The organism is Mesorhizobium sp. M1295 (genome assembly GCF_040318135.1).
Lineage (GTDB): Bacteria > Pseudomonadota > Alphaproteobacteria > Rhizobiales > Rhizobiaceae > Mesorhizobium.
This window is the reverse complement of sequence record NZ_JAMYLU010000001.1, coordinates 452,152-508,524: the sequence shown is the minus strand read 5'-3', so window position 1 is coordinate 508,524 and position 56,373 is coordinate 452,152. Positions and strand designations below refer to the sequence as shown.

The 56,373-nt window shown below is 62.6% G+C and carries 53 protein-coding genes, 2 tRNA genes and 2 pseudogenes (2 of these 57 cut by a window edge); 19 read left to right on the top strand and 38 right to left on the bottom strand.

Annotation, left to right across the window (positions count from 1 at the left end; all coding sequences use genetic code 11):
- Positions 1-100, bottom strand: partial view of a DUF2157 domain-containing protein gene (locus NKH29_RS02410; RefSeq protein ID WP_352998918.1) — the start only. It extends 1,013 nt beyond the left edge of the window; only the first 100 of its 1,113 coding nucleotides appear in the window; the start codon lies at positions 98-100; its stop codon lies beyond the left edge, outside the window.
- Between the two features lie 222 nt (positions 101-322).
- On the opposite strand from NKH29_RS02410, the gene NKH29_RS02405 reads away from it, so the two are divergent.
- Together NKH29_RS02405 and NKH29_RS02400 are read left to right on the top strand one after the other, a co-directional pair.
- The gene (locus tag NKH29_RS02405) at positions 323-463 is read left to right on the top strand and encodes a DUF1127 domain-containing protein (protein ID WP_023720174.1); all 141 of its coding nucleotides are present in this window, start codon (positions 323-325) and stop codon (positions 461-463) included.
- Between the two features lie 48 nt (positions 464-511).
- A complete protein-coding gene (locus NKH29_RS02400) occupies positions 512-652 on the top strand; it encodes a DUF1127 domain-containing protein (protein ID WP_023678914.1) in 141 nt (46 codons plus the stop codon).
- A gap of 336 nt (positions 653-988) precedes the next feature.
- Here NKH29_RS02400 and NKH29_RS02395 read toward each other — a convergent pair whose 3' ends face one another.
- Positions 989-1,540 carry a hypothetical protein gene (locus NKH29_RS02395; RefSeq protein WP_245278626.1) on the bottom strand — a complete coding sequence of 184 codons (552 nt, stop codon included), beginning with the start codon at positions 1,538-1,540 and terminating at the stop codon, positions 989-991.
- A 149-nt stretch (positions 1,541-1,689) separates the two neighbouring features.
- Here NKH29_RS02395 and trmFO point away from each other — a divergent pair, with 149 nt between their 5' ends.
- The gene (gene trmFO / locus NKH29_RS02390; protein ID WP_023720176.1) at positions 1,690-3,099 is read left to right on the top strand and encodes a methylenetetrahydrofolate--tRNA-(uracil(54)-C(5))-methyltransferase (FADH(2)-oxidizing) TrmFO; all 1,410 of its coding nucleotides are present in this window, start codon (positions 1,690-1,692) and stop codon (positions 3,097-3,099) included.
- A 26-nt stretch (positions 3,100-3,125) separates the two neighbouring features.
- On the opposite strand, the gene NKH29_RS02385 is transcribed toward trmFO, so the two are convergent.
- From NKH29_RS02385 to yajC, 4 genes are read right to left on the bottom strand one after another with little or no spacing between them, the layout of a single operon-like run.
- Positions 3,126-3,953, bottom strand: a complete 828-nt coding sequence (locus NKH29_RS02385) for a phytoene/squalene synthase family protein (RefSeq protein WP_502896860.1) — start codon at positions 3,951-3,953, stop codon at positions 3,126-3,128.
- 25 nt (positions 3,954-3,978) lie between these two features.
- Positions 3,979-4,368 (bottom strand): Mth938-like domain-containing protein, encoded by a 390-nt coding sequence (locus NKH29_RS02380; protein WP_023720178.1) that lies wholly within the window; start codon positions 4,366-4,368, stop codon positions 3,979-3,981.
- Positions 4,369-4,383: 15 nt separating this feature from the next.
- Positions 4,384-6,936: a protein translocase subunit SecDF gene (secDF, locus tag NKH29_RS02375; RefSeq protein WP_352998916.1), complete on the bottom strand. Its 2,553-nt coding sequence runs from the start codon at positions 6,934-6,936 to the stop codon at positions 4,384-4,386.
- A 51-nt stretch (positions 6,937-6,987) separates the two neighbouring features.
- Positions 6,988-7,329, bottom strand: coding sequence for a preprotein translocase subunit YajC (gene yajC / locus NKH29_RS02370; RefSeq protein WP_023678921.1), 342 nt, complete (start codon positions 7,327-7,329; stop codon positions 6,988-6,990).
- On the opposite strand from yajC, the gene NKH29_RS02365 reads away from it, so the two are divergent.
- Both NKH29_RS02365 and NKH29_RS02360 read left to right on the top strand, forming a co-directional pair.
- Positions 7,235-7,456, top strand: coding sequence for a hypothetical protein (locus NKH29_RS02365; protein WP_210164500.1), 222 nt, complete (start codon positions 7,235-7,237; stop codon positions 7,454-7,456). The genes yajC and NKH29_RS02365 overlap by 95 nt on opposite strands.
- A 160-nt stretch (positions 7,457-7,616) precedes the next feature.
- Positions 7,617-8,492, top strand: a complete 876-nt coding sequence (locus tag NKH29_RS02360) for an ATP-binding protein (protein WP_023720180.1) — start codon at positions 7,617-7,619, stop codon at positions 8,490-8,492.
- Positions 8,493-8,588: 96 nt separating this feature from the next.
- Here NKH29_RS02360 and NKH29_RS02355 read toward each other — a convergent pair whose 3' ends face one another.
- The 13 genes from NKH29_RS02355 to NKH29_RS02295 form a co-directional block, all read right to left on the bottom strand.
- Complete coding sequence (locus NKH29_RS02355; protein WP_352482134.1) at positions 8,589-10,121, bottom strand: peptidoglycan DD-metalloendopeptidase family protein; 1,533 nt, start codon at positions 10,119-10,121, stop codon at positions 8,589-8,591.
- A gap of 352 nt (positions 10,122-10,473) precedes the next feature.
- Entirely contained in the window at positions 10,474-11,139 is a 666-nt protein-coding gene (locus NKH29_RS02350; RefSeq protein ID WP_352640589.1) for a protein-L-isoaspartate(D-aspartate) O-methyltransferase, read from the bottom strand.
- Entirely contained in the window at positions 11,136-11,894 is a 759-nt protein-coding gene (gene surE / locus NKH29_RS02345) for a 5'/3'-nucleotidase SurE (RefSeq protein ID WP_352640587.1), read from the bottom strand. Before surE ends, NKH29_RS02350 begins: the two co-directional genes overlap by 4 nt.
- Positions 11,894-13,375, bottom strand: coding sequence for a serine--tRNA ligase (gene serS / locus NKH29_RS02340; protein ID WP_352998915.1), 1,482 nt, complete (start codon positions 13,373-13,375; stop codon positions 11,894-11,896). Before serS ends, surE begins: the two co-directional genes overlap by 1 nt.
- A 463-nt stretch (positions 13,376-13,838) precedes the next feature.
- A complete protein-coding gene (tatC, locus tag NKH29_RS02335) occupies positions 13,839-14,702 on the bottom strand; it encodes a twin-arginine translocase subunit TatC (protein WP_023720061.1) in 864 nt (287 codons plus the stop codon).
- Positions 14,699-15,403, bottom strand: coding sequence for a Sec-independent protein translocase protein TatB (gene tatB, locus NKH29_RS02330; RefSeq protein WP_023720060.1), 705 nt, complete (start codon positions 15,401-15,403; stop codon positions 14,699-14,701). The genes tatC and tatB overlap by 4 nt, the downstream gene beginning before the upstream one ends.
- Positions 15,404-15,465: 62 nt before the next feature.
- Positions 15,466-15,687 carry a twin-arginine translocase TatA/TatE family subunit gene (locus NKH29_RS02325; protein ID WP_023678929.1) on the bottom strand — a complete coding sequence of 74 codons (222 nt, stop codon included), beginning with the start codon at positions 15,685-15,687 and terminating at the stop codon, positions 15,466-15,468.
- Positions 15,688-15,865: 178 nt separating this feature from the next.
- Positions 15,866-16,645, bottom strand: coding sequence for an SMC-Scp complex subunit ScpB (gene scpB / locus NKH29_RS02320; RefSeq protein ID WP_352998914.1), 780 nt, complete (start codon positions 16,643-16,645; stop codon positions 15,866-15,868).
- Positions 16,642-17,442, bottom strand: coding sequence for a segregation and condensation protein A (locus NKH29_RS02315; RefSeq protein WP_023720058.1), 801 nt, complete (start codon positions 17,440-17,442; stop codon positions 16,642-16,644). The genes scpB and NKH29_RS02315 overlap by 4 nt, the downstream gene beginning before the upstream one ends.
- 58 nt (positions 17,443-17,500) lie before the next feature.
- Complete coding sequence (nagZ, locus tag NKH29_RS02310; RefSeq protein ID WP_352814584.1) at positions 17,501-18,520, bottom strand: beta-N-acetylhexosaminidase; 1,020 nt, start codon at positions 18,518-18,520, stop codon at positions 17,501-17,503.
- A gap of 119 nt (positions 18,521-18,639) precedes the next feature.
- A complete protein-coding gene (locus NKH29_RS02305) occupies positions 18,640-22,308 on the bottom strand; it encodes an SPOR domain-containing protein (RefSeq protein WP_352998913.1) in 3,669 nt (1,222 codons plus the stop codon).
- Positions 22,309-22,411: 103 nt separating this feature from the next.
- Positions 22,412-24,169, bottom strand: coding sequence for an arginine--tRNA ligase (argS, locus tag NKH29_RS02300; RefSeq protein WP_352482121.1), 1,758 nt, complete (start codon positions 24,167-24,169; stop codon positions 22,412-22,414).
- Positions 24,170-24,230: 61 nt separating this feature from the next.
- Positions 24,231-25,445: a deoxyguanosinetriphosphate triphosphohydrolase gene (locus NKH29_RS02295; protein WP_352495390.1), complete on the bottom strand. Its 1,215-nt coding sequence runs from the start codon at positions 25,443-25,445 to the stop codon at positions 24,231-24,233.
- A gap of 73 nt (positions 25,446-25,518) precedes the next feature.
- Between NKH29_RS02295 and erpA the strand changes: the two genes are divergently transcribed.
- From erpA to NKH29_RS02275, 4 genes are all read left to right on the top strand, one after another.
- Complete coding sequence (gene erpA, locus NKH29_RS02290) at positions 25,519-25,866, top strand: iron-sulfur cluster insertion protein ErpA (protein WP_352467016.1); 348 nt, start codon at positions 25,519-25,521, stop codon at positions 25,864-25,866.
- Positions 25,867-25,868: 2 nt separating this feature from the next.
- On the top strand, positions 25,869-26,258 hold the full coding sequence (locus tag NKH29_RS02285; protein ID WP_352495391.1) for a VOC family protein: 390 nt from the start codon (positions 25,869-25,871) through the stop codon (positions 26,256-26,258).
- Between the two features lie 30 nt (positions 26,259-26,288).
- Positions 26,289-27,083, top strand: a complete 795-nt coding sequence (xth, locus tag NKH29_RS02280) for an exodeoxyribonuclease III (RefSeq protein ID WP_023720052.1) — start codon at positions 26,289-26,291, stop codon at positions 27,081-27,083.
- 77 nt (positions 27,084-27,160) lie between these two features.
- Complete coding sequence (locus tag NKH29_RS02275) at positions 27,161-27,475, top strand: hypothetical protein (RefSeq protein ID WP_023720051.1); 315 nt, start codon at positions 27,161-27,163, stop codon at positions 27,473-27,475.
- A 24-nt stretch (positions 27,476-27,499) separates the two neighbouring features.
- Here NKH29_RS02275 and NKH29_RS02270 read toward each other — a convergent pair whose 3' ends face one another.
- The 8 genes and pseudogenes from NKH29_RS02270 to NKH29_RS02235 all read right to left on the bottom strand — a co-directional run bounded on the left by NKH29_RS02270 (position 27,500) and on the right by NKH29_RS02235 (position 38,740).
- Complete coding sequence (locus NKH29_RS02270) at positions 27,500-28,336, bottom strand: tetratricopeptide repeat protein (protein ID WP_023678939.1); 837 nt, start codon at positions 28,334-28,336, stop codon at positions 27,500-27,502.
- Complete coding sequence (ilvD, locus tag NKH29_RS02265; RefSeq protein ID WP_023720050.1) at positions 28,323-30,047, bottom strand: dihydroxy-acid dehydratase; 1,725 nt, start codon at positions 30,045-30,047, stop codon at positions 28,323-28,325. Before ilvD ends, NKH29_RS02270 begins: the two co-directional genes overlap by 14 nt.
- A gap of 278 nt (positions 30,048-30,325) precedes the next feature.
- Entirely contained in the window at positions 30,326-31,546 is a 1,221-nt protein-coding gene (locus tag NKH29_RS02260) for an OmpP1/FadL family transporter (RefSeq protein WP_352998911.1), read from the bottom strand.
- Between the two features lie 402 nt (positions 31,547-31,948).
- Complete coding sequence (locus NKH29_RS02255) at positions 31,949-34,732, bottom strand: valine--tRNA ligase (protein ID WP_352998909.1); 2,784 nt, start codon at positions 34,730-34,732, stop codon at positions 31,949-31,951.
- A gap of 536 nt (positions 34,733-35,268) precedes the next feature.
- Positions 35,269-36,132, bottom strand: coding sequence for a DUF2497 domain-containing protein (locus NKH29_RS02250; RefSeq protein WP_352495394.1), 864 nt, complete (start codon positions 36,130-36,132; stop codon positions 35,269-35,271).
- 198 nt (positions 36,133-36,330) lie between these two features.
- On the bottom strand, positions 36,331-37,722 hold the full coding sequence (locus tag NKH29_RS02245) for a TolC family outer membrane protein (protein ID WP_023720047.1): 1,392 nt from the start codon (positions 37,720-37,722) through the stop codon (positions 36,331-36,333).
- Between the two features lie 186 nt (positions 37,723-37,908).
- A pseudogene (locus tag NKH29_RS02240) lies at positions 37,909-38,577 on the bottom strand (protein-L-isoaspartate O-methyltransferase family protein).
- Positions 38,578-38,666: 89 nt separating this feature from the next.
- Positions 38,667-38,740: transfer RNA gene (locus NKH29_RS02235), tRNA-Cys, on the bottom strand.
- Positions 38,741-38,955: 215 nt separating this feature from the next.
- Between NKH29_RS02235 and NKH29_RS02230 the strand changes: the two genes are divergently transcribed.
- Complete coding sequence (locus NKH29_RS02230; RefSeq protein WP_352643778.1) at positions 38,956-39,156, top strand: hypothetical protein; 201 nt, start codon at positions 38,956-38,958, stop codon at positions 39,154-39,156.
- A 75-nt stretch (positions 39,157-39,231) separates the two neighbouring features.
- Here the strand turns inward: NKH29_RS02230 and NKH29_RS02225 are convergent, their stop codons facing one another.
- Complete coding sequence (locus NKH29_RS02225; protein ID WP_023676401.1) at positions 39,232-39,492, bottom strand: hypothetical protein; 261 nt, start codon at positions 39,490-39,492, stop codon at positions 39,232-39,234.
- A 220-nt stretch (positions 39,493-39,712) separates the two neighbouring features.
- On the opposite strand from NKH29_RS02225, the gene NKH29_RS02220 reads away from it, so the two are divergent.
- Both NKH29_RS02220 and NKH29_RS02215 read left to right on the top strand, forming a co-directional pair.
- Positions 39,713-39,787, top strand: a tRNA-Asn gene (locus tag NKH29_RS02220).
- Positions 39,788-40,125: 338 nt separating this feature from the next.
- Positions 40,126-40,767 carry a peroxiredoxin-like family protein gene (locus NKH29_RS02215; RefSeq protein ID WP_287212788.1) on the top strand — a complete coding sequence of 214 codons (642 nt, stop codon included), beginning with the start codon at positions 40,126-40,128 and terminating at the stop codon, positions 40,765-40,767.
- 1,664 nt (positions 40,768-42,431) lie between these two features.
- On the opposite strand, the gene NKH29_RS02210 is transcribed toward NKH29_RS02215, so the two are convergent.
- The 5 genes and pseudogenes from NKH29_RS02210 to NKH29_RS02190 all read right to left on the bottom strand — a co-directional run bounded on the left by NKH29_RS02210 (position 42,432) and on the right by NKH29_RS02190 (position 45,467).
- Entirely contained in the window at positions 42,432-42,722 is a 291-nt protein-coding gene (locus tag NKH29_RS02210; RefSeq protein WP_023720041.1) for a DUF982 domain-containing protein, read from the bottom strand.
- Positions 42,723-42,930: 208 nt separating this feature from the next.
- Positions 42,931-43,185 (bottom strand): DUF982 domain-containing protein, encoded by a 255-nt coding sequence (locus tag NKH29_RS02205; protein WP_023720040.1) that lies wholly within the window; start codon positions 43,183-43,185, stop codon positions 42,931-42,933.
- A 49-nt stretch (positions 43,186-43,234) separates the two neighbouring features.
- Entirely contained in the window at positions 43,235-43,366 is a 132-nt protein-coding gene (locus tag NKH29_RS02200) for a hypothetical protein (RefSeq protein ID WP_280940424.1), read from the bottom strand.
- A gap of 927 nt (positions 43,367-44,293) precedes the next feature.
- Positions 44,294-44,568, bottom strand: a pseudogene (locus NKH29_RS02195) (AtaL-like protein); the annotation flags it as partial.
- Positions 44,569-44,603: 35 nt separating this feature from the next.
- On the bottom strand, positions 44,604-45,467 hold the full coding sequence (locus NKH29_RS02190) for an SDR family oxidoreductase (RefSeq protein ID WP_352791771.1): 864 nt from the start codon (positions 45,465-45,467) through the stop codon (positions 44,604-44,606).
- A gap of 103 nt (positions 45,468-45,570) precedes the next feature.
- On the opposite strand from NKH29_RS02190, the gene NKH29_RS02185 reads away from it, so the two are divergent.
- The gene (locus NKH29_RS02185) at positions 45,571-46,461 is read left to right on the top strand and encodes a LysR family transcriptional regulator (protein ID WP_352791770.1); all 891 of its coding nucleotides are present in this window, start codon (positions 45,571-45,573) and stop codon (positions 46,459-46,461) included.
- A gap of 596 nt (positions 46,462-47,057) precedes the next feature.
- On the opposite strand, the gene NKH29_RS02180 is transcribed toward NKH29_RS02185, so the two are convergent.
- On the bottom strand, positions 47,058-47,483 hold the full coding sequence (locus tag NKH29_RS02180) for a hypothetical protein (protein WP_023720037.1): 426 nt from the start codon (positions 47,481-47,483) through the stop codon (positions 47,058-47,060).
- Positions 47,484-47,853: 370 nt separating this feature from the next.
- Between NKH29_RS02180 and NKH29_RS02175 the strand changes: the two genes are divergently transcribed.
- The 4 genes from NKH29_RS02175 to NKH29_RS02160 all read left to right on the top strand — a co-directional run bounded on the left by NKH29_RS02175 (position 47,854) and on the right by NKH29_RS02160 (position 52,084).
- On the top strand, positions 47,854-48,108 hold the full coding sequence (locus NKH29_RS02175; RefSeq protein WP_352495399.1) for a hypothetical protein: 255 nt from the start codon (positions 47,854-47,856) through the stop codon (positions 48,106-48,108).
- Positions 48,109-48,393: 285 nt separating this feature from the next.
- Positions 48,394-48,879, top strand: a complete 486-nt coding sequence (locus NKH29_RS02170; RefSeq protein ID WP_031194306.1) for a (2Fe-2S)-binding protein — start codon at positions 48,394-48,396, stop codon at positions 48,877-48,879.
- Entirely contained in the window at positions 48,876-49,865 is a 990-nt protein-coding gene (locus NKH29_RS02165; RefSeq protein ID WP_352814598.1) for an FAD binding domain-containing protein, read from the top strand. The genes NKH29_RS02170 and NKH29_RS02165 overlap by 4 nt, the downstream gene beginning before the upstream one ends.
- The gene (locus tag NKH29_RS02160; RefSeq protein ID WP_352998907.1) at positions 49,862-52,084 is read left to right on the top strand and encodes a xanthine dehydrogenase family protein molybdopterin-binding subunit; all 2,223 of its coding nucleotides are present in this window, start codon (positions 49,862-49,864) and stop codon (positions 52,082-52,084) included. The genes NKH29_RS02165 and NKH29_RS02160 overlap by 4 nt, the downstream gene beginning before the upstream one ends.
- A 113-nt stretch (positions 52,085-52,197) precedes the next feature.
- Here NKH29_RS02160 and NKH29_RS02155 read toward each other — a convergent pair whose 3' ends face one another.
- Positions 52,198-53,385 carry an amidohydrolase gene (locus NKH29_RS02155; RefSeq protein ID WP_352998906.1) on the bottom strand — a complete coding sequence of 396 codons (1,188 nt, stop codon included), beginning with the start codon at positions 53,383-53,385 and terminating at the stop codon, positions 52,198-52,200.
- A gap of 90 nt (positions 53,386-53,475) precedes the next feature.
- On the opposite strand from NKH29_RS02155, the gene NKH29_RS02150 reads away from it, so the two are divergent.
- Positions 53,476-54,306 carry an AraC family transcriptional regulator gene (locus NKH29_RS02150; RefSeq protein WP_352484227.1) on the top strand — a complete coding sequence of 277 codons (831 nt, stop codon included), beginning with the start codon at positions 53,476-53,478 and terminating at the stop codon, positions 54,304-54,306.
- Positions 54,307-54,376: 70 nt separating this feature from the next.
- Positions 54,377-54,808, top strand: a complete 432-nt coding sequence (locus NKH29_RS02145) for a cupin domain-containing protein (protein WP_023720030.1) — start codon at positions 54,377-54,379, stop codon at positions 54,806-54,808.
- Between the two features lie 55 nt (positions 54,809-54,863).
- Here NKH29_RS02145 and NKH29_RS02140 read toward each other — a convergent pair whose 3' ends face one another.
- The 3 genes from NKH29_RS02140 to NKH29_RS02130 all read right to left on the bottom strand — a co-directional run.
- Positions 54,864-55,310 (bottom strand): nuclear transport factor 2 family protein, encoded by a 447-nt coding sequence (locus NKH29_RS02140; RefSeq protein WP_023720029.1) that lies wholly within the window; start codon positions 55,308-55,310, stop codon positions 54,864-54,866.
- Positions 55,311-55,439: 129 nt separating this feature from the next.
- Complete coding sequence (locus tag NKH29_RS02135; RefSeq protein WP_031194303.1) at positions 55,440-55,994, bottom strand: nuclear transport factor 2 family protein; 555 nt, start codon at positions 55,992-55,994, stop codon at positions 55,440-55,442.
- Positions 55,991-56,373: the final stretch of an alpha/beta hydrolase gene (locus tag NKH29_RS02130; RefSeq protein WP_023720027.1), read on the bottom strand. It continues 601 nt past the right edge of the window; 383 of the gene's 984 nt are visible here — the last part of the coding sequence; its start codon lies off the right edge, out of view; it ends in the stop codon at positions 55,991-55,993. The genes NKH29_RS02135 and NKH29_RS02130 overlap by 4 nt, the downstream gene beginning before the upstream one ends.

Here is a 56,373-nt window from a genome sequence, read left to right as displayed (position 1 = left end):
CGACGTCGCGCGTCAGCACGTCGGCTGTCGGCGCGTCGATCAGGCCGGCCTGCTGCCATCGTGCGATATCCAACCTGACCCGTGACGAATAGCTCGCCATGCCCCTCCCCCTTTGTTTAGCCCTTTTAGCTCGTCCGCCCAAGCGTTTGACCTAACGGCATTTTCCGATCTGGGCAGAAAACTGGACGCGCGTTAATGCTGCAATGCACAATTTGCATTGCTGCCATGCACCAATAGCGCTTTTAAATCGATATGACCCCTCTTATCTTCACGGTGCACACAAAGACGGAATGATCCGAAAGAAAGACGAAACGAGAATACCATGAACCTGATCCGCAACTATCGCAACTGGCGCCGCTACCGGGACACCGTTTCTGAGCTGAGCCGCCTGAGCACCCGTGAACTGACCGACCTAGGCATCAGCCGCGGCGACATCCACTACGTCGCCCGCAAGGCGGTCTAATCCTTTCGGACCGCAAATGGCCCGAACCAGTTTTGAAAGAGAACGACAATGAACCTGATCCGCAACTATCGTAACTGGCGCGTCTACCGCGAGACGGTTACCGAGCTGGGTCGCCTGTCAAACCGCCAGCTCAATGATCTCGGCATCGTCCGCGACGAGATCAAGATGGTCGCTCGCAGGGCGATCTAACCAGCAGAATTTCGCCAGGGTCGACCTCCTCCCCGACCCTGACGGATACGGTCAGCCTTCACCTCCTCCCGAGGGTTGACCACAAAAACGGCGCCCGCCGGACCTCCTCCCCCGGCGGGCGTTGTTTCTAAGAAGGGTTTCGCGCCCTTTCAAATGGCGAAAGGAATTTCGTCAAAGCCGACCTCCTCCCCGGCGATGACGAATACGGTCGATCTTCACCTCCTCCCGAGGATCGGCCAACAAAACGACACCCGCAGGACCTCCTCCCCCGGCGGGTGTTGTTGTTTTCAGGCTCGAAACGCCCTGGGAGCCGTTTTTGGCGGGACGTCCCCGTCGTCAGTCCAGCGCGCCGCTCTTCAGCACGCCTCGCTTCTTCCACTGGCTCAGCGGAAAAATATCCGGCGCGCCGCCCATCGGCGCATACCAGGAATCCACCACCCATTCTGTACCGCCGCGGTCGCTGATCACCGCCGTCCAATGCGGATAGCGCCCGTCGACAAACAGGCCTCGCGAGGCCTTGTCCTCGACCTTATGAAACCTGAGCAGTTTTCGCTCGGCAAGATAGACCAGCAACGCATGCGTATTGGTCGATTCGTCGACACAATCCATCTGGCCCCTGACGCGCGATGCACCGAATTTCGACTGCGGCTGGTCGCGGACGCCGATGGCCTGGAAAATGCGCTGTTCGAAATAGCGGACGGCCTTCGAAATAGCGGAGCGCTCGGCCTGGGGCGAACCCGCGCCCGCACGCAGGATAGAGCGGAAACGCGCACCGTCACTGGGGCCAAGCGCCAGCGTCGTGCGATAGTTGCAACCGTAACCATGGCATATGGGGATCCGCTTGGAAGCCGTCGCGGCCGGTTCGCCGGCCGCTGCTGATCCGCCCACGGCGATCACGACTGTCAGAAATGTCGCTCTGGCAAAGACCCCGAGACTCCCACCCATTCGCAATAGTAGACGATTGCAGCGCGTGGCGGCAACAGCGCGGCTGATTCGTGTAATTGCAATCGCCGCGCCAAGGGATTATTTCGGCGCTCATGAACACAAATCCCATTCACGTCATCGGTGGCGGTCTCGCCGGCTCCGAAGCTGCTTGGCAGGCGGCCGAAGCCGGCATTCCGGTTATCCTGCATGAAATGCGTCCCGTCCGCGGCACCGATGCGCACAAGACCGACGGGCTGGCCGAGCTCGTCTGTTCCAATTCCTTCCGCTCCGACGATGCGCAAGCCAATGCCGTCGGCCTGCTGCATGCCGAAATGCGGCTCGCCGGTTCGCTGATCATGAGCGCCGGCGACGCGCACCAGGTGCCGGCCGGCGGTGCGCTGGCCGTCGACCGCGACGGATTTTCCGAAGCGGTCACCAGAAAGCTCGAAGCGCACCCACTCATCACCATCCGGCGCGAGGAAGTGCCTGGCCTGCCGCCGGCGGACTGGGACCAGGCGATCGTCGCCACCGGCCCGCTGACCGCCCCTTCGCTCGCCCAGTCGATCGCGGAAGCAACCGGTGCCGACGCGCTCGCCTTCTTCGACGCCATCGCGCCGATCGTCCATTTCGACACGATCGACATGGATATCTGCTGGTTCCAGTCGCGCTACGACAAGGTCGGCCCCGGCGGCACCGGCAAGGATTACATCAACTGCCCGATGGACAAGGAGCAGTACCTTGCCTTCGTGCAGGCGCTGGTCGACGGCCAGAAAACCGAATTCAAGCAATGGGAAGGCACGCCCTATTTCGACGGCTGCCTGCCGATCGAGGTGATGGCCGAGCGTGGCATCGAGACATTGCGTTACGGGCCGATGAAGCCGATGGGGCTGACCAATGCACACAATCCGTCTGTAAAGGCCTATGCCGTCGTCCAGCTTCGCCAGGACAACGCACTGGGCACGCTCTACAACATGGTCGGCTTCCAGACCAAGCTGAAGCACGCCGAGCAGGTGCGCATTTTCCGCACCATTCCTGGGCTGGAAAACGCCGAATTCGCCCGCCTCGGCGGCCTGCACCGCAACACCTACATCAATTCGCCGACGCTGCTCGACGCTTCGCTGCAGTTGAAGTCGCGGCCCGGCTTGCGTTTTGCCGGCCAGATCACCGGCTGTGAGGGCTATGTCGAGAGTGCCGCCATCGGCCTGCTCGCCGGGCGTTTCGCCGCCGCCGAAAGGCTTGGCCATGCGCCGTCGCTGCCGCCGTTGACCACCGCTTTCGGCGCGCTGCTCAACCACATCACCGGCGGCCATATTGTCTCCGACGACGAGCCGGGAAAGCGCTCTTTCCAGCCGATGAACGTCAATTTCGGCCTGTTCCCGCCCGTGGACGCGCCAAAGATCGAAGGCAAGCGGCTGCGCGGCAAGGACAAGACGGTCGCCAAGCGGCACGCGGTGACATCGCGCGCGCTGGCCGATTGCCGCGAATGGCTCGGGCTGCCGGCGCAGGCGGAAGCTGCGGAATAACGGTCGGGTTGGCTACGCGGCAGCCTTTATGCGACCGGCCAGCCCCGCGTTGCGCGCCGGAACAAGAGCCAATGCCGGCGCAAGGCCGAAAGCCGCACCGCGCCATCAAGCGGTGAATGGCGGGAGCCGTCCATCTTGCCGAGATAGGCGCCCGTCAGCGCCAGCGGCAGAAACGCCGGACGCAGTGAAATCGGCAGGGCGGACGCCCCCTGCTCGAAAGCTGAGAGATGCTCGCGTGCCAGCGCGATCATCGCGGCAACGGCGCGTTCCGCGCCCGGCCCGCCGTCACCTGTAGCGAACTCTTGCGGCGACGATCCCGCCGCAGCCAGAATGTCGGCCGGAACGAAGCACTGTCCCCGCTTACGATGCAGCGGCAGCAGAAGCAGGAGACCGGTCATCGCCTGCGCACAACCTGCCCTGCCGGCAAGTTCGGCAAAGCGCGGTGCTTCGACCGGATCGAGCACCATCGCCGCAAGCTGGATGAGCGCGGCGGCAGTCTCGCCGCAATAGCCTTCGAGATCGGTGCGCGACGGCATCGGGTCGTCATAGAGATCGAAGACGCGCGCTTCGAGCATATTGTCGAAAGCGGCCTTGGGCAGGCGGTGAGCGGAAATAGTCGCCCTCAGCGCGTCCGCCACGGGATGGCCGACCTTAGCGCGATCCTCTTCGGCGGCGATGACGTCTCGCCACCATTGCAGCCGGACTTCACCCGGCAGCGCTTCGCGGATGCGATCGCGTATGCCGGCAATTTCGGCGTTGAAGGCATAGAGCGAAAACACCGCGTCCCGCTTGTCTTCGGGCGCGTAGAGCGCGGCGAGATAGCGGTCATGATCGGCGGCGCGCACCGTCTCCATGACGGCTTTGGTGTTTTCGGCCACGTCAGTCGACGGCGATGAGTGCTGCGGCCACGGCGCGGTCTTCAGCCAGCAGCACATTATAGGTCCGCACTGCCGCCCCGGTCGACATCGGATCGGCGGAAATGCCGGCATCCTTCAGCGCAGCACGCAACGCCGCCGGCAATGGCCTCAGATCCTTGCCGCTGCCGACCAGCAGGATCTCGACCTTGTCGGCCTCGTTGAACAGCTTGGTGAAATCCGCTGCCGTCAGCGCCAGCGGATCGGCCGGCTCCCAGCCATAGATGCCAGAAGGCAGGCACAGCAGCGAGCCGCGGTGCGACATGTCGGCAAAGCGGAAACCGCCATTGCCGTAAGCCTCGATCGGTGCGCGGCCGGGGAAATGCGCCTCGCGGATGACGATGCCCTTGGCCACTTTTGCGGCAAGCCGTCAGGTGGCTATGGCTTTGCCGCCGCCCACCGGCTTTTCCTCATCGGATGCTGTGGCCTGCGGCCGCAGCTTGAACAGGATAAGCAGTGGCGCGGCGATAAAGATCGACGAATAGGTGCCGAACACGACGCCAAACAGCATGGCCATGGTGAACGAGCGGATCACCTCGCCGCCGAACAGCACCAGCGCCAGCAGCGCCAGGATCGTCGTCACCGAGGTCAGCGTCGTCCTCGACAGCGTCTCGTTGATGGCGTTGTTCAGCAATTGCGGCAGCGGCATTCGCTTGTATTTTCGCAGATCCTCGCGAACACGGTCATAGACGACGATCGTATCGTTGAGCGAATAACCGATGATGGTGAGGATCGCCGCCAGCGACGACTGGTTGAATTCCAGGCCGGTAATGACGAAGAAGCCGATCGTCATGACCACGTCATGCACGGTCGCAACGATGGCGCCGACCGCGAACTGCCATTCGAAGCGGAACCAGACATAGATCAGGATGCCGAGCAGCGCGACAAGCATGGCGATGGTGCCTTGCTTGGCAAGCTCGCCCGAGACCGTCGGCCCGACCACTTCGACGCGGCGGAAATCGTACTGGTCTTGCAGTTCGCCGCGCACCTTGTCGATGACGGTCTGCTCGGCATTCTCGCCGCCCTCCTGCGTACCCACGCGGATCAGCACGTCGTTCGGCTCGCCGAACTGCTGAACCTGCACCTCGCCGATATTGAGTTCCGTCAGCCTGCCGCGGATGTCGGCCAGATCGGCATTACCGGACTTGGACTGCACCTCGATCAGTGAGCCGCCCTTGAAATCGATGCCGTAATTGATGTCGATGGTCATGAATCCGACAACCGCGAGGACCGAAAGCACGCTGGACAGCGTGAATGTCCAGCGGCGGATGCCCATGAACGGAATTTTCGTTCCGGGCGGAACGAAAGTCACAGGCGCCCGCGGCAACTCCTTCGGACGGGCCCGGCGAAGCCAGATCGACACCAGCAGGCGGGTGAAGGTGAAGGCGGTGAAGACCGTGGTCAGGATGCCGATGGCATAGGTGACGGCAAAGCCCTTCACCGGCCCGGTGCCGAGATAGAACAGCACCACGGTCGCGATCAGCGAGGTGACGTTGGAATCGACGATTGTGGCCAGCGCCTTGCTGAAACCGGTATCGATCGCCTGGATGACCGAGCGGCCGGCACGTCGCTCCTCGCGGATGCGTTCATAGATCAGCACGTTGGAATCGACCGCCATGCCGATGGTCAGCACGATACCGGCGATACCGGGCAAGGTCAGCGTCGCTCCAAGCAGCGACAGCAGCCCGACGATCATCGCCACATGCACCGCCAGCGCGATGTTGGCGAGGAAGCCGAAGAAGCCGTAGGCGACGAACATGAACGCCACAACCAGGATCGAACCGATGATGCCGGCGACTTTGCCGGCATGAATGGAATCCTGTCCGAGGCCAGGGCCCACCGTGCGCTCCTCGATCACCGTCAGCGTCGCCGGCAAGGCGCCGGCGCGCAGCAGCACGGCGAGGTCGTTGGCGCTCTCAGCGGTGAAATTCCCCGATATCTGGCCGGTGCCGCCGGGGATCGGTTCGCGGATCTGCGGTGCCGAAATCACCTGATTGTCGAGGATGATGGCAAACAGCTTGCCGACGTTCTGTGATGTCGCCTGGCCGAACCGCTGCGCCCCTTTCGAATCGAAGCGAAACGAAACAACCGGCTCGTTGTTCTGGGAGTTGAACGTCGCCTGGGCATCGACGAGGTTTTCACCCGAAACGATGACGCGGTTCTCGATCAGATACGGAACCGGCGGGTCGTCCTGCGAATACAGCACCGAGGATCCCGGCGGCCGACGGCCGTTCAGCGCGTCCTGCACCGGCATCGATTGGTCGACCATCTGGAAGGTCAGCTTGGCGGTCTGGCCAAGAATTTCCTTCAGCCGTTGCGGGTCTTGGAGACCCGGCACCTGCACCAGGATGCGGTCGTCACCTTGCCGCTGCACGATCGGCTCGGTCGTGCCGAGTTCATTGACGCGGCGGCCGACGACCTCGATCGACTGCGTCAGCGCTGCCGAAGTACGATATTTGATGCCCGCATCGGTGACGGTGAACTTGAGCAGGCCGGGCTCGGAATCATCCAGCGTCATCTCCTGGATCGAGCCGCCGCTGAACAAGCCGGCCGCCACCGGATCGGTCAACGTCTTCAACGCCTTCTTGGCAGCCTCGATCTGTGCGGGATCGGTGATGCGGACCTGCACCGTGCGGCCCGTTCCGGCAAGGCCGGTATAGCCGATCTTGGCATCGCGCAGCAGCGTCCTGATTTCGTCGCGCGTCGTCTCCAGCCGATCTTTGATCAGATCGTTCGGATCCATCCTGAGCAGGATATGCGAGCCGCCCTGCAGGTCGAGGCCAAGCGTCATCTGCCGCTTCGGCACCCAGTCGGGCAGCTTGGCCAGCGTGCTGGCGGAAAAAAGGTTGGGCGCAGCGAGGACCACTGTGGCGGCCACGGCCAGCCAGATCAGGATCATCTTGAAGCGCGAAAAATAAAGCATATGGCGTCGTCCGTCAGGGCGTACTGGCGGATCGTTCCGCCGACAATTCGGTTATTTCTTGGCGTTCTGGTTCGCCACCGGCTCGCCCTTGACGCGCACGTCGGCAAGCGTCGAGCGCAGCGCCGTCACCTTGGTGCCGCCGCCAAGGTCGATCTCGAGCTCGTTGTCGTCGATCACCTTGGTAACCTTGCCGACCAAGCCGCCGCCGGTGACGACGGTGTCGCCGCGGCGAACCGCCGCCAGCATCTCGCCGCGCTTCTTCAGCTGCGTGCGCTGCGGCCGGATGATCAGAAAATACATGATCACGAAAATCAGAGCAAACGGCACGATCTGGATAAACATTGCGGACGAGTCCCCGCCGATGCCTTGGGCGTATGCCGGTGTCACGAACATCGAGGTACTCCTGAACTTTGAAAAACAGCCGCAAGGCGGCCCCGCCAAATTTGGCCGGAATATAGTCGGTAACGTTGCCAATGCAACTGCGCTGCCGGGCAAATCGGCTGCTTTTCCGGCCTGGTGAGCCGTGTTAGACGGTGATCACGAAAAGCGATGCTCGGTTTTCGCAAAAGATCATGCCCGAACAAATGCTTGGGACGAGTTTCGAAACCGCTGAAATCAGGTAGGTTGCCCTACCGCACCGTCCTGAACGCGAAACAAAACGCGAAACAAAAAGACAAGAGATGACCGACAGCCCTATCGATATCCTGCACCAGAAGCTCGACCGCCTGATCGAGGCGGTCGCCCGCCTCGCCCCGCCGCCGGTGCCTCAAACCGACCTCCGCGAGGCCGATTGCTTCGTCTGGCAGGCCGATCCCGGCTATCTGGAACCGGTGCGCAAGGTCAACCGCGTCGATATCGGCCTGATCCGCGGCGTCGACCGCGTCCGCGACATATTGGTCGACAACACCGAGCGCTTCGCCTCCGGCTACGCTGCCAACAACGTGCTGTTATGGGGCGCGCGCGGCATGGGCAAATCGTCGCTGGTCAAGGCGGTACACGCCTCGGTCAACGCTTCGGCGAAGCCCGACGTGCCGCTCAAGCTTATCGAGATCCACCGCGAAGACATCGACACGCTGCCGAAGCTGATGGGCCTGCTGAAGGCAGCGCCGTTTCGCTTCATCTTGTTTTGCGACGACCTGTCATTCGACCATGACGACACATCCTACAAATCGCTGAAGGCAGCACTTGAAGGCGGCGTCGAAGGCCGCCCGGCCAACGTCATCTTCTATGCCACCTCGAACCGGCGGCATCTGTTGCCGCGCGACATGATCGACAATGAGCGCTCGACCGCGATCAACCCGTCGGAAGCGGTCGAGGAGAAGGTTTCGCTGTCGGACCGCTTCGGCCTGTGGCTTGGCTTCCACAAATGTTCGCAGGACGAATATCTCGACATGATCGATGGCTATGTCCGCCATCATGATCTGGCCATCGATCCCGAGACGCTGCGCGCCGAGGCGCTGGAATGGGCGACGACCCGCGGCAGCCGTTCGGGCCGCGTCGCCTGGCAGTTCACCCAGGATCTGGCAGGCCGGCTCGGAAAATCGCTCAAGGACTAGCCGCTCAAGGACTGGCAACAGAAGAAGCCCGCACCTTGCGGAGCGGACTTCCTCGGCGGGCTGAAGGTCAGGCGGCCCGCAAAATCGGATTTTTCTCTATTCGAGATAACCCGACGGATCGACCGGCGCCGAGTTCTTGCGCACTTCGAAATGCAGTTTCGGCGAGTCGGTGGTGCCGCTCATGCCGGACAGGGCGATTTCCTGGCCGCGCTTGACCTTCTGGCCGCGCTGCACCTCGATCGAGCTGGCATGGCCGTAGACGGTGACCAGACCGTTTTCGTGACGCACCAGCACTGTGTTGCCGAATTCCTTGAGGCCGTCTCCGGCATAGATGACGACACCGTTTTCGGCTGCCTTGACCGGCGTCCCCTCAGGCACGGCGATGTCGACGCCGTCCTTGCCGCCGCCGAAGCTGGAAATCACGCGGCCGCGCACCGGCCAGCGCATCTTGCCGATGCCGGTTGCATCCGGCGCCACCGCATCGTCGTCCTCGGCCTGCTGGATGACTTTCGCGTCCTTCTTCGGCGGCGTGTAGGAGGCGAGCGTCTGCGTCGGCGTGCCCTTGGCCGGCGGCTGGGTGGTGGCCGTCGTCACCGGATCGACCTTTGCCGGCTTCGCACTGGCGACGACAGCGGTTCCGCCTGCCGGCACTTTCAGGGTCTGGCCGATCTTGAGCAGTCCATCCTGCATGCCGTTCGCCTGCTTCAGCGCAACGACGCCGACGCCGGTCTTCCTGGCGATGGCGGACAGCGTATCGCCTTGCTGAACCGTGTAGGTGCCGCCGGCTCCGGCCGGCTTGGCCGTCGCCGAAGCAGTTTTTGGCGCGGCCTTTCCATCCTTCGGCTGGCTTGCGGCAGCCGAGGCATCCACCTGCGCGGCGGACTTGCCTTCCCTGACCTTCGGCTGCTGCGGCAGCACGGCCACCTTCTCCGGCGCATCGGCCGGCTGGTCGTGCCTGGTGCCGTTCGCGGGCTTGGCGTCGGCGACTTTCGGCGCGGCGCCGTTGCTCGAATACGCATAGGCCGGGATGACGAGCTTCTGGCCGGTCTTCAGCCCTTTGGTCGCGCTCAGCCCGTTCACTTTCATGATGGCGTCGGCCGGCACGCCGTAGCGCCGCGACAGGCCGGAAATGGTCTCACCGTCCTTGACGACGATCTCGGTTGCATGCGGTGCGCCGGCGGCCGTCGCCACGCGCGGCGCGTCGGGCTCGGCGTTCTTGAACGGCCTTGCCGCAGGAGCGACGGTGCCGGTTGCCGTCCTGTCGACACGAGGAGCGGCAGGCGCCAGGGCCGGCGCGGCAGCGGTACGCACCGGGCGAGCGGCGGGTGCCAGGGCGGGAGCCGGCGGCGGCAATTGCTGCGCCGTAACCGGTTCGAGGCTTGAGCGGCTGACCGACTGGGTGTGGCTGCCGTCGATCGGCGCGGCCGCAACATCGCCCGGATAGGGCTGGGCAGCATCCTGCTTGTCGATGATGGCGCGCTGGTTGTTGGTCGAGGCGGTGAACACGTCGTCGACGCTGTTGAACCGCGCCACCTGGGAACTACACCCCGTCGCAGCGCCTGCAATCATGAGGACGGCGCAGCCACGCGCCAGATTGCGTCCGTTTGCCTTCAAAACACTGAATTGCATCGCACTAACCCGCACAGACCCGGTACAACTGAACCTGATTAAAGCGCGTTAATGTTACCGGTCGGTTAAACCTGTAGAATCAGACGCAAATTTTCTTAAAATGTTTCGAGGAAGGCTCTCAGCTTCGTCATCCTAGGGCGGAGCAGGAGCGAAGCTCCGTCGCGGAGACCCTGGGATCCATTCCGTGACATTGGCCGAAGAATGCGGCGGAGCAGAATTCTGCACCCTTGCAACGCCTCAAGGGCGTGGCATGGATCCTAGGGTCTGCGCTGTGTCGCTCCGCTCCTCGCTGCGCCCCAGGATGACGAAGCACCAGGCTTCGGCTGCCGCCAAGCGGCCGATGGTTAGGATATCAAATCACCGCCGCGACACTGCGCAGGATCGGCTGCAGACGCACCAGGCCGATATCCTCGCGTTCGAAGCGGCTGCCGACCTTGGTCAGCTTGGCCAGCACCTGCTCGCCCTCGTCGGGTCCGATCGGCGCGATGACGATGCCGCCGCTCGACAATTGGTCGAGGAGAAAGCGCGGCAGGCTGTCGAAGGCCGCCCAGGCGACGATGCGGTCGAACGGCGCTTCGTTGGCTAGCCCGTTGGAACCGTCCGCCTGGCGCACGATGACATTGCCGATGGCGAGTGCCTCGAGACGCTGCCGGGCCTGTTCGGCCAGCGTCTTGTAACGGTCGATGGTGACGATCCGCGCGGCAAGCCGCGACATCACTGCCGCTGTGTAGCCAGACCCGGTGCCAATCTCGAGCACGCGGTTGCCTGGTTCGATAGCAAGTGCCGCGATCACCGCCGCCTGCAGGTCGGCGCCTTCGATGGCCTCGCCGCATTCGATCGGCAGCATGCGGTCCGACCAGGCGATCGAATGGAAGTGGGCCGACAGGAAGCCGCGCCGCGGCGTCGCCTCGAAGGCGGCGATCAGCGCCTTCGGCACCGTGCCCCTGCCGCGCAGGCGAAGCAGGAAGGCAGCGAAACCTTCGCGTTCGTCGACCGTTGCAGCGTGATTCAAGTTCATGCGAGCGCCTTGGCCAGTTGATCGCGGATTTCATGCGCGGTGAGATCGAGCTGCAGCGGTGTCACCGACACCAGCCGATTGCGCAAGGCATGGAGGTCGCTGCCTTGCTTGCCCTCGACTGGCTCGCGGCCGAAGCGCAGCCAGTAGTAAGGCAGGCCGCGCCCGTCGCGCCGCTCGTCGACCCACAGGCTGTGGACCAGCTTGCCCTGCGAAGTGACCACAGTTCCGGCGATCTCTCCCGGCGCACAATTCGGAAAATTGACGTTGAGCAGCACGCCATCCGGCAACGGCATGGCGGCGAGCTTTTGAAGCAGCGCCGGCGCCAGCGTCTCGGTTGTCTCATAGGGAACGACGCGGTCCTCGCCGACATAGGAATAGGCCTGGCTGATGGCGATCGAGCGCACGCCGAGCAGCGCGCCTTCCATGGCGCCGGCGACGGTGCCCGAATAGGTGACGTCGTCGGCGATGTTGGCGCCGGAATTGACGCCGGACAGGATCAGGTCGGGCGGTTCGGGCAGGATCTTCTTCACCCCCATGATGACGCAATCGGTCGGCGTGCCGCGCACGGCAAAGTGCTTTTCGCCGATTTTCCTCAGGCGCAGCGGTTCCGAGATCGACAGCGAATGCGCATAGCCGGACTGGTCCTGCTCCGGCGCCACCACCCAGACGTCGTCTGACAGCGTGCGGGCGATGCGTTCGAGCGATGCAAGGCCCTCGGCATGGATGCCGTCGTCGTTGGTCAGAAGGATGCGCATTATTTCGATTCGATCTTTTCCAGGCCGCCCATGTAAGGCCGAAGCGCTTCAGGAATTGTTACGCTGCCGTCCTCATTCTGGTAATTTTCGATGACGGCAATGAGAGCGCGGCCGACGGCGGTGCCCGAACCGTTCAGCGTGTGGACGAAGCGATTGCCCTTGCCGTCCTTGTCCTTGTAGCGGGCGTCCATGCGCCGCGCCTGGAAGTCGCCGCATACCGAGCACGACGAGATCTCACGATAGGCATTCTGGCCGGGCAGCCAGACCTCGATATCGTAGGTCTTGCGCGCGCCAAAGCCCATGTCGCCGGTGCACAGCGTCATGGTGCGGAACGGCAGGCCGAGCCGCTTCAACACCTCCTCGGCGCATTCGGTCATGCGCTCGTGCTCGGCAATCGACGAGTCTTGGTCGGTGATCGACACCAGCTCGACCTTGTAGAACTGGTGCTGACGCAGCATGCCGCGCGTATCGCGCCCGGCCGAGCCAGCTTCCGAGCGGAAGCACGGCGTCAGCGCAGTATAGCGCAGCGGCAGTCTTTCGTGCGGCGTGATTTCCTCGCGGACAAGGTTGGTGAGCGGCACTTCGGCAGTGGGGATAAGCCAAAACGAACGCCTGCCCAGAAAATGCTCTTCGACTTCTCGCTGCCGTTTTGGGTCTCCGTGCCAAATCTTCTGAATTAGCGCCTGTATGTCAGAGCGCTTTTGGCGGTTGGCGACCATTTTGAAAAGCTGAGCAAGCACGTTCGGGTCGCCATCCTCAGGACCAAAATGAACAGTACCTTCCCTTGGCGCTTCGCCTTCCGTCTTGAAGAGATCTTCCTCGAACTTTGGCAATTGCCCGGTGCCAAACAGAATTTCATCGCGTACCATCAGCGGCGGCTGAATCTCTTCATAGCCATGTTCTGTCGTGTGCAGGTCCAGCATGAACTGGCCGAGCGCGCGGTCCATCCGCGCCAGCCCGCTCTTCAGCACGGTGAAGCGCGAGCCGGAAAGCTTTGCCGCCCGCTCGAAATCCATCATGCCGAGCGCTTCGCCGATCTCGAAGTGCTCCTTCACCCAGTTCGGGCGGGTCGGCGCCTTGCCGACGACGCGCTTGACGACATTGTCGTGCTCGTCCTTGCCGACCGGCACATCGTCGAACGGCACGTTGGGCAGCACCGCCAATGCGTCGTTCAGCGCCTTGTCGAGCTCGCGTTCGCGCGCCTCGCCGTTCTGGATGAAGGCCTTGATCTCGCCGACCTCAGCCTTCAGCCGTTCGGCAAGGGCGGCATCGCCCGAGCGCATGGCATTGCCGATCTCCTTCGATGCGGCGTTGCGGCGTTCCTGCCTGGTCTGCAGCTCGGTCAGATGCTCGCGCCGCGCCTCATCCGCGGCGATCAGATCGTCGACCGTGGACTGCGCCTCCCCGGCCGACCACGAGCGCTTCTGAAGCGCCTCTACAAGGGTCTTCGGGTTGTCGCGAATCCATTTGATGTCAAGCATGGTCTGTTCGTCCTCGGCGCAGCGGTTTCGGGACAACGAAATGCCCAAAACAAAGACCAGAGGGCGTAAACCGCATCCCTGATCGATGCAAGATGTGAAGCCTGGCGTTTCTTCACGCCCCCCTCTGTCCTGCCGGACATCTCCCCCACGAGTGGGGAGATTGGCCGTCATAGCGGCTTTCGCCAATCTCCGGCGCTGAAAAAGCAAGCCGTCGCCCAAGCTGCCGATCTCCCCCCAAGTGGGGGAGATGTCCGGCAGGACAGAGGGGGGCGCTGTCCCGCCGACCTCAGGTAGGCAGCACTCGCAACATTTGGTCGAAAGGAACCTGAAACAAAAACCCGCCTCAGAGGGCGGGTCGTCGGCGCCGAATCAGCACCATACCCAGATTAGTAGCATAGCTGCCGGCACAAAGCAAGAACAAAGTTGCTGCGGCCGGAAGAAAGATGCCAGCCAGTAACCCCACCTACGTCGACGACGCGTCCGCCGGCTTTTCGGCCACCTCTTCCGTGGCGTCCTGCTTTTCGCGGGCGACACGGTCGCGCTCCTTGCTGCGCTCGATCAAGCGAGCCGACCAGATCGAGACCTCGTAGAGCAGGATCGTCGGAATTGCGAGGCCGATCTGGCTCATCGGGTCGGGCGGCGTCAGCACCGCCGCCACGACGAAGGCGATGACGATCGCCCATTTGCGCTTCTCGGCCAACCCTTGCGACGACAGCATGCCAACCCGCGTCATCAGGCTTGTCACCACCGGCAACTGGAACACCAGGCCGAAGGAGAAGATCAGCGTCATGATCAGGCTGAGATATTCGGACACTTTCGGCAGCAGCGAAATCTGCACCTGGTCGTTGGTGCCGGTCTGCTGCATGGCGAGGAAGAACCACATCACCATCGGCGTAAAGAAGAAATAGACCAGCGACGCGCCCATCAGAAACAGGATCGGCGAGGCGATCAGGAACGGCAGGAAGGCATTGCGCTCGTTCTTGTAGAGGCCGGGCGCGATGAATTTGTAGATCTGCGTGGCGATCAACGGAAAAGCGATGACCATGCCGCCGAACATGGCGAGCTTGACCTGGGTAAAGAAGAACTCCTGCGGCGCCGTATAGATCAGCTCGACCTTGTGCGGATCGAGCCCGGCCCATTGGGTCGCCCATCTGAACGGGATCACCAACAGGTTGAACAGCTTCTTGGCGAAGAAGAAGCACACAAGAAAAGCAACGAAAAAACCGCCGATCGACCACATCAGCCGCCGGCGCAACTCGATCAGGTGCTCCATCAGCGGAGCCGACGATTTTTCGATCTCGTCCTTTTCCGTGTCCGAAGTGCTCACTTGGCGGCTCCCGCCGTTTTCGTGGCGGCCGGCTTCTTCGTTGCTGCCGCAGGCTTCTTCGCTGCTGCCGCCGGCTTCTTCGCTGCTGATGACTGCGCTTTCGGCTCAGCTTTTGTGGCGACCTTTGGCGCAGCGGCCTTTGCCGGCTTGGCCGGCACGGCAGCCGCGGCTTTCGCGGGCGCCGGCTTCTTCTTTGCCGCCGGCGCTTTTTGCGGCACGGCCGCTGCAGTCGTTTGCGCCTCTACTGCCGGCGCCACGACGGACTCGTCCGTCATCGCCGGAAAGATCGGCGTGGCCGGCGTCGGCTCCGGCGGGCTGACGCCCGGCATCGTCGTCGCGCCGTTCTTCAGCGGCTCGGCTGCCTGCTCTGTCGAGGCGGCCTCGACCGCCGGCTTGGGTTTCATCACGGCATCGACGCCGGAACGGACGTCGGCGGCGGCCTGCTCGAATGGATTGAGCTGCTTCCTGATCTCGGCTGCCGGATTGAGGCTTCTCAGCGAATCGACCGACTTCTTGACGTCGTCGAGTTCGGCTTCCTTCAGTGCGTCGTTGAACTGCCGCTGGAAATCCGACGCCATGGCGCGCAGCTTCGCCGTTGTGCGGCCGAAGGTGCGCAGCATGTTGGGCAAATCCTTGGGCCCGACGACCACGATCATGACGATCGCGATCACCAGCATCTCGGTCCAGCCGACTTCGAACATGGCTATACGTTCCGACTCAAGTTTCAGGCCGACTCAAGTTTTGGCCAACCAAAGTTTTGGGCTCAGCTTTTGCTGGCCTTTTCCTTCGGTACCGACACGGTCTCGTCGGAACGGTGTTCGACGGTGCGCTTGTCCTCGGCAGTCTCGTCGTCGGCCATGCCCTTCTTGAAGCTCTTGATGCCCTTGGCCATGTCGCCCATCAGCTCGGGGATCTTGCCGCGGCCGAAGACCAGCAGCACGATCACCAGAACGATCATCCAGTGCCAAATCGAAAATGAACCCATAGCAAATCTCTCTCGAACGGTTTCCCAGACGCTGATCTATGCGCTTTCGGGTTCGGATTCAAACAGAACTGCGACAGAGTTCATGAATGAGTGGCCGAAGTCACGCACTTTCGGCACGGCGGCCCGCTACCAATCGGCGCAGTTCCATCCTGGCTGTGGCTTAAAGATGGCGCTCGGCTCAATCGTCCGTGACGCGCGGCGTCAAAAGGCCGAGTTCCTCGAGGTCGATGTCGGTCAGCGGATCCTCGTCGTCGGTGAGCGCATCGGGGTCGGCCGGCGGCAGCGGCACCGAGAAATTCGACGGCATGCGGCCGGACAGCAATCCTGCACCCTTCAATTCCTCCATGCCGGGGAGATCGCGGATCTCCTCCAGTGCGAAATGGTCGAGAAAAATGTCCGTCGTGCCGTAGGTGACGGGACGGCCGGGCGTGCGGCGCCGGCCGCGCATTCTCACCCATTCCGTCTCCATCAGCGTGTCGAGCGTCCCCTTTGACGTCTCGACGCCGCGGATGTCCTCGATCTCGGCGCGCGTCACCGGCTGGTGGTAGGCGATGATCGCCAGCACTTCGAGGGCAGCGCGGGACAGCTTGCGCTGCTGCACCGTGTCGCGGCTCATCAGGAAGGCGAGGTCGCCGGCGGTGCGGAAGGCCCAGGCATCGCCGACGCGCACCAGATTGACGCCGCGCCGCGCATAGATCTGCTGCAGTTCGGCCATCGCCGCGGCAATGTTGATGCCGTCGGGCAGCCGCGAAGTGAGCTGTTTTTCGCTGACCGGCTCGGCGCTGGCGAATACGATCGCCTCGGCCATCCGTACGGCCTCCGCCATATGCAGCCGCTCGCCGGGATTCTGCGACAAATTCTGCCCCTGGTTTTGTGCCGGGTTCTCGGCAACCGCGCCTTGCTCGGCGTCGTCGTCGACCTTGAACGGAATGACCGAAGCGTTGGCGCGTTCGCTCATGGTGTCACCTCGACTATCTTGATGGCTTGAGCGCGGCCGCGCAGATAAAGCGGCGCGAACACCTGGTCCTGCCGCATCTCCATCTTGCCTTCGCGCACCAGTTCCAGCGTTGCGGCAAACGAGCTGGCGACAGCGGTGCGCCGCTCTTCCGGGCCGGCCAGATATTCGACCAGGAAACTGTCGAGCGCCGTCCAGTCGCGCAGCGACCCGATCAGCCTGATCAGCACGTCGCGCGCATCCTTGAGCGACCACACGCCGCGCCTGGCGATCGTCACATTGGTGATCGCCTGCTTTTGGCGCTGCTGGGCATAGGCGGTCAACAAATCGTAGAGCGAGGCCGAATAGGCATTTCGCTTCTCGATGATGACCATTTCCGGCATGCCGCGCGCAAACACGTCGCGTCCGAGCCGGTTGCGGTTGACCAGCCGTGCCGCCGCGTCGCGCATCGCCTCCAGCCGCTTCAGCCGGAACTGCAGCACTGCCGCCAGTTCCTCGCCGCTTTCGCCTTCGTCGCCGGGCTGCTTGGGGATCAGGAGCTTCGACTTGAGGAAGGCCAGCCATGCCGCCATCACCAGATAGTCGGCGGCAAGCTCCAGCCGCAGCGCCCTCACCTTCTCGACGAAGGCCAGATACTGTTCGGCCAGCGCCAGGATCGAGATGCGCGACAGGTCGACCTTCTGGTTGCGGGCAAGATGCAGCAGAAGATCGAGCGGACCTTCGAAACCGGCCACGTCGACGACCAAAGCGGGATCGCCGGTCAGCCGGGAATCATCGTTCTCGGCCCACAGACGGTCCATCGGTGCGGCCTTGCCGGCCTTCAGGTCCAATGTTTCCGCCACTTCGCTTCCTTTGATGCTAGGCCACCGCGTCGAAATAACTGGCAAATTCGGCCCGAATCTCGGTCTCGTCCGCTACGTCACGGTTCCTGATATAGGTCAGCGCCCGCTCCGCGCGGTCAAACGACTTGCCTTCAAGTCCGGTCGTTCGCGATGCAATGCCGGCCATCTCCTCAAACACGCCGTTGCAGTGAAGGACCAGATCGCAGCCCGCCGCAAGGATAGCGGCCGCCTTTGACGGGAAATCCCCAGAAAGTGCCTTCATCGAGGTGTCGTCGCTCATCAACAGACCGTCGAAGCCGATTTCGCCGCGGATGATCTTTTCGATGACCTTGCCGGATGTCGTGGCCGGGTTCTTCGGGTCGATCGCGCTATAGACGACATGCGCCGTCATCGCCATCGGCAAATGGTTGAGCTCCCTGAACGGCGCAAAATCATGCCGCTGCAGGTCGCCGATCGAGGCGTCGACGGTCGGCAGTTCGAAATGCGTGTCGGCGAAGGCCCTTCCATGGCCGGGAATATGCTTCATCACCGGCAGCACGCCGCCCGCCATCAGGCCTTCCGCCGCGGCGCGACCCAATTCGATGACGGCGCGCGGCTCCTTGCCATAGGCGCGTGCGCCGATGACGTCGCTGGCGCCCTCGATCGGCACGTCGAGCACCGGCAGGCAATCCGCCGTGATGCCGTAGCGCAGCAGATCGAAGGCATGCAGCCGCGCCATCAGCCAGGCGGCACGGGTGCCGGCGTCATGGTCGTCGCGCCACAAGGCGCCGAGTGCGCCGGCAGCCGGATAGTTCGGCGCCAGCGGCGGCCGCAGGCGCTGCACCCGGCCGCCCTCCTGGTCAATGAATACCGGCGCATCCGCGCGCCCGACGCAGTCGCGCATGGCGGCGACCAGATCGCGGATCTGCTCGGTCTCGCCGATATTGCGCGCAAACAGGATGAAACCCCACGGGCATTCGTTGCGGTAGAAACGGATCTCGTCGCGGGTCAGTGATTTCCCGGCGCAGCCGAGGATCATGGATTTTGATTCGGTCATGCGGAACAGTTTAGAGCTTCGCGCCGACAAAGGGAATCGCCCGCAATTGCCTCCAGGGATTTCCGTTCACGCAAAAAAGCCGGCGCGAGCGCCGGCTTTTCGAGAGGTTTTTGGTGCCGCTAGTGGGACACGAAGCAATTGCCGCCGGCAGCCTTGTAGCTGGTGCACAGTTTGATCGCCTCGTTGCGCGACTGCGCTGGAACGCGGACGCGGTAGAAGGTGCCCTTGCCGGCAATTTCGGCCTTGACGATGTTGGCGGTGCGGCCGGAAAGCACGCTGCCGTAGCGGCGCTGCAGATCCTGATAAGTCGACTGGGCGCTTTCGACTGTCGGCTGCGAAGCGATCTGTATCGACCACGAACCAGCGCCGGCCGCGGCCGGATCGATGGAAGCAACCTGATCGGGCTTGACTTCGCCGACTACGTCGACCGGCTGGTCGGACGGACGCTGCGGCGCCACTGGGACCGTGGCCGGGGTGTTGGCGGACTGCTTGCTGGCTGAGGGCTGGGCCTTGGCTTCGGCCTTGGTGTCGGGCTTGGGCGCCGGCTGCAGCTTGGTGGTTTCGGCCTGATCGCCACTCGCCTGATCGCCACTCGGCTGGTCACCAATCTTCTGATCGCCAATCTTCGGATCACTTGTCATCTGCTCGATCAGGGGCACGGTGCCAGTCTGCGCGGCGGCGTCGGCCTGGGCCGACGGAGCCACGTGCTGCGGCGCCGGATCTGCCGGCTCGGCAGCAGCCATCTGCGGGGCGGCAGGCGCCGGATCCTCGCGCGCCACCAGCGAGCCGTCAGGTTTCACGACCATGGTCCGTACCTTGCGCGGCGCAACGGCGACGATCTCGGGGTTGGCACCCTTCTCGGCCTCCTGCAGAACCTGCGCGATGCGATCCTCGGACTTGGGCGCCGGTGCGGCGGCAGTTTCGGTACCGCCAGCGGCATTGGCGCCAAGCGCATCGGTGTCAGGCGCGTTGGTATCAGGCGCGTTGATACCAGAGGCGTTGGTGTCGGACGCCACTGTGCCGGGCGCGTCGAGATCGTCCGCGGCGTCGGGGTCATTGGGCGAAAGATCGACGACGCGGCTCTCCGGTTCGTTGGCTTTCAGGTCCACAGGCTCTTCGGTGTTGGTGACCAGCTTCTGCTGAACGGGCTCGGCGGGCTTGGCGCCCTTGACCACAGCGTCATAGACCTTGTTGTCCTGGTTCGGCACGACGGCGCCGCCTGGATTTTCCGGCTTGATCTTGATCGGCCTGTTGTCGGCCTTGACGATAACCGGCGCATCGCCGTCGCTCTTGCCGCCGAGGGTCAACGCAAAGGCGCCAAGGCCTCCGGCGATCGCCACCGCGCCGACTATCGCTCCTATCAGCAGCCCGCGCCTGCGCGGCCGCCTTTCGGCCTCGCGTTCGGCGAGGCCCGGGACCGACATCTCGTCGTCCAGTTCGGGATCGTAGTCGAGCTCATCGAAGGTGAAATCGTCGGCTTGCGAAACCGGCTGGCCACTGGGCAATGGGCCCAGATCGAAACCGTCCGCTGCATCGGCATAGGAAGCGGCCGCCGCGCTGACGGGGGCCTCCGCAGGCTTGGCGCCATAGCCGCGCGTCTCGCCACGATCTTGCTTATAGCCAGACGCGAAGCCGGCATCGTATTCATCGTCATAGCCAGCACTGCGCACCGGGGCAGGCGCTATATCCGTGGCATTCATTTCGGTGAGAAGGCTGGCAAAATCGGCATCAAGATCGTCGTAGGCGGGCGCCACCGGCTCGTCATCGTCGAAATTGAGCTCCGGAATATCGAGATCGTCCGCCAGCGCCACGACGCGCTCGGGCACGTCGACCGTCTCGACATCGGGCATCTCGTCATAGGCGGAAGGTTGTTGATGCGAAGTTGGTGCAGCTTCCGTGTAGGCGGGCCGATCTTCATAGGACGGCCTCTCTTCACGGGATGCCTGGCCTTCATAGGACGGCGCCTCTTCGACCGGTGCGGCCCGATAGGACGGCGTTGCAGCCGGCTGCGGCGGTGGTGCCGGACGCGCCGAAGCCACCGGCTGGCTTGCAAAAGCGGGCTGAGGCTGGGCGACCGGCGTCACGCGGCTCCACGAGCGGGCCGGCTCGGGCGGCGTGGCGCGTGTCGTCAGCCAGTTCAGCGCATCGAGCGGATCTTCTTCGGAAGCAGCTGCGGCACTCTTGTCGGCCGAGTCATGATCCAGGCCGATATTCCTGGCGAAGTCGGCATCGAGCGCATCGTTGTCCAAATCATCCGCAGGTCCGGCAGCGGCTTCAGCGCCGAAATCCTCGCCTTCAAGCTCATCCAAGAGGACACTGCCAAGATCGGCGTCATCGGCGGCACTGGACTGCTGCGGCTCAGCGGGCTCGTGCTCGTCGAGTTCCCAATCCAGCTCGTCGACAGGATGCACCGGTTCGTTGGTGACGTCTTCAGCCGCCACCATGGGCTGTTCAGCAGCCACTGCTGGCTCCTGAATTGCGGGCGCCACGGGCTGCTGAGCAGCAGCCATCACAGGCTTCTGGGCAGGCTGCTGGCTTGTCTGAGGTTCGTTGGCCGCTTGTGCCGGCCGTGTGCTCATTGCACCCAGCAGCGCGTTCAGCTCGTCTTCCAGGCTGCGTTCCTCAGCCACTGGGGCTGTCGGGACGACAGCGGCCGGCGCCACTGGTTCGGCCGCAACCTGCGCCACGGGCTCTTCGACGTCCTCCGCAAGCGCATCGTCGAGGCTCAGATCGAAATGGTCGTCGAACGCCGCTTCAGCAGCCGTGCCGGAAAGCCGGGCGGCCTCTGGTTCTTCGATTTCGGCAGGCTCGTTCGGGCGAACGTCTAAGTCCATGTCGACATCGGCCATGGCATCATCGAAATGGCCGGCAAAATTCTCATCGTCCGAAACCGCCTCAACCGGCGATGCCGGGGCGGCGACGGTTTCCGCCGGCTCATGCTCGTCGACCATCAGCTCGTCTTCGAGCGAGCTTGCAACGGCATCGTCGAACTCGTCATCGAACGCAGGCTCGGCGGCTTGCGCCGCGGTTTCAACGGCGACGGCCTGCTCCATCGGCTCATGCTCTTCGAGCATCAGCTCGTCTTCGAGCGAGTTGGCCACGGCGTTGTCGAACTCATTGTCGAAGGCAGGCTCGTCGTCGAAGGCGGGCTCGTCGACCGGCGCGTATGCATCGGCTGCGGCCCTAGGTCCGTCCTCGCCCGTCGCCCCGATCTTGCCCGTCACATCGTCGTCGTGCCGAAAATCCTGATCGAGCGAGGCGGCAAGTTCGTCGTCACTCGAAAGGTCGTCCTCGAACGGCGACACGTCTTCGAGCGAGCCGGCGACGGCGTTATCGAACTCCTCGTCGAACTCGGGCTCGACAGCGGGAGCGAACGCCCTTTCGGGGGCGAAGGCAATTTCGTCGGCGGCAACAGGAGCGGCCGCAACGGGAGCAACATCATCCACCGCACTGTCGTCGAACGCGAAATCCTGTTCGAACGAGGCAGCAAGCGCGTCCTCCATTTCGTCGGCGGCGGCCGGTTCGGGTGTCGGCTCGCGAAGCTCGGCAGGGGAAGCATTGTCATTGGCGTCGGCGCCGAATTCGCCCATCAACTCCTTCTCGAGATCGATGTCGAAATCGGCCTCATCCACCGACGGTTCGGCGGCAGCGGCTTTCGGCTGGGCCGGCGTTTGCGGTTTGACCGGCTGGCGCGGGTCGAACCCCATGATCCTGGTCAGTTCCGCGAACGGATCATCGTTGGCGATGTCGTTGTGGTCGGCTGCTCTCAGCTGGGTTCTGTCTGCCATTATTGTTCCCGAACTCGCACTCATTCGGACGCCATGGACGTCGCGTAGGGTTGGCCCTTACCAGCGCAATGTGGGCAAAAGGTGACAGGTTTTTTACTCAAACCTAACGCATTTCGGTGGGCGCATTGGCTCCGATCAGCGTCAGGCCGGACGTCAAAACGTCCGAAACAGCCTGCACCAGCCCTAGTCTGGCATGCGTCAATTGTCGGTCGTTAACCTTAACAAAACGTAAGTCGGGATTATCGGTGCCCCGGTTCCAGTGTCCGTGGAAGCTGGAAGCAAGTTCGTAGAGGTAAAATGCCAGCCGGTGGGGCTCAAGCGCGAGCGCCGCGGCTTCGATCAGCCGCGGATATTCGGCAAGCTTCCTGATCAGGCCGATCTCACCCTCGTCGGTCAGCAAAGCCACTTCGGCGGCCAGCTGGTTGCGGTCGAACATGGCCTCGCCCAATTGCTCGCTTGCCTGCCGGAACACCGAATGGCAGCGCGCCGAGGCATACTGCACGTAGAACACGGGATTGTCCTTCGACTGCTCGGTCACCTTGGCGAAGTCGAAATCGAGCGGCGCGTCGTTCTTGCGGTAGAGCATCATGAAGCGGATCGGGTCGCGGCCGACCTCCTCGACCACTTCACGCAAGGTCACGAACTCGCCCGACCGCTTCGACATGCGCACCGGCTCACCGGCGCGAAACAGCCTCACCAGCTGGCAAAGCAGCACGGTAAGCTTGACCTCGTCGCCGGCAATCGCCCGGGCAAGCGCTTCCAGCCGTTTCACATAGCCGCCATGATCGGCGCCAAGCACATAGATCAGGTCAACGAAGCCGCGATCGACCTTGTCCTTGAGGTAAGCGACATCGGCAGCGAAATAGGTGAAGGTACCGTCCGACTTGACCAGCGCCCGGTCCATGTCGTCGCCGACCGCGGTCGAGCGGAACAGCGTCTGCTCGCGGTCCTCCCAGTCGTCCGGCTTCTCGCCCTTGGGCGGCGGCAGCTTGCCCTTGTAGATGTGGCCCTTCAGCGTCAGGTCGCTGATCGCCGAGCGGATCTTCTTCGCATTGTTGGCATGCAGCGTCCGCTCGGAAAAGAAGACGTCGTGATGCACGTTGAGCAGCGCCAGATCCTCGCGGATCATCGCCATCATCGCGTCGATCGTCCTGTCCTTGACGATGGCAAGTGCCTCCTCGTCCGGCATCTGCAGTAGGGAGCGGCCGAATTCGCTGGCCAACGCCTGACCAACGGGGATCAGATAGTCGCCTGGATAAAGCCCGGCCGGAATCTCGCCGATCTCATCGCCAAGCGCCTCGCGGTAGCGCAGGATGACCGAGCGTCCGAGCACGTCGATCTGCGAACCGGCATCGTTGATGACATATTCCTTGGTCACGTCGTAACCGGCGAAGGCCATCAGGTTGGCGAGCGCGTCGCCGACCACGGCACCCCGGCAATGGCCGACATGCATCGGCCCGGTCGGGTTGGCGGAGACATACTCGACATTGGTTTTCTTGCCGCCGCCGACTGTCGAGCGGCCGTAATTGCGGCCCTCGCCGAGCAGCGCCGTCAGATGTGCCTGCCAGAAGTCGTCCTTGAGCTTGAGATTGACGAAGCCCGGGCCGGCGATCTCGGCGGCCGCGATATCCTCGTCGGCGCGCAGCGCCTCGGCCAGCCTTTCGGCCAGCGCGCGCGGGTTCTGGCCGGTCGGCTTGGCCAACACCATGGCAGCGTTGGTGGCGAGATCGCCATGGCTGGCATCGCGCGGCGGCTCGACGGCGATGCGCGACAGATCCGGCGGCACGCCATCCTTGTCTTTCAAATCAAGCGCTTCGACGGCCTTTATGATTCGCGCGTTGAAATCGGCGAAGATGTTCATTGCTATGGCTCTGACGGTTTTGCAGGGATCCGGCTCGTTGGCCGGCAAAATCGCGCCCGCCCTAGCTCAAATCCGGCGTATGGTCAAACAAACGCCTGTGTTCCTTGAGTGCATAAGTGTCCGTCATGCCAGCCAGGAAATCGGCAACACTGCGCGCCTTGACGCGATCCTCCGCCCGATCGAGCCCTTCGCGCCAGCCATCCGGCATGGCGCGCGGATCGGCGAAATAGACGTCGAACAGGTCCCTGACGATCTGGTCGGCGTCGGCGCGCACCCGCATGACCTCCGCGTGCCGATAGAGATGCTTGTAGAGAAAGGCCTTCAGCTCCTTTTCCGATACGGCCGTCTCGGCGGAGAAGCTCACCATCGTCTCGCCGGCCGCCCTTACCGCCTCGGCGCTGTCGGGCTTGATGCGCGCCAGATTAGCCGTCGTCGAGACGATCACGTCCTCGACCATGATAGTGATCTGCCGGCGCATCAGCTCGTGGCCGGTGCGTACGTCATCGAGCGCCGGATAGCGCTCACGCACCCCCTTGAGGATCGACCCCGGCAGCGAGAGGTCCTCCAGCATGTCCAGCGTCAGCAGCCCTGCCCTCAGCCCGTCGTCGATGTCATGGGTGTTGTAGGCGATGTCGTCGGCAATCGCCGCGCACTGCGCCTCGATACCGGCGAAGCGGTCGAGCTCGAGGTCGTGCAGTTCGGAATAGTCGCGGATCGCCTGCGGCACCGGCCCCTTCAGCCCTTTGCCCTTGGCATCGGTCAGTGGGCCATTGTGCTTGACCAGCCCCTCCAGCGTTTCCCAGGTGAGGTTCAGCCCATCGAACTCGGCATAGCGCCGTTCCAGCCGCGTCACCACGCGCAGCGATTGCGCATTGTGGTCGAAGCCGCCCCAGGCGGCCATCTTCTCGTTCAGCGCGTCCTCGCCGGTATGGCCGAAGGGTGTGTGGCCGAAGTCGTGCACCAGGGCCACCGCCTCGGCCAGGTCCTCGTCGCCGCGCAGTGCCCGCGCCAGAGCGCGTGCAATTTGCGCCACCTCGATCGAATGCGTCAGCCTTGTGCGGTAATGGTCGCCTTCGTGTGCGACGAACACTTGCGTCTTGTGCTTCAGCCGGCGGAACGCCGTCGAATGGATGATGCGGTCGCGGTCGCGCTGGAACGGCGTGCGCGTCGGGCTTTCCACCTCGTCGAACAGCCGGCCGCGCGACTTCGCCGGGTCGCTGGCATAGGCCGCGCGCGGCCGATAGCCGAATCCGATGTCGCCCAACTCGTTGGTCATAGCGTATGCCGCAGTTGACTTGCCCCGTCGCGCTTCATACCTATCATACGAAACCGAAAGCAAGGTGACGCCCATGGGCGCTGATGCCAAGACCGCCATGAAAGTCGAGATGACCGACGCCGCCGCCAAGCGGATCGCCAAGATCGTGGCGAGCGAAGCCGGCAAGACGGCCCTGCGCGTCTCGGTCGAGGGCGGCGGCTGTTCCGGCTTCTCCTACAAGTTCGATCTGGTCGATAGGCGCAATGATGACGACGTCGCCATCGAGAAGGACGGCGCAACCGTGCTGATCGACGACCTGTCGCTGGTCTATATGGGCGGCTCGGTGATCGATTTTGTCGACGATCTGATGGGCCAGTCGTTCCAGATCAGGAACCCCAATGCGGTCGCCTCCTGCGGCTGCGGCACCAGCTTCTCGATCTAGAAATGCCCGACATCGGCGCGGTTCGTCAGATCGCGCTTTCCGCCGGACGCGACCTCGACGCAACGCTGGCCTTCTGGCGCGAGGTGCTCGGCATGAGTCTGCATGCGCGTTTCGATCCTCCAGGCATCGCCTTCATCATGGCAGGTGACGTGCGCCTGCTTTTCACCGACGGCCTGCCGGCCGGCACCGTCTATCTCGACATATCGGACCTCGAAGAGTTCCACGCTTCGGCAAGGGCCGCCGGTGTTCCCTTCACCGCGCCGCCGGCGCTCGTCCATCGCGACACCGAAGGCCTGTTCGGCCAGGCGGGGGAAAGCGAGTGGATGGCCTTCCTAAAGGACCCGGCAGGCAATACGATCGGCCTTGTCGAACGTCACCCGCCGGATCGCTAGTCTCCGGACCACCAGCCTATCGAGGACGTCATGAAAATCGTCACCTGGAACATCAACGGCGTCCGCGCCCGCATCGGCAATTTGACCCATTGGCTGACGGAAAGCGCGCCCGACATCGCCTGCCTGCAGGAGATCAAGACGGTCGACGAGCAATTTCCTCGCGCCGAGATCGAGGCGCTCGGCTACAATGTCGAGACCTACGGCCAAAAAGGCTTCAACGGCGTCGCCATCCTGTCGAAGCTGCGTTTCGACGAGGTCAATCGCGGCTTGCCGGGCGACGATGCCGACGAGCAGGCGCGTTTCATCGAAGGCGTGTTCTCGACCGACAAGGGCGCCTTGCGGGTTGCCTCTATCTATCTGCCGAACGGCAACCCAATCGACGACGAGAAGAAGTTCTCCTACAAGCTTTCCTGGATGACGCGGCTGGAGCGCTGGGCCGAGGAGCGGCTTGCACTGGAAGAGCCGCTGGTCCTGGCCGGCGACTACAATGTCATTCCTGAGCCGGCCGATGCGAAATATCCGGAAAACTGGCTAAGCGACGCGCTGTTCCAGCCCGCAACGCGGCAGGCGTTCCGGCGGCTGAAGAATCTCGGCTTCACCGAAGCCGTGCGTGCCGTCACCGACGCCCCCGACGTCTTTACGTTCTGGGACTATCAGGCCGGCGCCTGGCAGAAGAACAACGGCATCCGCATCGACCACCTGCTTCTGTCGCCCGAAGCCGCCAATTGGTTTTCCTCGGCTTCGATCGAAAAACAGGTGCGCGCCTGGGAAAAACCCTCCGACCATGTGCCGGTGGCGATCGATCTGGCGCTGCGGCCGGCCTGATCGGAGCTGCTGTCCGGCGGCACATTGAGAAGTTGACCTCTTATCGCCACAAATCGCGCGCTTGATGAGAAATCATCATGGTGGCTGGGGTTCCCATGACTATCCGACTTGCACTTTGCACGTGTGCCGCGGCGCTCGCTTTTGGCGCGATGCCGGCCGTTGCCGCTCCGCTATGCCTTGCCAATGGCAAATCGTTCCAGATCGGTCAAATGGCCTGCCTGACACTTGCCGGACAAAGCCACCTCGCCCGCTGCGAGATGGTGCTCAACAACACGTCCTGGACAAAGCAGCGGGACGGCTGCCCGGAGAACACACTGGCCCCGCATCTGCAAGGCACGCCGATATCAACACCGGCGCCCGGCGGCGTGCCGGCGAAACCGACCGAGAACTGATTTAAATCGACAAATCCCGCCGGCCTACTGGTCGCCGCCACCCTTGGTCAGGATATCGTCGGCCAGCGAAATCGCGGTGCGACGGTCGGCTTCGCCGGCGGCGGCAAACGCTTCTTCCTGCATGCCGCGGATCCATGGCTGGTCGGCGGGTGAGGCTCGTTCGAGTGCCGCGGTCATCATCGCCAGCCCGCGGACGATCTTGCCGCTTTGGAAAAGCAGGTTGCCGAGCGTCGCCTGCGCGCCCGCATGGCCCTTTTCGGCCGCCAGCTGGAACCAGCGTCCGGCCTGCTTGACGCTGGCCTTGACGCCGCCCTCGCCCTTGAGGAACATCTGGCCCATCTCGAACTGGGCGTTCGGATTGCGGTAGTTGGCGGCGGCACGCATGTAATATTCCTGGGCCGCCACCTCGTTCTCCTCGACGGGGCTGCCGGGAATGCCTTTCCTCAGATAGTCGCCAAGCGCCACCAGCGCGTCCGAAACATAGCTTTCCTCGGGCGAACCGGGCTCGACGTCCTGGTCGACGATCTCGCTGAAGAACTTGAACGCCGCGTAGTCGTCTCGCGCCACGCCATCGCCTTCGGCATACATGCGCGCAAGCTTCCAGGTGGCGCCGATCTGGCCGTTCTCGGCGGCATATTTGTAGGCTTCCGCGGCCTGCTCCTTATGGCCGTTCTTGTAAGCGGAAAAGCCGAACTGGAACACCGCCCACGGGCTCGACTGCGGCTTCACGCCGGTCTTGTCGTCGAACACCTTGTCGTCGAAGGCCATGGCCTGGCCGACGGCGCCTAAGGTCGCGCCAAACGTGGCGAGCGCAACCAGTGCCGAAAGGACAGACGACCTCAACAACTCAGATGTCCGCATAGCAGTGTGTTTCTTTGGCACCGCCCGGATGGGTGACCGCGCCGTCGCGGGCAGATCCGACCGTCTGTGCGTATTTCCAGATCGCGCCCGACTGATAGTCGGTCGTGCGCGCCTTCCATGCTTTTGCCCTCGCCGCCAGTTCGGCTTTGGACAATGCAACCTCGATCGTGCCGTTCACCGCATCGATCGAGATCAAGTCGCCGTCTTTCAGAAGCCCGATCGGGCCACCGACGGCCGCTTCCGGCCCGACATGGCCGATGCAGAAACCGCGCGTCGCGCCAGAAAAACGCCCGTCGGTGATGAGCGCCACCTTGCCGCCCATGCCCTGGCCGTAGAGAGCCGCCGTCGTCGACAGCATTTCGCGCATGCCCGGGCCGCCGCGCGGACCCTCGTAACGGATGACGAGAACCTCGCCTTCGCTATAGTTACGGCGCGTAACCGCCTCGAAACATTCCTCTTCCGAATCGAAGCAGCGCGCCGGACCCGAGAATTTGAGTTCCGCCATGCCTGCGACCTTCACGATCGCGCCTTCGGGGGCAAGGTTACCCTTCAAGCCCACGACCCCGCCGGTCTGGGTAATCGGCTTGTTGGCGGGACGGACCACATCCTGGCTGTCATTCCAGGAAACATGTTCCATATTTTCGGCCAAAGTGCGGCCGGTCACCGTCAGGCAATCGCCATGAAGATAGCCATGGTCGAGCAGCGTCTTCATCAAGAGCGGAATGCCGCCGGCCTCGAACATGTCCTTGGCGACGTATTTGCCGCCCGGCTTGAGGTCGGCGATGTAGGGTGTCTTTTCGAATATCCTGGCCACGTCGAAAAGGTCGAACTTTATCCCGGCTTCGTGCGCGATCGCCGGCAGATGCAGCGCCGCGTTGGTCGAGCCGCCGGTGGCCGAGACCACGGTCGCGGCATTTTCCAACGCTTTCATCGTAACGATGTCGCGAGGGCGGATGTTCCTTGCGATCAACTCCATGATCTTTTCGCCGGAAGCGAAATTGAAGCGGTCGCGCATCTCGTAGGGTGCCGGCGCGCCGCAGGAATAGGGCAGCGCCAGGCCGATCGCCTCAGCGACGGTGGCCATGGTGTTGGCGGTGAACTGGGCGCCGCAGGAGCCGGCCGACGGACACGCGGCTTGCTCGATTTCTAGCAGTTCGGCGTCGCCGATGGTGCCGACCGAATGCTGGCCGACCGCCTCGAATACGTCCTGCACGGTGATCTGCCGGCCACGGTAGCTGCCGGGCAGGATCGAGCCGCCATAGATGAAGATGGACGGCACGTTGAGGCGCACCATAGCCATCATCATGCCGGGCAGCGACTTGTCGCAACCGGCCAGGCCGACCAGCGCATCGTAGCAATGGCCGCGCATGGTAAGCTCGACTGAATCGGCGATGACCTCGCGTGACACCAGCGACGACTTCATGCCCTGGTGGCCCATGGCGATGCCGTCGGTGACGGTGATGGTGCAGAATTCGCGCGGCGTGCCTTTGGCGGCCGCCACGCCCTTCTTGACCACTTGCGCCTGGCGCATCAGTGAGATGTTGCAAGGTGCGGCCTCGTTCCAGCAGCTGGCGACACCAACCAGCGGCTGCGCGATCTCGGCCGCCGACAGCCCCATCGCATAGAGGTAGGAGCGATGCGGCGCCCGCTCGGGACCAACGGTCACGTGACGGCTTGGCAGCTTGGCCTTGGAGATCGCTCTGGCGTCCATACTCGTCCTCGCCGCGGGCGGTGCGGCCTGCCTCTTCGCCTAGCCTTTTGGCGCGTGTCCCGAGACAAGTTCGAGGTGCGCCGGGTTTATGGCGGGAAATGGGCAATGTTCCCGGGCGGCCGGGTGGCGCGAGGGTTGTTCAGAAACTGTTGCCGAAACGTCACAATTATCGGAGCGAACATCATAGGGGCAATTGTTGCGCTGGCCGAATGACGGATGACGCACCGAACGAAACGACCGGGCAGTGCCCGGCCGTTTTGTCGTTTAAAAATTTGTAGTTAGAACTTGATCTTGACGGAAGCCGAACCGGCGAGAAGCAGGTCGTTGCCGTAGGTATAGGTGACGGCATTTGCCACGTCGCCGACACCGCTGAAAGTCGATGACCCGCTCGTCAGCACACCGATCGAGCCGCCGAGCCTGACCTCGACCTGGTCGTTCGGCGAATAGGAGACGCCGCTGGCCACGGCCCAGGTATCCGACTGATAGCCGGAGGTCGTCGAGGTGCCGCGATCCCAGGTCAGCGAAACCACGCCCGACAATTGGTCGGTGAACTTGTGACCGATACCGCCCGTGATCGTCCAGCCGTCGCGATAAAGCAGGTCGAATGAAACGGGCGAGGGAGCACCGGTTACCGGGCTGCGCACGCCATTGATGGCAATGACGCCAAGCTTGCTCCACTCCTGCCAGCGGATGGAACCAAAGGCCAGCCAGCCAGGAGCTATACCGCTCTGCAGCTTGAATTCCAGAGCCTGAGGTATCTCGGCCGACGCCGAGACTGGGTACACGCCGGTAGAGCCAGGAACCAGATCCGCTGGAAAGGCGCCCCTGAAGCCGGTCGTGTCGACCGTTCCCGACAGCCCGTCATATTTGTAGCTGGAAGAGTACATCAGGCTGGCGCGCAGAGCGATCTCGGGGATCTCATAGGCTGCGCCCGCACGCCAACCCCATGCCTCGTCGGACAGCTTGAAGACACCGAGGCCGGTATTGCCGAAGGCGAGCAGTGTCTGGCGGGACAGAAACGCGTCGACCTGCTGGTAGGAGACACCGCCAATGAATCGTACGGCGCCCTTGCCGACGTTCACCTTGTAGGAGCAGGTGAGGCTGAAATCGTCTGTGTCGACGGAGTATTTGACCGCTGTCGGCGAATAGGCGTTGTTCATGCCGAAATTTGCGTCCGCACCATACGGTCTGGTATAGGTGGCAAGACAGTCTACGGGCTCAAAGATGTTGGCCTTGATGCCGACATGCGGCACCGCATAGTCGCCACCAACATCCACCGCCGACGTCGACAATCCCGACCCATCCAGACGCTGCACATTCTTGAGTTTGCGCTGGGGCGAAACATAGGTGACGCCTGCGTCGAACGAATATGGCGCCGCGTCGAACAGCTGGTCGATGTTGACGCCGCCCCGGTCAAAGCCCCCGGCTTGCACCGTCCCAACGAAAGCCAGCGAAAAAGCCCCCGCGCCCAGCAGTGCTTTCAGACGCGAATAACACATGAATCTCCTCCCCGAATATCCTTGCATCAAGCTAGAACCAATTCAGGTTAACCGCGCAACAACGAATTCGCCGTGCGTACATGTACACCTTGGCTGAACGCATTTCCGACAAGGTGTCGGCCTTCTCGACAAGGCGGGAAAATGGCTGGCTCGGTACAAATCAATGAGAAAAATCGGGAAAATCGCCTAAATCACGACAAAACTGGGCATTTCGCGTGCGCAGCCACCCATTGTTACATTATGGCAACAATGGGGCAAAAACATTCAGTTTGCCTCAAGATTTACGCTGCGGAATGCCTGTTTTCGTGGCAGGAAGCCCATCTGGAAAGCAGATTCGTGACCCGGCGAATCTGCTCGATCAGCCGGCCCAATTTGCTCTATCAGCCGGCCCAATTTGTTCGATCAGCCGGCATCGCGCACCCGCGTCAATGCCACCGAAAGCTTCTCTTGCGCCTCGCGATATTCGGCGAGTTTTTCGCGCTCGGCCTCCACCACCTCGTCCGGTGCGTTGGCGACGAATTTCTCGTTGGACAGCTTCTTGTAAAGCCGCGCAATTTCCTCGGTCACCTTGGCAAGTTCCTTCTGCAGGCGCGCTGCCTCGGCTGTAACGTCGATCAGGCTGCCGAGCGGCAGGCAGATGGTCGCCTCGTTGACGACGATCTGGGCGGAGCCCTTGGGCGCCGCATCGACCAGCGAGATGTCGCCGACCCGCGCCAGCCGCTTGATGGCCGATGCCTGGCGCTCAAGCCTTTGGTGGGTCGTTTCATTGGCACCGATCACCATCAGGGGCGCGATCGCTGCCGGCGGCACGTTCATTTCCGAACGCACCGAGCGGATGCCGGAGACGAGATCGACCAGCCAGTTGATATCGGCGGCGGCCTCCTCGTCCTCGAAGTCGGGCGACGGCCAAGCCGCATGACAAAGCAGCGACGGCCGTTGCCTGCCTTCGCCGGCGGTTTCGGCCCACAGTTCCTCGGTCATGAACGGCATCATCGGATGCAGCAGCTTGTAGATCTCGTCCAGCACGAAGGCGACGCATGCCCTGCTCTCGGCCTTGGCGGCCTCGTCGGTGCCCATGAACACCGGCTTCAGCAGTTCCAGGTACCAGTCGCAGAACTGGTTCCAGACGAACCGGTAGGCAGCACCCGCCGCCTCGTTGAAGCGGTACGAGGTGATGCCGTCGGTTATGTCGCGCGCGGCTCGCGTCAGCTCCGTCAGGATCCAGCGGTTGACCGCCAGCTTGGCGTCCTGCAGCCAGAAATCGTCGTCGCGCGCCACTTCGTTCATCTCGGCGAAGCGCGTCGCGTTCCACAGCTTGGTGCCGAAATTGCGATAGCCGGCAATGCGGGCCGGATCGAGCTTAACGTCGCGCCCTTGCGCTGCCATCACCGTCAAGGTGAAGCGCAGCGCATCGGCGCCATATTCGTCGATGAGGTCGAGCGGATCGATGACGTTGCCTTTCGACTTCGACATCTTCTGTCCATTCTTGTCGCGAACCAGCGCATGCACATAAACGGTATGAAACGGCTCCTGGTCCATGAAATGCAGGCCCATCATCATCATGCGGGCGACCCAGAAGAAGATGATGTCGAAACCGGTGACCAGCACGTCGGTCGGGTAATAGGTCTTCAGCTCCGGCGTCTGGTCCGGCCAGCCGAGCGTCGAGAACGGCCACAGCGCCGACGAGAACCATGTGTCGAGCACGTCCTCGTCGCGGGTCAGGATCTCGCCAGTCTGGAAATTCTCGAGTTTGTCCTCGACCCAGGCCTTCCACGGCCCTTCCAGCGCCAGATAATATTCGACGGCGGCACCGAGCGCTTCTTCCTCGGTCTTTTCGACAAAGACATGCCCGTCCGGCCCGTACCAGGCAGGGATCTGGTGGCCCCACCAGAGCTGGCGCGAAATGCACCAGGGCTGGATGTTCTCCATCCAGTCGAAATAGGTCTTTTCCCAGTTTTTGGGCACGAAATTGGTGCGGCCCTCGCGCACCGAGGCGATCGCCGGCTTGGCCAGTTCCGCCGCATTGACATACCACTGGTCGGTCAGAAACGGCTCGATCGGCACGCCGCCGCGGTCGCCGTGCGGCACCGCATGGCGATGCGGCTCGACCTTTTCGAGAAAGCCGCCCGCCTCCATCAGCTCGACGATCTTCTTGCGCGCATCGAAACGGTCCAGGCCATCGAGGCCGTCCCAGACGGCCTGGCGCTCCGGCGTCACTTCCAGTCCGGCCAGAAAGTCCTCATTGTCCTTGAGGCTCACCGCCGCATTGACGGTGAGGATGTTGACCGCCGGCAGCCGGTGGCGCTTGCCGACCTCGAAATCGTTGAAGTCATGCGCCGGTGTGATCTTGACCGCACCGCTGCCTTTTTCGGGATCGGAATACTCGTCCGCCACCACCGGGATCTTGCGGCCGACGATCGGCAGGATGAGGTTCTTGCCGACGAGATGCCGGAAACGCTCGTCGTCGGGGTGGACTGCGACAGCCGTATCGCCCAGCATCGTCTCGGGGCGGGTCGTCGCAACGGTGATGAAGGTCTTCGGATTTTCCGGATCGAAGGTCATGCCTTCGATCGGATAGCGGAAGTGCGAGAGGTTGCCGTTGACCTCCTGCTGCTCGACCTCGAGATCCGAGATGGCGGTCAACAGCTTCGGGTCCCAGTTCACAAGGCGCTTGTCCTTGTAGATCAGCCCTTCCTTGTAGAGCGTCACGAACACTTCGAGCACTGCCTTCGACAGGCCCTCGTCCATGGTGAAGCGCTCGCGGCTCCAGTCGGCCGAGGCCCCGAGCCGCTTCAGCTGGTTGAGGATGGCGCCACCGGACTCGGCCTTCCACTCCCACACCTTGTCGATGAACTCATCGCGCGTCAGGTCGCGGCGATGGATCTGCTTTTCCATCAGCTGGCGCTCGACCACCATCTGCGTGGCGATGCCGGCATGATCCATGCCCGGCTGCCACAAGACGTTCTTGCCGCGCATGCGCTCGAAGCGCACCAGAATGTCCTGCAGCGTGTTGTTGAGCGCATGGCCCATATGCAGCGAGCCGGTGACGTTCGGCGGCGGGATGACGATGGTGAAGGCTTCAGCCCCCTCCTCGGCGCCGGCACCGGCCCGAAACGCGTCGGCCTCTTCCCATATCCTGGCAATCTTCGGCTCGACGGCTTTGGCGTCGTAGGTCTTTTCGAGCATGGGAAAACGGTCCGCGCTGTCCGGAATTTGTGGTCCGGTGTAAATCGGAAGGTTGTTGCCAAGTCAACCGCAAGGGCGGCATGGCCAAATAGATAGCGCTGGGATGGTTAGGTGCAACTCGCGGAAGTGATCGTTGCAAGGCAATCGCTTCAGGTTGCACTGCCCCTCATTGCCCTGCCTTGCAGCATTGGTGGTTGGCGAAAGCCAAAGCGTCATCCGATCTCCCTTCTTGCGGGGGAGATGTCCGGCAGGACAGAGGGGGGTGGGAAGGATCGCCACCTTCGACGTCTGTCTTCCCCAATCTCGGAAATTCAATTGCCTGCAGGCGTAGCTGCGATCGTTGAGAGGCCGGAGGGACAGCACCCCCCTCTGCCCTGCCGGGCATCTCCCCCGCAACGGGGAAGATTGGATGCTTCGCCGATGGCGCCTGTCGGCAGGGCGGATGAGGGGCAGCGGCGATTTCGACACCGGAGGGGTGGCGTCCAAACTCAATAAAGACGCCGCCTGGAGACAGCCTTTGGTCCTGGTTTCTGAACTTACTGCGCGCCGCGCGCGACGCGCTCGATTTCCTCGCGCACCAGCCGCTCGACCAGCGTCGGCAGGTTGTTGTCTAGCCAGTCCTGCAGCATCGGCCGCAGCATCTCCTCGGCCATCTCGTCGAAGGTCTTCTTGCTGCGGCTGGCAAATGCGTCTGAAAGCTCGCCGAAGGCGGCGGCAACCTGCCGCCCCGTATGTTCCGAAAGGATCGCCGGCCGAGAGTACGGCGCCTCGCTGGCCGCCGAACTCGCCAATCCCATTTTCGAAGGTCCCGGGCCGATTTTCGAAGGTTCCAGGCCGCTTTCCGAAGACTGCGGCCCATTTTCAGAAGGCTCCGGCGCAGGTCCAGCAGTCGCCTCGTCTTCGAAAACCTCGGCTTTTGGCCCGGCGTCCGGCGTCCGGGGTGGCTCGGCCCGGTCCGGCTTGGCCATCGCGTCGCCGACCGCTGCGATCTCGCGCCGCCAATCGGCAATGATGGTGTCCGTCGTCTCGGCAGCCTTGGCCGTCGCAGGCCGATCCGGCTTTGCGGGCGGTTCGGGAGCGGTGTTCACCTCAGCCAGAGTGACCGGCGCTTTTGCCGGGCCGGGACGCACTTCCGTATACGCATTGACGGGCGCGGATGATGGCTGCACCTCGGCCCGCGTGGCCGGCTTGGCGATCTCCAGTCCGCCGCGCAGTTCGGAACGGAACGCATCGCCCTCCGCTGCCCGTCCGGCTGCCGGCGCCGGTTGCAGATCCTGGCGCAGCTCGTCCGCGTCGCCCGGCTGCTTGCGGCCGGTATCGCTGTCCTCGATGATCCTTCTGATGGAAGCCAGTATCTCTTCCATGGAAGGTTCGCGCTGTACGCTGCTTGCCGTCGCCATCGTCACATCCGCCGCCCTTGTGACTCGTTCTCAGATTTCCTGTCCGGCAATGCCGGATTCGAATCATGGCGACAGCGTAACCGACGGAACGCCCTGCGAGAATCCCCAATCTGGCGACATCTCGGATTTCAACAGATTAGGGTCGGGAGTGGAAGCCCGCGCGTCGTTCGAGCGCGGGCTGAAACCACGGCCTGGCGATCAGCGGCCGTCCGGCGTGCGCAGGCCGATCCACTTGTCTTTGACGGCGTTGTAATGCTCTTCCGGCCTGTACTTCGTCACATTGAGCGCAAGGCGGTCTGCCGACAAATGGCCAACCGCAGAGAGGATGGCATAGCTTGCCACCACCACGTCGCGTTCGGCACTGGCAAGATTGATCTTGGCAGTGATGACGGTCGCCTGCGCATTGAGAACGTCGAGCGTGGTACGCTGGCCGACATTGCGCTCCTCGATGACGCCGTTCAAGGCAAGCTGCGCGGCGGCGACCACCTGCCGGTTGGCCGTGACGCTTTGCTGCGCGGCGGTATATTGCGTCCATGCCGATGTCACGGCCTGGCGCACCTGGTCGCGACTCACGTCGACTTCGATCCGCGCCTGGCTGAGCGATTCCTTGTTCTGGCGCACGGTCGCCGAGGTCCGTCCGCCGGAATAGATCGGCACGGTCAGTGTCGCGCCGATGTTCGCCGACGTCCTTGTACCATCCTGCGATGCCCCAAGGACGCCCGGAACCGTGTTGCGATAGTCGCCGGAAACGCCGGCGCTAGCCGAAAGCTGCGGCAGCAGCGCGCCTTCGGCCGATTTAACCGAAAACGCCGCCGCGTCGACCAGATGCTCGGTGGCGAGGATGGCCGGATGTTCGGCCGATGCGATCGCAATCGCTGCATCGAGACTCGACGGCAACAGCTTTGACAGCGGCGAAGCCGGCCTGAGCCTGCCCGGCTCGTCGCCGACGATCTGGCGATAGGTCGCAGCACTTGCCAGCGCTGTCGCGCGGGCGGCGCTCAACTGCGCCACCGCGGAGGCGCGCGAAGCATCGGCTTGCGCGACGTCGGTGCGCGTGCCTTCGCCGACCTCGAAGCGCGAACGCGCCGCACGCGCCTGCTCGGTCAGGAATTGCAGATTCTGTTCGGTCAGCACCGCGATCTGGCGGTCGCGGATGACGTCCATATAGGCACTTGCCGCGTTGAACAGGGTGTTTTCTTCGGTGTTGCGCAGGCTCTCGACCGAGGCGCTGACCCGCGCTTCAGCGGCCGCGACATTGTTCCTGGTCTGAAAGCCGTCGAACAGGGTTTGATTGATCTGGACGCCAAAGTTGCCGGTAGTTATGCGTGCGGTTCGACTGGTACCATTGACGTGGGTGCTGGTGTAGTCGATGTCCGCGGAACCGGTGATGGTCGGGCGCCAGCCGGACTTGGCGATTGCAACGCCCTCGTCGGTGACGCGGACGCCGGCGCGTGTCGAATTGAGCGAGGAATTGTTTTGGTAGGCCTTTGAAAGGGCCCCGATGATCGTTTCGGCCGAGGCGACCATTGGAGAAAGCGCGGTCGCCGAAACGAGGACAGCGGTAAAAAGCAACTTGCGTACAGACGGCACGTTATATTCCCTCATTCGTTTTGCACGGGAACTGCGCCACGCTGGCTTCTCCTCTGATCAGCCGGCGCCGCGTTTTTTATCGTTCCCCCGCTGAAAGCCCCCAAGAAACACCCGGTTATGCAGATCAGCAACGATTGTTCAAACGCAAGCGATCATGACAACGCCTTCGCTGCAAGGCAAAATCACTCAGAATTCGAAGGCGGGAATGCGTTCAAATCCAGGTAGTGGCTTAATTGCCGCATTAAATGCGCGTCTTCCCGTTACAACCCCTCCAGTCTTAAAAAAAAGCCGGGCTACGCCCGAATTGCCCTGCCCCTCCACGGCGACGAGTCGGCCGCCTTCGGCAAGCTGGTCGAACAGCGCCGCCGGCACCTACCCCACGCTGCCGCCGAACAGGATCACGTCGTAAGGCGCCTTGGCAACATGGCCTTGCGGCAGCGGCCCCTGGACCACCGTGACATTGCCGCAACCCAGCGCGGCAAGCGTCGAAGTGGCGGTTTCGGCCAGCGCCGGATTGCTTTCCAGCGCGACCACGGACCTTGCCAGCCGCGACAGGATCGCCGCCGCGTAGCCGGTGCCGCAGCCAACATCGAGTGCCGAAGCGCTTGGGCCGATATCGGCCAGCTGCATCAGCTTGGCCAATGGCGACGGTTCCATCAGATAGCGCGGGCCATCGGCCGTATCGGCAATACGGATGTCCTCATCGATATAGGCGAGATCGCGCTGGCCGGCGCCGATAAAGGCCTCGCGCGGCACGACAAGCATCGCCTCGAGCAACGGCGCGCTGGTCACGTCGGTGGTGCGGATCTGGCCGTCGACCATCTTCACCCGGCGTTCGGCAAAATCAGCGCTCATGTTCCAACCATCCGCTTGCCGCGCAGAGGCCGCGGCTGTTTCGACCGGAACTGAAGCCCCCTGGCGCTGACGCGCGGGAGCTCGGGCATTGGAGGCCTCGCCCGGAATCGAACCGGGGTGCAAGGATTTGCAGTCCTCTGCGTAACCACTCCGCCACGAGGCCTCATTGCTCCCGGCGTTCCACCCGGCTCCAATAGGTTGCGGCGAAAATGCCGTCAAGCGGCCACCATGCATTCCCACCGGTTCTTCCGACATCGAGGCACTGCTTATCAACGCAATACCATGCTAGCAATAACATATTAGCTTATCGTTAAGCACGATTCTCGGCGAGAGGAACCCGATACCGGCGGCCACGTTGGGCAGATAGGAGGGTCCGCCATGCGTCGAGCAGCTACGGAAGACGGCACACCGCGCGGATTGTCGCAGTCTGCAGAGCTTGTGCGCTATGCCATCGACCGCCTCAGCATAGAAGGCGCAAACAGCCTGCCACCGCGCGACCGTGCGCGGCTGGCATCGGCCACCGCCGTCCTCAAGGAGCTTTGCGAACGCCTGGAAAGCTGCTTCGACCAACCTCGGTAATGCAGAAGCTAATGCATAGGCGGAGCACGCCGTCCTCCGGCATTTTCCGGCTAGCGGCGCGTCAGCAGGGCAATCTCAGTCCGGCCGCCGCCGCCGCTCCCACCAGACGACGAAACGGCGCCGGTGACGGCGCACCAATGCGAATTCGTAGGAGAGCACCAGCAATCCGATCGGCACCATCCAGAACCCAAGGATCGGCAGGAAGCCGAGAATGCCGCCGATGATCAGCACGACGCCGATCGCAATCCTGAGGCCGCGCGAGCGCGGCATGGTGAACTGGCGGCCGAAGACCGAGATTTTCCGGGCCGGTGGCTGTTCGTCGCTCATTGCCGTCATGTGAAATGTCGATCCGTTTGCATCAGTAGCACCATCAGCCGGAGAAAGCCGCAACGGCCTTTTCCGTTCCCCGACAGGCGAGAGACAGCTCATATGAGGGCGCTCGCCGGCCATTGCCAGAAAGCCCTGCGCCAAAAAGCACCGAAAAAATGCGAAATGCTTCTTTGCAAAGCCGAAACGGGTTTGCTATAGGCTGCCCCACTCACATGAGAGCCTCTGTTCCCCGGTAGCTCAGTGGTAGAGCAACCGGCTGTTAACCGGTTGGTCGCTGGTTCGAATCCGGCCCGGGGAGCCATCGCCTTTTCTACGCCAAGTCGCGATTTTGCACGCCGGCGTGCGATTTTTCCCTACGCTTCGATCTCGTGTCAGAGCATCGAGGACAGATGAAATCAAGCGCAGAATAGCGGCCTCGCCCGCCCCGCCTATTCTTCGCAAGCCGATCGCAGGACTGGCGACGCAGATGCTTTTTCGTGTTATGATGGGCTTGCAACGCGCGTAATCTCGACCTCGGCAATATGGCAGAGGTCGAAAGCTATTGCCTTGGCACAGGAAGCTTTCGCCCCCAGCACTTGATCGCCTCCGAAACGCTAGGTGTGCTGCTTCCCTGACTGACCCAGGGCGAGGAGGTTGTCCATGTCCACGAGTAGTGTTGACCGCCCGCTGCAGCCGGGCGACCGGGCACCGAATGTTGTGCTCAATGCGATCTCACGCGAAGGCAAGATCGCGCTCGATGATTTTCGAGGCCGTAGCCCGTTGTTGATCGGTTTGTTCCGAGGCCTGCACTGTCCGTTCTGCCGGCGCCATGTCGCGGCGATGGCGCAACTTAAGCCGGCCCTGCGTGAGAAAGGCGTCGAATGCCTGGCTGTGGTCAATACGCCGGTCGAGCGGGCGCGGCTCTATTTCCGTTACCACCCGGCACCCGATCTTCTCGCCGCATCCGACCCGGAGCGAGCCTCGCACCGTGCTTTCGGCTTGCGCGAGGTCGGGATGGACACGGTCATGGCGATACCGTTCCATCTCCCGGGCGAGTTGCCCGAGCCTATGGACGTCATGGCAATGAATGAATTTCTTAACAAGAAGGAAGGTTATGAGATTACGGAGGTCGATCAGCAGGCGATGGCTTCCAGCCAGGCGCAGCTTGTCGGTCAGTTCCTAATCGACCGGGCGGGCATCGTACGCTGGAACTTCACTGAAGTTCTGGAGGATGGCCTCAACACCTTCAGAGCGCCGAATCCCGAGGAATTGATGTCGGCAGCTTCCCAAGTTGCACATTAACAGGCTGCGGAAATGGGCTGCTAAAAACTCGCTCGACGGCCACCGTCCTGTGGTGATTCTTTGGATTTAACAATCGTCGAAATGCTCAGCGCGGGAGGCTAAGGTCTGCCCGTGGGCTTCGTAGCGATTTTTCGATTCAACGGTCTGCGGACCGCCCCGACGCTAGAGTGAGCAAGCCGCATAGGCGGGGCAACGTCCGCTCCTTGCCGCAATCACGTTGTTCCGACAGGCGCGCATAAGGTAATTATGCCGCCTCCCCGTCTGCTGCTCAGTAGACTCCATAGCGAACCTTGATTAGCGGCCCCTCCCTCGCACATCCGGGTTAGATAACAGCGGGGAACGCCGATCTCTGTGAGATCGTGTGTGCGCACAACGCCTCGTTCCTTCGCGAGTGCGACTGCCCGTTGCCTCAAAGATGGTTTTGGCCCACCGGTTGATCGGAGGCGCACGGCGCGCTCCCGGTCACGCTTGCGAGTCTTGATGGCGGGCTGCGGCGCAGTTTTGAGAGGAATCGGCAGCTCATAGTTCGCAGTTTCGTCCGGCCCGGGAAGCCAATATTTTTCAAAGGCGTAGAGGCTCCGGCGTTTTCATTGTTTTGGCTGACACCACGGTTTTGACAACGCCAAGACCATGGTCACTGCGTCTGGGATTCCCTATCGTGGAAGAATGTAATTGCTGAGCGACGATTCCGCTCGCCACTCCACGAACTGTGTCAGTCGTCACCACTGCTGACGGCCGGCTATGTAATGGGTAAGCGCCGCCGATTGCATTCCCTTCCCTCCTCGTTGACGAAAAGTGTTCGTTCGAATGATGCTTTTCCGTTGCCCTAAGCGCAAGGTTTTGACCAGCCAGCACAGGGCCTCCTCTTAAGCTCGCTGGTCGTCAAGGCCCAGCGGCCTCTAGCTGCCGTCCCCCCCGCAACCAAGCCGCTGGGCCGCCTCGCCAACGGCGAAGCTTGCAGGCCGAATGTATATTAGCAATATCTTGACTAGGCACCGTCCGCTCCAGACTCAAGCGTCTGGCGCGGGGCACTGGTTGCGATCACGGCCACGATACGTAGGCGGGTCACTGAGGACCGGACAAGCGTCTCGATTCCGAGCTACGGCTTCCCGCATTGCATCGTGGACAGCACGTCCAAGATCAAGAGAGGTCAGCAGATCGAGCTTGCCGGCGAGATCACGCGCATAGAGGAGGAAGGCGGCACTCACAATCGACATGGGACCGCTGTCAAGCCTGACGCCGAGGGGTATTAACCGACCTTCCTTTTAAATCTGAAATGCCTTACCCGAGGCCCGCCCTGGAACGGTAGGTCAGCGCTGATCTTCCTCGTCCGGCTCAGCCTGCATCGCGGGCCTTCATGAAAAGCTCCAGCAAGTCGGCGCCAATGCCGAGGGTTGCCATGAGGCTGAACTTAGAGCGGCTAGGGAGTTTCGTCGTCTCTGGCCTTACCAATCGCCTCAAGTAATGAAGCTAGGGTTGGGGTTAGCTCTGTTTCGACTGGCCCAAACAGCTTCTGTACATGACGACGATTGTCTTCGGTTCCGATCAACTGCCGAACGGCGTCCGCAAGGGACTTATGCCCAGCTTTGTCGCGCTTTGTCATGTCGGCCGAGGTTCCCCGCCTGTCGCGCAACTCGGAGATCAGGGAATGGTTGCATTAGGGATCAGGAATGTTTGGGAACTGGGCTCGGGTAACTGGCACATTCGGCCCTAATCAGACGAGCGCAGCACCCCTCCTCCTCGGCAGCAGCCAAGAATGCCTTTCGTGCCTCCTCAGGTTCCATCTCGTCGGAAATGCAGGCGATGCAGACGCGCACCGCTTGGTTCCATTTGGGGCCACGCTTGGTCCACTTCATCAGCTCCTGTCCGGCTGCCTCGACGTTGTTCACGTTCCGGGTCATACCGGCACGGTCAGTCGTCACAGGAACCGGAGGGGAGAACCAATGGGTTGCCATAAGGGGAACTTAGAGCGGCACAAGCCTGCCGACCAACCCAGGTTGTAGGGAACGATGTAGGCCCTCGCGGGGTTAGAACTTGCAGCGGTCGAGTCTTCGTGGATGCAGCCGCTGAGGGGGTCCGTCGCCTGTCCCTCACCGGCGGCGGGCTCCTTTCTGGAAGGCGGTGTTGGTCAGAGACACATAGAACCTTATACCGCAAAACAATTTAGCTATTTGTCGTTGGGGGAATTAACGTCCCCTCCTCCATCGCGGCAGCCAGGAATGCTTTGCGGGCCTCCTCGGGTTCCATCTCGTCGAATATCACGGCCATGCAAACGCGCACCGCGAGGTCCCAGCAAGGGCCACGCTTGGTCCACTTCATCAGCTCCTCGCCGGCTGTCTCGGCGTTGTTGACGTTGCGAATGATCCCGGTACGCTGTGTCTTGACGGGGACCGGAGGGTTGAACCAGTGGGGGGCCATACGTCACTCTTTGTCGGCCCTATCAAGTTCCTCCAGCAAATACCTTTGCTCAGCCGGCAGTTCCCCTTTCTACAGGCAGATTTAGCAGGTTGCGAAGGTAATTGCGGATTACCTCTGAAGTGATCCACCGCCGCACAACTTCGGCAATAACCTTCTGTTTGGCTTTATCGATTTCAGCCATGTTCGGGCCTGCATGCTTAAAAGGACCGAACTGCACCGCGAGCGGATTTGTTCCTGCTAATTACGAAGATCAAGCAGGACCGCGCGCCCCCTCTCGCGGGGCCACAATGAGCAAAATTCCTGGAATGCTGGGGGGGAACGTTAGGCGGATTAGTGAGGCGCGTGGCTGAGAGCTACTCCCGGCCGTCGAAACACACGAACAGGCCAGTGGCGGAAGCTACCTCAAGGATAGCCTCAGTTAGCTCTTCGTCAGATGCCCGCAGATTAGGCGCAGTCACGCGGACTCGTTCTATTGCAGCCTTGATCGAGACAATGTCTCCGCGAGCCGCCCCGTTCAGGAGTGCAGCAATAGCCTGATGTAGAATTGGACTGACACTTTGAACGACACTCATCCGACCATCCCCGAGGGGCACGCCGAAGAGACGACAGTACTCTCTCCCTGACCGACATCAACAGGATGTAAGAACCGTACAATGCTCGGGCCGTAACCGTCAGGAATGTTTGGTAGAAATTTCTGAGCGGGGGATCGGATAACCCGCTCGCGCGAAGACCCCATGCCCCCTTCCGCAGCGTCGACCTTCCGTTCCCGCAACGAACACCCTACTTTCGACTTTGGCGGGATGGACCAGGCCCATGCGAGGCTCGTCGCTACTCGGCTCGCCGTCAGACCAAACAGTGCCCCTCCATTCAATCTTGCGGTTCTTGTCAAGCACAACGAACGTTGACGTTAGACAATGCTTCGGCCACCACCTTGTCAGGCACAACGCTTGAACTGGACAAAGCCGTGAAGCAGTACGTCATCTACACCCGCGTTTTGACGGACTGGCTTTGCGTTTCGTCCGTGCTTATAAAGCAGCTCGCTCACCAGCTGGTTGCAATTGCCGTTGGCGCAACTGATGTGAATGACCCGACCACTAGCTATGAAGGCGATTTCCGCGCCTTCGCGCGGACCGGTCGCCTGGAAGAAGGTGACCTTGCTTCCTGCTCAAGCGTCACGATCTCGCGCAGATCAGTACCGGCGATCATAGCTTCGCGCACGAAGTGGGTCGCGCTCTCCTCCACGTCGCAACGGGTGCAGAGGCCTGCGGGCAGGAACAGGCGGGCGTCGCGCGCCTTGAGTTCCAGGCCCTGCCATATCTGCGCACGGGTCAGCTTGGTCTCGCCTCGGGGATTCACCGGAACGGTAGCGGTCGAGTAAATCATGATATGTCTCCTGGACAGAACGTCGGTGATGGGGCTCAGACGGCAATTGCGGCCGCATAGTCGCGATAGGAGCGCAACGGCCGGCCCAGCAGCGCGGTCAGCCGATCGACATCGCCGGCATCGGGGACCATGCCGTCCGTGAGGAAGCGCTCCGCCATCAGGCGCATGTCGAGGGCCATCCAGCTCGGCATGAACTGCCGCAGGTTCTGCTCGAAGCCGGCGGTGTCGTCGCCGGGATACGCGATATGTCGACCGAGGACGTCCGTCCAGATCGCTGCGACGTCCGTGCCAGTCAGCGTGTCGGGGCCGACCAGGTTGATGCGATTGAGCGGGAGCGGCGCGGCGGCCTGCTCACGGCGGAGGAGTTCGATCGCGGCGATCTCGCCCAGGTCCCGCGCGTCGATCATGGCGATGCCCTTGGCTCCGATCGGCATCGGATAGATGCCGTAGCCGATCACCACGTCCTTGATCGTGATGTCGTTGTCCATGAAGTAGGCGGGCCGCAGGATGGTGGCGTTGAGCCCCATCTGCTCGATCATCCGCTCGACGCCGAACTTGCCCGCAAAATGCGGCACGTTGACGTAGAGGTCGCTGTGGATCACCGACAGGTAGACGATCCGCTCGATGCCGGCCTCGCGGGCAACGGCCAGCGCTACCAGCGCCTGGGTGTATTCGTCGGCCACCACCGCGTTCAGCAGGAAAAGGGTGGAGACGCCGGAGAAGGCCTTGCGTAGGGAATCGACATCGAGCAGGTCGCCCTGCACGACATCTACGCCAGCGGCGAAATTGGCCTTGGAGGGATCGCGAACCAAAGCGCGCACATGGGCGCCACGCTTCACGAGCTGTTCGACTACGTTGCGGCCGACATTGCCGGTCGCGCCGGTAACGAGAATGGTCATGGGGTTACTCCTGAGTTGAGCCGGATGGCTGCTCAGAAATTAGTGATCCACATTTGTGTCGGTAGGCGTTATATTTGGACACGCCGTCTCATTGGTGGAACATATGGATCTACTTGCCCTTGCCGATTTCAATCTGGTCGCCCGCCACGGGGGCTTCGGTAAGGCCGCCCGCGCTGCCGGGCGCCCGAAGGCAACCTTGTCCCGACGCGTGGCGGAGCTGGAGGCGAGTCTGGATCTACGGCTGTTCGAGCGTGGCGCGCGCGCGTTGAAGCTGACGGAAGAAGGACGTGCGCTTTTCGAGCGCACGGGCCGGTTGCTTTCCGAGCTCGAAGAGACAGCGGCCGCGATCGCCTCAGGCGGCGAAAGGCCGCGAGGCAGGTTGCGGATCAGCGCCCCAGTGCTGTTCTCACAGACCGCGATGGGGAAGATCGCTGCCGGCTTCGCCCTGAAATACCCGGAGGTAAGGCTCGAGGTCACGACCGAAGACCGCGCCGTCGACATGATCGAAGAGGGATTTGACCTGGTGATCCGGGTCAATCCGGATCCGGATGAGAGCCTCGTTGGGCGAGCCTTTCTGCGTGATCGACTGGTGGTCGTGGCAAGTCCTCACCTCGCCCGGCCGGCGGACGGTCTGGCGGCCCCGGCCGTCATGCGTTCGACAGCCGATCGAGGGGCTTGGGACGTGAAGACGCCCACTGGCCGGTCAACAATCGCGATCGAGCCGGTCCTTGCGCTGTCGTCACTCATCATGGTCCGGGATGCGGTACGAGCGGGCGTCGGCGCGGCACGCCTACCGGTGTCGCTGGTGAGCCATGATCTGGCGGACGGAACACTGGTACATTGGGGGGATCTCGATCGACCCGACATCGCCCTGTGGACGCTCTATCCCTCTCGGCGGCTGCTGAGCGCCCGCGTCTCCGCATTCCTCGACCATCTGAAACAGGCCTTTCCCATGGGGACGCCTGACGAGCTGGCCGCCTATATCGGCAAATGACGCCCAGGAAGCTGGTTAATCCAGCTGAGGCCTTATGCGAGGCACAAGGAAAGCAGTTGCCGTGCTTTCATGGTGGGTGCGTTATCCGAAATATCTTCCGCGAACGCGACATTTTTTAAAGGCAACCCGCTCCGCGAACTGTGCCATCGTCACCACTGCTGACGGCCGGCTATGTGTAGGTATTGGGAGCGCCACCGACCGCATTCCCTTCCCTCCTCGTGGACGAAATGTGTTCGTTCGAATGATGCTTACGATATTGATAAGGTCAGGCTGGTCGAGAAGTACAGGCCGCCGAAGCGCAAGAAGCCGCTGCGTTGACATGCTGAATTAGCGGACAACAAACAGGGGAATTCAGGGATTCCCGGTGTTGATCTAGACTCCAGGAATGGAAAAGACGTTTGACGATCTTGCCAGCGCGATAAGGCCCCCCACGCAGACGTTTGGGGAGCCATCCGCGTCTTGGCCATCGATCTGGCCGGGAAGCTTCTAATGGGCCCTGCCATCGGCGTTGGCACTGGAACGGCGCTGGCCGGTTAGATCGCTAACCCGCAAGATTCCACCCGGGCGCGGATTCGCCCACGATCGCCAACTTGGCTTTATTCAGCCTTGAGGTTAATCACCCGCATCACGGCGACCACTGTCCCGTTGTTCGTAGCAGCCTCCTTCGTGCTACCCTTGCCGCAGCTCCATACATCGCCTTCCTTGGCTGTGAACTGCATATCCCCGGCCGTAACCTGCAGCTCGCCTTCAGTGACCGTGCAGACCATGTCGTCGGCCATGACATCCCCCAGCGGGCTAGATCCCTTTGGCTGATACACGACGTCTTCCATCGCGATTTTCTTGTACCCCTTGATATGGGAGTCTCGTGTTCCCAGTTCGACGAGCCGAACGCCGGGAAAAATCTCTTTGCCATCAGTCGGACCGTAGGTCTTGGCCGCTGCCGGAGTCGGCAATGCAACCAATAGCGGGGTCGACAACGAGGTGGCACCAAGGGCGAGAGCATTACGTCGATTCATCTTCATAACATTATCCTCCCTGAGTTAGTCCGCCCACAACTGGGCGAACCGGATATTTTACGCGCCCGTGCAGCCAAATAGTCAAAACACAATTGAGCAGGCCCATGCTCCGCCCAGGAAGCTGGTTAATCCAGCTGAGGCCCGCAGCGGGCCAACATAGCGAAAGTGCACTGTCACCGTAATTCTGCGTTCGAAGGGAAACCATCGCTCGATTTCACTCAAATGAAGGAAGACGCTTTACCTGAAAGAGGCTGATAACGCGCCAGAGCCAATCGGCTCGGCGATAATGCGCTTCGGCCAAGATGCCGACCTGAGCTTCGGCCCCAGTGTCGGTAGATCTACCGCGGCTTAGGCCGGCGCTTGGGGAGGAAATTCGATGAGATTGGCCATCGTGTGCGCGGCAATTGTGATTGCCGGATCCACCGCCGCCGTTGCGCACGAGAAAAAGGTGGTAGCCAGAAAAGGAATAACGCCACCTTGTGCCGATTTGTCAGGCACGATCAAGAAAAAGAGGGAGACAGAAGTGGATTACCGTTCAACCGGAACTGTCTCCGGCGCAATCCCCAAAAACAAGTCTGAGCCGCGCCTAGGCTACGAAACGGTTAACCCTGGCATCATATCTATCTTTTAGCTCGTTGATTGCGTGTTTCGCTAACTTGAATGCAGCACAGGTGGCCAGCAGGATACACAGGCGGCCACGAAGGCGAGCGCCGGTATTGAACTACGGTGACGGTGCACTTTTTGCGGCGTGGCATTCTCAGCCCATCCCGTGCGGGGTCCCAAACGTTTTTCGCCTTCCGTGACCGGCAGTGCCTTTCCCCCGAAATCGACCGCCCTATTTCGCCTCGACAGGTGGGCGGCTGATTGCTGGACGAGTCCCTGCGACTAGGACGGCATGTGCTTCGAGGTACCCCCAATGGACTTCCACGATCGGCACCTACTGCGGTTGCGGGTGAACGGCGAGGACCACAGCCTTTCCGATCTCGATCCCCGCGTCACGCTGCTCGACCTGTTGCGCGAGCGGCTTCATCTGACCGGAACGAAAAAGGGATGCAATTTCGGCGAGTGCGGCGCCTGCACCGTGCATCTCGACGGACGGCGTGTGAATGCCTGCATGATACTGGCCGTGTCCGCCGAGGGACGCGAGGTCACGACGATCGAGGGCCTGGCGGACGGCGATGCGCTTCATCCCGTGCAGCAGGCGTTCATCGATCATGATGGTTTCCAGTGCGGATTCTGCACGCCCGGGCAGGTGATGTCGGCGGCGGCGCTGATCGAGGAGGGACATACCGGCTCCGACGCCGAGATCCGCGAATGGATGAGCGGCAATCTGTGCCGCTGCTCGGCCTATCCGCAAATCGTCGAGGCGGTGCGCGCAGCGGCTGGGAGGGCGAGCCAATGACCCCATTCGTCTATGCGCGCGCCGATAGCCTGGGCGAAACGATCGCGGCCGGAGCGGCGCCGGACAGCGCTTTTCTCGCCGGCGGCACCGAATTGCTCAACTGGCTGCGCCTTGGCATTGCCGGGCCGGCGCGGATCATCGATATCTCCCGCCTCGACGGGCTGGATCAGATCGAGGCACTGCCCGGCGGCGGCTTGAGGATCGGCGCGCTGACGCATCTCAACGACGTCGCGCAGCACGAGTTGGTCATGCGCGACTATCCGGTGTTGAGCCAAGCGATCCTCAACGCGGCGTCGCCGCAACTGAGAAACCTCGCAACGATAGGCGGCAATCTGCTGCAGAAGACGCGCTGTGCCTATTTCCGTGCCGAAGAGCAGTTGCCGTGCAACAAACGTCGGCTCGGCTCCGGTTGCTCGGCATTGCATGGCATCAACGACAATCACGCGATATTCGGCTGGACCGAGGATTGCATCGCCACCCAGCCATCCGACCCGGCGGTGGCACTGGCAGCACTTGATGCAGTCATCGTCACCGCGCACCGCAGCGGCGGCCGGCGCATTCCGGCAGCCGAATTCCACCTGCTTCCCGACACGCGGCCCGAGGCAGACAATGTGTTGCAGCAAGGCGAACTGATCACGGCAATCGAGCTGCCGGCACCGGCGCCGCGATCGGCTTACCTCAAGGTGCGCGAGCGCGAATCCTACGAATATGCCATCGTCTCCGCCGCCGTAGTGCTGGAGATGGACGGCCAAACCATCCGTCGGGCTGCCGTGGCGCTGGGGTCCGTCGCGCTGCGGCCCTGGCGGCTGAGCGCCGCCGAGGACCAGCTCGCCGGTGCCGAAATCGGCGATCGCGAGGCATTGAGCACCGCTATCGAGCAATCCTTCGCCGAAGCGCGTCCCTTGTCGCAGAACGCCTACAAGATCGAACTGGCCAAGACCGCCGCTTTGCGGGCGATCGAAAGAGCAGCGAGGGTGCCGTCATGATGATCAGCCAGCCTGTTGCCCGCCCTGACGGCGGCGTCAAGGTTACCGGCCGCGCCCGCTATGCGGCCGACTATTTTGCCCCCGACCTGCTCTATGCAGTGCTGGTGACCGCGCCCGTTCCCGCCGGCCGCGTGACGTCGATCATGGTCGACGACGCGCTCGCCGAGGAAGGCGTCGTGCGCGTGCTCACGCATGAGGACATGCCCAAATTCGGCCGGTTCGCATCGCCAAGGGCCGAGCCGGATACGCAGACGCAGCACGCCGAAGGTCCGCCGGCGGCGCAGAGCTTCATGCCCATGCAGAACGACGAGATACGTCACGAGGGCCAGCCGCTTGCAATTGTGCTGGGCGAGACACTGGAGGCGGCGGAAGCCGGCGCCCGCCGCGTCTCGTTGCGCTACGAGTTCGCCGAGCCGGAATTGCCGGCACCACCCGAATGGACCGCAATCGACAAGGCTGCGGTCGTGCCGAGGGAGAGCGGCTTTCTGTTCCTGGAGCCGACGTTTACGAAGGGCGAGGTCGACCGCGGGCTTAGCAACGCAGCCGCCATGGTCGAAGCCGTCTACCTGCAGCCGTCGCGCCATCACAACGCCATGGAGCCCTCGGCGACGCTCGCCGAGTGGAACGACGGAGAGCTGACGCTGCACGACGCCACGCAGCACGTCTACGGTGTCCGCCAGGTGGTTGCGGCCCGCATGAATGTCCCGGCCGAGAAGGTCCGCGTGATTTCCCGCCATACCGGCGGCGGCTTCGGCGGCAAGGGCTGGATCTGGCCGCATCAGGTGCTGGCCGCCGCCGCGGCGCGCATCATGCAGCGCCCGGTCAGGCTGGCGCTCAGCCGCGCCAATGCCTATTCCTGTCTCGGCTATCAGCCGCGCATGGCACAGAAGATCGTGCTGGCGGCGGACAAGTCGGGCAAGCTGACCGCCGTGCAACAGGACGTGGTCAACCTGACCACCGTCACCGACGATTTCGTCGAGTTCGCCACTGAAGCCTCGAAGGGTCTCTACGCCACGCCGGCCATGCGTCTCAGCCAGCGCGTCGAGCGCGCGAACGTCGCCATGCCGACGGCGCTGCGCGCGCCGGTCGAGGGTCCCGGCACCTGGGCCCTCGAAAGCGCGATGGACGAGCTCGCCCACCGCCTCGGCATCGATCCGCTCGACCTGCGTCTGATCAACCATGCGGACACGGATCCGGCCACCGGCCAGCCCTGGTCGTCGAAGAAGCTGCGCGAGGCCTATGAGGAAGGCGCCCGCCTGTTCGGCTGGCGCGAGCGCCCGCGCAAGCCGCAACGCGATGGCGATTGGCTGATCGGCTACGGCATGGCGACCTGTAGCATGGGCTGTTTCCGCCACCCGACGCCTGCAGCCGAGGTCAGGTTGCACAGGGACAGCACGGTGCTCATCCGCACCGGCACCCAGGATATAGGGACCGGAACACTCACCATCTTTCCGCAGATCGCAGCCGATGTCCTGGGCCTGCCGATGGAGAGGATCGAGTTGGAAATGGGCGATACACAGCTGCCGGAGGCGGGTCCGACCTATGGCTCATCGTCGACCATGGGGGTGGGCGCGGCGGTGCTTGCAGCCGCCGAAGATGCACGTTCGCAGCTTGCCCGTCTTGCCAATCTGCCGCCCGACGAGGTCGAGATGCAAGACGGCCATATTCGCCGCAAAGGCGCTGCCGGCGGTCAGACGATCGCCGACGTGATGAGTCATACCGACATCGGCGAGATCATCGGCTCCGGCTCGTTCGATCCGGCGCAGCATGGCAAAGGCCTCGCCATGCGCACTTTCGGCGCGATTTTCATGGAGGTCGGCGTCGATCCGGGGCTCGGCCTGCTCAGGCTTCGTCGCGCCGTCGGCAGCTACAGCGCCGGCCGCATCGTCAATCCCCGCACCGCACGCAGCCAGATGACGGGCGGCATCATCTGGGGCTGGGGCATGGCGGCGATGGAGCAGAGCAGGCACGAACCGGTGCTCGGGCGGTTCCTGTCGAAGAACCTTTCAGGGGTTGCCATTCCGGTCAACGCCGACATTCCCGGCGACATCATTATCCACTTCGTCGACGAGGTGGACGAGCATGCCAGCCCGATTGGCGGCAAGGGCATCGGCGAGCTCGGCGCCACCGGCGTTGCCGCAGCGGTTGCCAATGCCGTCTTCGACGCTACAGGCAAGCGGATCCGGGAGCTGCCGATCACGCCGGAAAAACTGCTGTAGAAGGACTAGGCCCGCTATTGCCCTGCGATAGCGGGTCTCTGACGTAGTCGATTATCTCCTCTGCAAAGCTTGCCGAGACTTGGGAAATACCTGCGGCCCCCAGACCGACGTCTTCATTTCAGCTCAGATACTTTGCCGGCAAGCGTCTGCTCGACGAGGTTGACGTAGTAGCGCATCACCGTCGGCACGATCTCGTCGTTGAAGACGTAGCGGTCGCCGTGCAGGCCTTCGCCCGGGCCGACCTCGCCGGCACCGATCCACGCATAGCAGCCGCTCGCCTCACGGATCATGAAAGCGAAATCCTCGCAGCCGAGACTGGGACTGAACTCGGTCATGACATTCTCCCGGCCGACGACGGATGCCGCCGCCTCGACGGCGCGGGCCGTCGCGTCCGCGGTGTTGATCAGTGGCGGATAGCCCTTCCGGTAGTCGAACCTTGCCTTGAGCGAATGCGCGGCGGCGATGCCTTGTGCGATCTCGCCAATCAGCGTCTCGCAGTGGTTGGAAAGGCCGGGCTCGAAGAAGCGGCAGGTGCCTTGCAGCCAGACCTTGCCCGGCACGATGTTGCCGACATTGCCGCCATGGATCTGCGTGATGCTGACGACAAGCGCGCTCTGCGGGTCGACCGTGCGGCTGACGATGCGCTGGACGGCTTGCACGAAGGCGCCCGCTGCCAGGATCGGGTCATCGCCGAGCTGCGGCATCGCGGCATGCGCGCCAAGACCCTCGAAAGTCAGCTCGAAATTGTCGACGGCCGCCATCTGCGCACCAGCACGGGCCGCGATCGTCCCCAGCCTGACGCCCGGCCAGTTGTGGACCGCATAGACCGCCTCGACCGGAAAGCGCCTGAACAGGCCGTCCTCGATCATGCGCATGCTGCCGCCTTCGTTTTCCTCGGCCGGCTGGAAGATGAAAGTGACGGTGCCGTCGAAGGTGCGCGACTCGCTGAGCAATTTGGCAGCGCCGAGCAGCATGGCGGTGTGGCCGTCATGGCCGCAGGCATGCATCACGCCCTCTCTCCTCGAAGCATAGAGCAAGCCGGTTTTCTCCAGCACCGGAAGCGCGTCGAGCTCGGCGCGAAGGACGATGGCGCGTGTGCCGCCACCGCTGCGCAGGACACCGACGACCCCGGTGCCGCCGATCCCTTCATGCACCTCGTCGAGGCCGAAGGAGCGCAGTTTCTCTGCAACGAAACGCGCCGTTTCGTATTCATTGAATCCGAGCTCCGGATTGGCATGGATATGGTGCCGCCAGCCTATGACCTCTGGTGTCAGCGCGGCGATGGGGTCATTATGCAACATGATACCTCCTCTCACACCGGCAATGGGCGGCGTGGCTTGATCCTGCTGCCATAGAAGGCCCGACGAAAAGCGTCTTGAACCGGATTGACTATGGCAAAGACAAACCAAGCGGCGGAGACCGGGAAATACTGGCGCCATCCGTGCTTCCCCGACCTTGGCCTGTTCGAAGCGCGCTTCACCCGGCACCGCTACGACTTGCACACACACCCGACCTATGTGATCGCCCTGATCACCTCCGGCTGCGAGCGGATTCGCATCGGCCGTCAAAGCGTTCTCGCCCCGGCAGGCGCCATTGCCGTCGTCAATCCAGAGGAGTGGCATGACGGCGAACGCGGGGCGGACGAAGGCTGGGCCTACCGGACGTTTTATCCCTCGGTGCCGCTGATGACCGCACTTGCCCGCGAACTCGGCTGGCACGGCGCTCCGGTGTTTTCGCGCGCGACTATCGAAGACAACAATCTCGCCGCAGCGTTGACGGCAGCACACCAGGGCTCGACATCCCCAGACACAATGACGGCCGAGACGTCCCTGCTCGTGGCGCTGCGACGGCTGATCGTTCGGCATGGCGACTCGAGCGGACAGGCCGAGGAGGTCGAAAGCTCCGGATCGCAGCGGAGGTTTTCGCTCTATCGCGACCTTGTCGAAAGCGAGCTCGGCTCGCAGCTCGACCTCAAGCGGCTTGCCGGTGCGGGTGGCGTGACCCGGTTCCAGGTCATCCGCGACTTCAACAAGGCGATCGGCCTGACGCCGGTGGCCTATATCCGCGACCGGCGATTGCGCCGGGCGAGCGCGCTGATCGAACAGGGATTTGGCCTCGCCGACGCCGCTATCGCGGCAGGTTTCGCCGACCAGAGCCATCTCTCCCGTACGTTCCGGGCCATGCATGGCATGACGCCGGGCATGTTTAGAAGAGCTGGATAAGGCGCTCCTCAACAGACAAGCTTGCGCGCCAATGCGTGCTGCGCAATGCTGACGCAGCTCGGGGGGAATCATGCGAATAATCTTGGCGCCGACGCTGCTGCTCGCGGCTGCACTGTTTGCAAACAACGCCCAGGCGCTGGACGCCAGCGGGACGCCGGTTGTCGTGACCCCGCTTGCCTCTCGCACCGAGACTGCGTCCGGCCAGCCGATCACGCTGCCGCAGAAGAACGTGCAGGTCCTGGTCTCGGCCTATCAGATCGCGCCGGGCGCCACTTTGCCGGTCCACAAGCATCCGTTTCCGCGCTATGCCTATGTCGAGGCCGGCACGCTTCAGGTCACCAACGTCGAAACCGGCAAGAGCAACACCTACAAATCAGGTGATTTCATCATCGAGATGATCGGGCAGTGGCATCAGGCCACCAATGTCGGCGCCGATCCGGTCAAGCTGCTGGTCATCGACCAGGTCGAAGAAGGCACCAAGAACACCGTGTTGCGCCAGTAGCTGCCACGTCTGAAAACAGCGTCCGTGGCGGATCCAGCACAGCGCGTAACAGACGTCAGAACGTGAACCCCTCCGGCAAATTGTGATTCCAATAGCCTTCCTCGACAAGTTCACTTATGCGCCAGCCCTCGGACGTGCGTATGACGCGGTCGCGATACCAGAGCCCTTGGAAGAAGACCTGCCTTTTGCCTTCGCCGAGGTCGACCACCATCGGGCATGAACAATGCACGCGCGCGCTGGCCTCATCCCCTCGGAGATCAAGAAGGATTGTTGAAATGGCGTGCTGCGAGATCAATATCTTCGATAGGGCGCCTTTCATATAAGCAACATGCTCATCCACACCGCTCCTGATTCCACCTGTTACAGTGTCGTCAAGCACGGCGTCGGGCGTGAATATTTTCCGATAGGCTTCCCAGTCGCGATCGTCCACAGCGTAGCAATAGCGAGCAAGCAGCTGTTCGATCTCAAGCCGATCGGAAACCTCCTGCAGTGAAAGGGTCATGTCCTGTCTCCGCGGTTGGCGGCACTAATGCCGCATGCGCCAAGCCTGCCCCGACATTCGATCAATATTCACGTTGCCGTTGCTCCGAGCAACCTCGCCGCGCGACTGGGCATGCGCAAATCCGAACACTCATTTGGCCTCCGCCTTCACCCGGTCGGCAGCGGCGGTCAAAAGGGCGCGATCTCCCTCTTCGTACAAGCGGCGGATGGAGATTGCCTTGACGCGCCAACCTTCCGACGTCCGCACCAGCCGGTGTAGATAGCTGCCGCCGACCGTCCAGAACCGGGAACCGATCCAGTGGGTCGCGCGGACATGGCTGCGTGCAACCGCATGCTTATCCGCGCCTTCGACAATGACGTTGGTGATGAGGTGCTGGGTGGCGTCGAAGCCCGGCAGCAGCGCTTGCCATTGGGCGATCAGGGAGTCGCGGCCGCTGGTCGTGACCTCGCCGCCGAAGAGGCTGGTATAGTCGGTCGTGACACGGGCCGCGAAATAGGATTTGACCCGGTTCCATTCACGCAGATCGGCATAGAGGCCGATCCCGGCAACTGCCTCGGCGATCACGATCCTGTCTTCGACCGTCAGCGCATCTCCCGGAGCGCTCGAGGCGGGCGCCGAGACGGCGGAAATCATCGCGGCTGAAACCGCCGAGGCCAAGACATACCGGCGGGTGACGAGGCTCATTGTCCCGCCTCCCCTGCACCGCCCAGCGTTGCGCGGAAGTGCGCGGCGACGGCATCGCTCGCCGCCTTCACCGGCGCGGCACGATCGTAGAAATCGAACTGGGTGACATTGTCTAGCCACATCTCCTGCCTGGAACTGGTCAGCCGCGCGTAGAACTTGTGCGCGCCCTGCGGAATGGCAGCCGCCTCGCTATGCACCATCAGAAAAGGCTGGTGCAGGCGCGGAGCAGCCTGGATTGCATCGAACCTCAACCAGCCGCGCCAGAAGGCGGGATCGGCCTCGTTGCGCCAGGCCGGGAGCATGCCGCGATCGGGTTCGGTGTAGTAAGGCACCTTGAACATGACCGCGCGCTCGTCGGTCAAGCTAGCAGCGGGCAGGA

Coding starts and splice junctions, on each gene's coding strand:
- NKH29_RS02405 (WP_023720174.1), top strand. CDS start 323: ATGAACCTGATCCGCAACTATCGCAACTGGCGCCGCTACCGGGACACC.
- NKH29_RS02400 (WP_023678914.1), top strand. CDS start 512: ATGAACCTGATCCGCAACTATCGTAACTGGCGCGTCTACCGCGAGACG.
- trmFO (WP_023720176.1), top strand. CDS start 1,690: ATGAACACAAATCCCATTCACGTCATCGGTGGCGGTCTCGCCGGCTCC.
- NKH29_RS02385 (WP_502896860.1), bottom strand. CDS start 3,953: ATGGAGACGGTGCGCGCCGCCGATCATGACCGCTATCTCGCCGCGCTC.
- secDF (WP_352998916.1), bottom strand. CDS start 6,936: ATGCTTTATTTTTCGCGCTTCAAGATGATCCTGATCTGGCTGGCCGTG.
- NKH29_RS02365 (WP_210164500.1), top strand. CDS start 7,235: ATGATCACGAAAATCAGAGCAAACGGCACGATCTGGATAAACATTGCG.
- yajC (WP_023678921.1), bottom strand. CDS start 7,329: ATGTTCGTGACACCGGCATACGCCCAAGGCATCGGCGGGGACTCGTCC.
- NKH29_RS02360 (WP_023720180.1), top strand. CDS start 7,617: ATGACCGACAGCCCTATCGATATCCTGCACCAGAAGCTCGACCGCCTG.
- NKH29_RS02355 (WP_352482134.1), bottom strand. CDS start 10,121: ATGCAATTCAGTGTTTTGAAGGCAAACGGACGCAATCTGGCGCGTGGC.
- NKH29_RS02350 (WP_352640589.1), bottom strand. CDS start 11,139: ATGAACTTGAATCACGCTGCAACGGTCGACGAACGCGAAGGTTTCGCT.
- surE (WP_352640587.1), bottom strand. CDS start 11,894: ATGCGCATCCTTCTGACCAACGACGACGGCATCCATGCCGAGGGCCTT.
- serS (WP_352998915.1), bottom strand. CDS start 13,375: ATGCTTGACATCAAATGGATTCGCGACAACCCGAAGACCCTTGTAGAG.
- tatB (WP_023720060.1), bottom strand. CDS start 15,403: ATGTTCGAAGTCGGCTGGACCGAGATGCTGGTGATCGCGATCGTCATG.
- NKH29_RS02325 (WP_023678929.1), bottom strand. CDS start 15,687: ATGGGTTCATTTTCGATTTGGCACTGGATGATCGTTCTGGTGATCGTG.
- scpB (WP_352998914.1), bottom strand. CDS start 16,645: ATGAGCGAACGCGCCAACGCTTCGGTCATTCCGTTCAAGGTCGACGAC.
- NKH29_RS02315 (WP_023720058.1), bottom strand. CDS start 17,442: ATGGACCGTCTGTGGGCCGAGAACGATGATTCCCGGCTGACCGGCGAT.
- nagZ (WP_352814584.1), bottom strand. CDS start 18,520: ATGACCGAATCAAAATCCATGATCCTCGGCTGCGCCGGGAAATCACTG.
- NKH29_RS02305 (WP_352998913.1), bottom strand. CDS start 22,308: ATGGCAGACAGAACCCAGCTGAGAGCAGCCGACCACAACGACATCGCC.
- argS (WP_352482121.1), bottom strand. CDS start 24,169: ATGAACATCTTCGCCGATTTCAACGCGCGAATCATAAAGGCCGTCGAA.
- NKH29_RS02295 (WP_352495390.1), bottom strand. CDS start 25,445: ATGACCAACGAGTTGGGCGACATCGGATTCGGCTATCGGCCGCGCGCG.
- erpA (WP_352467016.1), top strand. CDS start 25,519: ATGGGCGCTGATGCCAAGACCGCCATGAAAGTCGAGATGACCGACGCC.
- NKH29_RS02285 (WP_352495391.1), top strand. CDS start 25,869: ATGCCCGACATCGGCGCGGTTCGTCAGATCGCGCTTTCCGCCGGACGC.
- xth (WP_023720052.1), top strand. CDS start 26,289: ATGAAAATCGTCACCTGGAACATCAACGGCGTCCGCGCCCGCATCGGC.
- NKH29_RS02275 (WP_023720051.1), top strand. CDS start 27,161: ATGGTGGCTGGGGTTCCCATGACTATCCGACTTGCACTTTGCACGTGT.
- NKH29_RS02270 (WP_023678939.1), bottom strand. CDS start 28,336: ATGCGGACATCTGAGTTGTTGAGGTCGTCTGTCCTTTCGGCACTGGTT.
- ilvD (WP_023720050.1), bottom strand. CDS start 30,047: ATGGACGCCAGAGCGATCTCCAAGGCCAAGCTGCCAAGCCGTCACGTG.
- NKH29_RS02260 (WP_352998911.1), bottom strand. CDS start 31,546: ATGTGTTATTCGCGTCTGAAAGCACTGCTGGGCGCGGGGGCTTTTTCG.
- NKH29_RS02255 (WP_352998909.1), bottom strand. CDS start 34,732: ATGCTCGAAAAGACCTACGACGCCAAAGCCGTCGAGCCGAAGATTGCC.
- NKH29_RS02250 (WP_352495394.1), bottom strand. CDS start 36,132: ATGGCGACGGCAAGCAGCGTACAGCGCGAACCTTCCATGGAAGAGATA.
- NKH29_RS02230 (WP_352643778.1), top strand. CDS start 38,956: ATGCGTCGAGCAGCTACGGAAGACGGCACACCGCGCGGATTGTCGCAG.
- NKH29_RS02225 (WP_023676401.1), bottom strand. CDS start 39,492: ATGACGGCAATGAGCGACGAACAGCCACCGGCCCGGAAAATCTCGGTC.
- NKH29_RS02215 (WP_287212788.1), top strand. CDS start 40,126: ATGTCCACGAGTAGTGTTGACCGCCCGCTGCAGCCGGGCGACCGGGCA.
- NKH29_RS02210 (WP_023720041.1), bottom strand. CDS start 42,722: ATGGCAACCCATTGGTTCTCCCCTCCGGTTCCTGTGACGACTGACCGT.
- NKH29_RS02205 (WP_023720040.1), bottom strand. CDS start 43,185: ATGGCCCCCCACTGGTTCAACCCTCCGGTCCCCGTCAAGACACAGCGT.
- NKH29_RS02200 (WP_280940424.1), bottom strand. CDS start 43,366: ATGGCTGAAATCGATAAAGCCAAACAGAAGGTTATTGCCGAAGTTGTG.
- NKH29_RS02190 (WP_352791771.1), bottom strand. CDS start 45,467: ATGACCATTCTCGTTACCGGCGCGACCGGCAATGTCGGCCGCAACGTA.
- NKH29_RS02185 (WP_352791770.1), top strand. CDS start 45,571: ATGGATCTACTTGCCCTTGCCGATTTCAATCTGGTCGCCCGCCACGGG.
- NKH29_RS02180 (WP_023720037.1), bottom strand. CDS start 47,483: ATGAAGATGAATCGACGTAATGCTCTCGCCCTTGGTGCCACCTCGTTG.
- NKH29_RS02175 (WP_352495399.1), top strand. CDS start 47,854: ATGAGATTGGCCATCGTGTGCGCGGCAATTGTGATTGCCGGATCCACC.
- NKH29_RS02170 (WP_031194306.1), top strand. CDS start 48,394: ATGGACTTCCACGATCGGCACCTACTGCGGTTGCGGGTGAACGGCGAG.
- NKH29_RS02165 (WP_352814598.1), top strand. CDS start 48,876: ATGACCCCATTCGTCTATGCGCGCGCCGATAGCCTGGGCGAAACGATC.
- NKH29_RS02160 (WP_352998907.1), top strand. CDS start 49,862: ATGATGATCAGCCAGCCTGTTGCCCGCCCTGACGGCGGCGTCAAGGTT.
- NKH29_RS02155 (WP_352998906.1), bottom strand. CDS start 53,385: ATGTTGCATAATGACCCCATCGCCGCGCTGACACCAGAGGTCATAGGC.
- NKH29_RS02150 (WP_352484227.1), top strand. CDS start 53,476: ATGGCAAAGACAAACCAAGCGGCGGAGACCGGGAAATACTGGCGCCAT.
- NKH29_RS02145 (WP_023720030.1), top strand. CDS start 54,377: ATGCGAATAATCTTGGCGCCGACGCTGCTGCTCGCGGCTGCACTGTTT.
- NKH29_RS02140 (WP_023720029.1), bottom strand. CDS start 55,310: ATGACCCTTTCACTGCAGGAGGTTTCCGATCGGCTTGAGATCGAACAG.
- NKH29_RS02135 (WP_031194303.1), bottom strand. CDS start 55,994: ATGAGCCTCGTCACCCGCCGGTATGTCTTGGCCTCGGCGGTTTCAGCC.